57 protein-coding genes, 1 other RNA gene and 2 pseudogenes (2 of these 60 cut by a window edge) are annotated in these 57671 nt (G+C 41.4%); 28 read left to right on the top strand and 32 right to left on the bottom strand.

Going from position 1 to position 57671, the window contains the following annotated elements; translation table 11 throughout:
- Positions 1-451 carry the 5' end (the start) of an ABC-F family ATP-binding cassette domain-containing protein gene (locus ACYVBM_RS18495; RefSeq protein WP_460687185.1) on the bottom strand. The gene continues 1175 nt to the left of window position 1, outside the view, so the window shows 451 of its 1626 coding nt (coding positions 1-451); the start codon lies at positions 449-451; the stop codon falls past the left edge of the window.
- Positions 452-584: 133 nt separating this feature from the next.
- Here ACYVBM_RS18495 and ACYVBM_RS18500 point away from each other — a divergent pair, with 133 nt between their 5' ends.
- Positions 585-1127: a hypothetical protein gene (locus ACYVBM_RS18500; protein ID WP_460687186.1), complete on the top strand. Its 543-nt coding sequence runs from the start codon at positions 585-587 to the stop codon at positions 1125-1127.
- A gap of 113 nt (positions 1128-1240) precedes the next feature.
- Here ACYVBM_RS18500 and groL read toward each other — a convergent pair whose 3' ends face one another.
- Positions 1241-2881: a chaperonin GroEL gene (gene groL / locus ACYVBM_RS18505; protein ID WP_460687187.1), complete on the bottom strand. Its 1641-nt coding sequence runs from the start codon at positions 2879-2881 to the stop codon at positions 1241-1243.
- Positions 2882-2995: 114 nt separating this feature from the next.
- Entirely contained in the window at positions 2996-3277 is a 282-nt protein-coding gene (locus tag ACYVBM_RS18510) for a co-chaperone GroES (RefSeq protein WP_460687188.1), read from the bottom strand.
- A 303-nt stretch (positions 3278-3580) separates the two neighbouring features.
- Between ACYVBM_RS18510 and nusB the strand changes: the two genes are divergently transcribed.
- From nusB to ACYVBM_RS18540, 6 genes are all read left to right on the top strand, one after another.
- Positions 3581-4513, top strand: coding sequence for a transcription antitermination factor NusB (gene nusB, locus ACYVBM_RS18515; RefSeq protein WP_460687189.1), 933 nt, complete (start codon positions 3581-3583; stop codon positions 4511-4513).
- A gap of 76 nt (positions 4514-4589) precedes the next feature.
- The gene (locus tag ACYVBM_RS18520; RefSeq protein ID WP_460687190.1) at positions 4590-5042 is read left to right on the top strand and encodes a DUF1573 domain-containing protein; all 453 of its coding nucleotides are present in this window, start codon (positions 4590-4592) and stop codon (positions 5040-5042) included.
- Positions 5043-5065: 23 nt separating this feature from the next.
- On the top strand, positions 5066-5392 hold the full coding sequence (yajC, locus tag ACYVBM_RS18525; RefSeq protein WP_460687191.1) for a preprotein translocase subunit YajC: 327 nt from the start codon (positions 5066-5068) through the stop codon (positions 5390-5392).
- A gap of 64 nt (positions 5393-5456) precedes the next feature.
- Complete coding sequence (gene coaE, locus ACYVBM_RS18530) at positions 5457-6047, top strand: dephospho-CoA kinase (protein WP_460687192.1); 591 nt, start codon at positions 5457-5459, stop codon at positions 6045-6047.
- A 29-nt stretch (positions 6048-6076) separates the two neighbouring features.
- Positions 6077-6991 (top strand): glycosyltransferase family 2 protein, encoded by a 915-nt coding sequence (locus ACYVBM_RS18535; RefSeq protein ID WP_460687193.1) that lies wholly within the window; start codon positions 6077-6079, stop codon positions 6989-6991.
- Positions 6988-8160, top strand: coding sequence for a glycosyltransferase family 2 protein (locus ACYVBM_RS18540; RefSeq protein ID WP_460687194.1), 1173 nt, complete (start codon positions 6988-6990; stop codon positions 8158-8160). The genes ACYVBM_RS18535 and ACYVBM_RS18540 overlap by 4 nt, the downstream gene beginning before the upstream one ends.
- Positions 8161-8164: 4 nt before the next feature.
- Here the strand turns inward: ACYVBM_RS18540 and ACYVBM_RS18545 are convergent, their stop codons facing one another.
- Both ACYVBM_RS18545 and ACYVBM_RS18550 read right to left on the bottom strand, forming a co-directional pair.
- Entirely contained in the window at positions 8165-8905 is a 741-nt protein-coding gene (locus ACYVBM_RS18545) for a 4'-phosphopantetheinyl transferase family protein (protein ID WP_460687195.1), read from the bottom strand.
- Complete coding sequence (locus tag ACYVBM_RS18550) at positions 8878-10497, bottom strand: hypothetical protein (protein ID WP_460687196.1); 1620 nt, start codon at positions 10495-10497, stop codon at positions 8878-8880. The genes ACYVBM_RS18545 and ACYVBM_RS18550 overlap by 28 nt, the downstream gene beginning before the upstream one ends.
- 54 nt (positions 10498-10551) lie before the next feature.
- On the opposite strand from ACYVBM_RS18550, the gene ACYVBM_RS18555 reads away from it, so the two are divergent.
- From ACYVBM_RS18555 to ACYVBM_RS18580, 6 genes are read left to right on the top strand one after another with little or no spacing between them, the layout of a single operon-like run.
- Entirely contained in the window at positions 10552-11247 is a 696-nt protein-coding gene (locus tag ACYVBM_RS18555) for an HAD family hydrolase (protein WP_460687197.1), read from the top strand.
- 14 nt (positions 11248-11261) lie between these two features.
- Positions 11262-12290 carry a UbiA prenyltransferase family protein gene (locus tag ACYVBM_RS18560; protein ID WP_460687198.1) on the top strand — a complete coding sequence of 343 codons (1029 nt, stop codon included), beginning with the start codon at positions 11262-11264 and terminating at the stop codon, positions 12288-12290.
- An 11-nt stretch (positions 12291-12301) separates the two neighbouring features.
- Entirely contained in the window at positions 12302-13729 is a 1428-nt protein-coding gene (locus ACYVBM_RS18565) for a GMC oxidoreductase (protein ID WP_460687199.1), read from the top strand.
- 1 nt (position 13730) lies between these two features.
- A complete protein-coding gene (locus ACYVBM_RS18570; RefSeq protein WP_460687200.1) occupies positions 13731-14159 on the top strand; it encodes a hypothetical protein in 429 nt (142 codons plus the stop codon).
- Between the two features lie 38 nt (positions 14160-14197).
- On the top strand, positions 14198-15283 hold the full coding sequence (recF, locus tag ACYVBM_RS18575) for a DNA replication/repair protein RecF (protein ID WP_460687201.1): 1086 nt from the start codon (positions 14198-14200) through the stop codon (positions 15281-15283).
- Positions 15284-15329: 46 nt separating this feature from the next.
- Positions 15330-15611, top strand: a complete 282-nt coding sequence (locus ACYVBM_RS18580; RefSeq protein ID WP_460687202.1) for a DciA family protein — start codon at positions 15330-15332, stop codon at positions 15609-15611.
- Positions 15612-15663: 52 nt separating this feature from the next.
- On the opposite strand, the gene ACYVBM_RS18585 is transcribed toward ACYVBM_RS18580, so the two are convergent.
- The 4 genes from ACYVBM_RS18585 to ACYVBM_RS18600 all read right to left on the bottom strand — a co-directional run bounded on the left by ACYVBM_RS18585 (position 15664) and on the right by ACYVBM_RS18600 (position 19261).
- The gene (locus ACYVBM_RS18585) at positions 15664-16710 is read right to left on the bottom strand and encodes an ABC transporter permease (RefSeq protein WP_460687203.1); all 1047 of its coding nucleotides are present in this window, start codon (positions 16708-16710) and stop codon (positions 15664-15666) included.
- 35 nt (positions 16711-16745) lie between these two features.
- A complete protein-coding gene (locus tag ACYVBM_RS18590) occupies positions 16746-17507 on the bottom strand; it encodes a hypothetical protein (protein WP_460687204.1) in 762 nt (253 codons plus the stop codon).
- Positions 17508-17597: 90 nt separating this feature from the next.
- Positions 17598-18704, bottom strand: a complete 1107-nt coding sequence (locus ACYVBM_RS18595; protein ID WP_460687205.1) for a BT_3928 family protein — start codon at positions 18702-18704, stop codon at positions 17598-17600.
- An 8-nt stretch (positions 18705-18712) separates the two neighbouring features.
- Positions 18713-19261 carry a DUF1599 domain-containing protein gene (locus tag ACYVBM_RS18600; protein WP_460687206.1) on the bottom strand — a complete coding sequence of 183 codons (549 nt, stop codon included), beginning with the start codon at positions 19259-19261 and terminating at the stop codon, positions 18713-18715.
- A gap of 105 nt (positions 19262-19366) precedes the next feature.
- On the opposite strand from ACYVBM_RS18600, the gene folP reads away from it, so the two are divergent.
- The gene (folP, locus tag ACYVBM_RS18605; protein ID WP_460687207.1) at positions 19367-20203 is read left to right on the top strand and encodes a dihydropteroate synthase; all 837 of its coding nucleotides are present in this window, start codon (positions 19367-19369) and stop codon (positions 20201-20203) included.
- Between the two features lie 62 nt (positions 20204-20265).
- Here the strand turns inward: folP and ACYVBM_RS18610 are convergent, their stop codons facing one another.
- On the bottom strand, positions 20266-20970 hold the full coding sequence (locus tag ACYVBM_RS18610; RefSeq protein WP_460687208.1) for a hypothetical protein: 705 nt from the start codon (positions 20968-20970) through the stop codon (positions 20266-20268).
- 8 nt (positions 20971-20978) lie between these two features.
- Positions 20979-21728: a lysophospholipid acyltransferase family protein gene (locus tag ACYVBM_RS18615; RefSeq protein ID WP_460687209.1), complete on the bottom strand. Its 750-nt coding sequence runs from the start codon at positions 21726-21728 to the stop codon at positions 20979-20981.
- A 237-nt stretch (positions 21729-21965) separates the two neighbouring features.
- Here ACYVBM_RS18615 and ACYVBM_RS18620 point away from each other — a divergent pair, with 237 nt between their 5' ends.
- Both ACYVBM_RS18620 and fbaA read left to right on the top strand, forming a co-directional pair.
- Positions 21966-23057, top strand: coding sequence for a hypothetical protein (locus ACYVBM_RS18620; protein ID WP_460687210.1), 1092 nt, complete (start codon positions 21966-21968; stop codon positions 23055-23057).
- 137 nt (positions 23058-23194) lie between these two features.
- Positions 23195-24265, top strand: coding sequence for a class II fructose-bisphosphate aldolase (gene fbaA / locus ACYVBM_RS18625; protein WP_460687211.1), 1071 nt, complete (start codon positions 23195-23197; stop codon positions 24263-24265).
- A gap of 58 nt (positions 24266-24323) precedes the next feature.
- Here fbaA and ACYVBM_RS18630 read toward each other — a convergent pair whose 3' ends face one another.
- Both ACYVBM_RS18630 and rimO read right to left on the bottom strand, forming a co-directional pair.
- Positions 24324-24701, bottom strand: a complete 378-nt coding sequence (locus ACYVBM_RS18630) for a septal ring lytic transglycosylase RlpA family protein (protein ID WP_460687212.1) — start codon at positions 24699-24701, stop codon at positions 24324-24326.
- A gap of 323 nt (positions 24702-25024) precedes the next feature.
- Complete coding sequence (gene rimO / locus ACYVBM_RS18635; RefSeq protein WP_460687213.1) at positions 25025-26332, bottom strand: 30S ribosomal protein S12 methylthiotransferase RimO; 1308 nt, start codon at positions 26330-26332, stop codon at positions 25025-25027.
- A 101-nt stretch (positions 26333-26433) separates the two neighbouring features.
- On the opposite strand from rimO, the gene ACYVBM_RS18640 reads away from it, so the two are divergent.
- From ACYVBM_RS18640 to ACYVBM_RS18655, 4 genes are all read left to right on the top strand, one after another.
- Entirely contained in the window at positions 26434-27063 is a 630-nt protein-coding gene (locus tag ACYVBM_RS18640; protein WP_460687214.1) for an ABC transporter ATP-binding protein, read from the top strand.
- Positions 27047-28165, top strand: a complete 1119-nt coding sequence (locus ACYVBM_RS18645) for a hypothetical protein (RefSeq protein WP_460687215.1) — start codon at positions 27047-27049, stop codon at positions 28163-28165. The genes ACYVBM_RS18640 and ACYVBM_RS18645 overlap by 17 nt, the downstream gene beginning before the upstream one ends.
- Before the next feature lie 69 nt (positions 28166-28234).
- A complete protein-coding gene (locus ACYVBM_RS18650) occupies positions 28235-28903 on the top strand; it encodes a FadR/GntR family transcriptional regulator (RefSeq protein ID WP_460687216.1) in 669 nt (222 codons plus the stop codon).
- A 40-nt stretch (positions 28904-28943) separates the two neighbouring features.
- A complete protein-coding gene (locus ACYVBM_RS18655; protein WP_460687217.1) occupies positions 28944-30176 on the top strand; it encodes an MFS transporter in 1233 nt (410 codons plus the stop codon).
- Between the two features lie 5 nt (positions 30177-30181).
- On the opposite strand, the pseudogene ACYVBM_RS18660 reads toward ACYVBM_RS18655, so the two are convergent.
- The 6 genes and pseudogenes from ACYVBM_RS18660 to rpmB form a co-directional block, all read right to left on the bottom strand.
- Positions 30182-30301 (bottom strand): annotated as a pseudogene (locus tag ACYVBM_RS18660) (type II toxin-antitoxin system YoeB family toxin); the annotation flags it as partial.
- Between the two features lie 279 nt (positions 30302-30580).
- A pseudogene (locus ACYVBM_RS18665) lies at positions 30581-31060 on the bottom strand (helix-turn-helix domain-containing protein); the annotation flags it as partial.
- Positions 31061-31113: 53 nt separating this feature from the next.
- Complete coding sequence (gene ftsY, locus ACYVBM_RS18670) at positions 31114-32085, bottom strand: signal recognition particle-docking protein FtsY (protein ID WP_460687218.1); 972 nt, start codon at positions 32083-32085, stop codon at positions 31114-31116.
- A gap of 168 nt (positions 32086-32253) precedes the next feature.
- Positions 32254-32427: a DUF4295 domain-containing protein gene (locus tag ACYVBM_RS18675; RefSeq protein ID WP_240827089.1), complete on the bottom strand. Its 174-nt coding sequence runs from the start codon at positions 32425-32427 to the stop codon at positions 32254-32256.
- 76 nt (positions 32428-32503) lie between these two features.
- Positions 32504-32692, bottom strand: coding sequence for a 50S ribosomal protein L33 (rpmG, locus tag ACYVBM_RS18680; protein WP_018628657.1), 189 nt, complete (start codon positions 32690-32692; stop codon positions 32504-32506).
- Positions 32693-32714: 22 nt separating this feature from the next.
- Complete coding sequence (gene rpmB / locus ACYVBM_RS18685) at positions 32715-32951, bottom strand: 50S ribosomal protein L28 (RefSeq protein ID WP_460687219.1); 237 nt, start codon at positions 32949-32951, stop codon at positions 32715-32717.
- A gap of 171 nt (positions 32952-33122) precedes the next feature.
- On the opposite strand from rpmB, the gene ACYVBM_RS18690 reads away from it, so the two are divergent.
- From ACYVBM_RS18690 to ACYVBM_RS18700, 3 genes are all read left to right on the top strand, one after another.
- Complete coding sequence (locus tag ACYVBM_RS18690; RefSeq protein ID WP_460687220.1) at positions 33123-33632, top strand: DinB family protein; 510 nt, start codon at positions 33123-33125, stop codon at positions 33630-33632.
- Between the two features lie 221 nt (positions 33633-33853).
- The gene (locus ACYVBM_RS18695; protein WP_460687221.1) at positions 33854-34312 is read left to right on the top strand and encodes an META domain-containing protein; all 459 of its coding nucleotides are present in this window, start codon (positions 33854-33856) and stop codon (positions 34310-34312) included.
- Positions 34313-34490: 178 nt separating this feature from the next.
- Entirely contained in the window at positions 34491-34850 is a 360-nt protein-coding gene (locus ACYVBM_RS18700; RefSeq protein WP_460687222.1) for a HopJ type III effector protein, read from the top strand.
- 196 nt (positions 34851-35046) lie between these two features.
- Here the strand turns inward: ACYVBM_RS18700 and ACYVBM_RS18705 are convergent, their stop codons facing one another.
- From ACYVBM_RS18705 to ACYVBM_RS18725, 5 genes are all read right to left on the bottom strand, one after another.
- Entirely contained in the window at positions 35047-36201 is a 1155-nt protein-coding gene (locus ACYVBM_RS18705; protein WP_460687223.1) for an esterase-like activity of phytase family protein, read from the bottom strand.
- A gap of 205 nt (positions 36202-36406) precedes the next feature.
- Positions 36407-36827: RNase P RNA component class A (rnpB, locus tag ACYVBM_RS18710), an RNA gene on the bottom strand.
- A 332-nt stretch (positions 36828-37159) separates the two neighbouring features.
- Entirely contained in the window at positions 37160-38179 is a 1020-nt protein-coding gene (locus tag ACYVBM_RS18715; RefSeq protein ID WP_460687224.1) for a Smr/MutS family protein, read from the bottom strand.
- Positions 38180-38303: 124 nt separating this feature from the next.
- Entirely contained in the window at positions 38304-40004 is a 1701-nt protein-coding gene (locus ACYVBM_RS18720) for an amino acid permease (protein ID WP_460687225.1), read from the bottom strand.
- Between the two features lie 97 nt (positions 40005-40101).
- A complete protein-coding gene (locus ACYVBM_RS18725) occupies positions 40102-41067 on the bottom strand; it encodes a polyprenyl synthetase family protein (protein ID WP_460687226.1) in 966 nt (321 codons plus the stop codon).
- 227 nt (positions 41068-41294) lie between these two features.
- Between ACYVBM_RS18725 and ACYVBM_RS18730 the strand changes: the two genes are divergently transcribed.
- Positions 41295-42821: a cellulase family glycosylhydrolase gene (locus tag ACYVBM_RS18730; protein ID WP_460687227.1), complete on the top strand. Its 1527-nt coding sequence runs from the start codon at positions 41295-41297 to the stop codon at positions 42819-42821.
- 67 nt (positions 42822-42888) lie between these two features.
- Here the strand turns inward: ACYVBM_RS18730 and rnr are convergent, their stop codons facing one another.
- From rnr to ACYVBM_RS18755, 5 genes are all read right to left on the bottom strand, one after another.
- Complete coding sequence (gene rnr, locus ACYVBM_RS18735) at positions 42889-44859, bottom strand: ribonuclease R (protein WP_460687228.1); 1971 nt, start codon at positions 44857-44859, stop codon at positions 42889-42891.
- A 124-nt stretch (positions 44860-44983) separates the two neighbouring features.
- Positions 44984-46102 carry a tetraacyldisaccharide 4'-kinase gene (gene lpxK, locus ACYVBM_RS18740; RefSeq protein WP_460687229.1) on the bottom strand — a complete coding sequence of 373 codons (1119 nt, stop codon included), beginning with the start codon at positions 46100-46102 and terminating at the stop codon, positions 44984-44986.
- Positions 46103-46133: 31 nt separating this feature from the next.
- Complete coding sequence (locus tag ACYVBM_RS18745; protein WP_460687230.1) at positions 46134-46697, bottom strand: 5-formyltetrahydrofolate cyclo-ligase; 564 nt, start codon at positions 46695-46697, stop codon at positions 46134-46136.
- Positions 46698-46761: 64 nt separating this feature from the next.
- Positions 46762-47298 carry an RsmD family RNA methyltransferase gene (locus ACYVBM_RS18750; RefSeq protein ID WP_460687231.1) on the bottom strand — a complete coding sequence of 179 codons (537 nt, stop codon included), beginning with the start codon at positions 47296-47298 and terminating at the stop codon, positions 46762-46764.
- Complete coding sequence (locus tag ACYVBM_RS18755; RefSeq protein WP_460687232.1) at positions 47274-48125, bottom strand: DUF3822 family protein; 852 nt, start codon at positions 48123-48125, stop codon at positions 47274-47276. Before ACYVBM_RS18755 ends, ACYVBM_RS18750 begins: the two co-directional genes overlap by 25 nt.
- Positions 48126-48254: 129 nt before the next feature.
- On the opposite strand from ACYVBM_RS18755, the gene ACYVBM_RS18760 reads away from it, so the two are divergent.
- Positions 48255-49619 carry an MATE family efflux transporter gene (locus ACYVBM_RS18760; protein WP_460687233.1) on the top strand — a complete coding sequence of 455 codons (1365 nt, stop codon included), beginning with the start codon at positions 48255-48257 and terminating at the stop codon, positions 49617-49619.
- Between the two features lie 75 nt (positions 49620-49694).
- On the opposite strand, the gene ACYVBM_RS18765 is transcribed toward ACYVBM_RS18760, so the two are convergent.
- Complete coding sequence (locus ACYVBM_RS18765) at positions 49695-50903, bottom strand: exo-beta-N-acetylmuramidase NamZ family protein (protein WP_460687234.1); 1209 nt, start codon at positions 50901-50903, stop codon at positions 49695-49697.
- A gap of 79 nt (positions 50904-50982) precedes the next feature.
- On the opposite strand from ACYVBM_RS18765, the gene ACYVBM_RS18770 reads away from it, so the two are divergent.
- Both ACYVBM_RS18770 and ACYVBM_RS18775 read left to right on the top strand, forming a co-directional pair.
- Positions 50983-52167: an acetyl-CoA C-acyltransferase gene (locus ACYVBM_RS18770; RefSeq protein WP_460687235.1), complete on the top strand. Its 1185-nt coding sequence runs from the start codon at positions 50983-50985 to the stop codon at positions 52165-52167.
- A gap of 77 nt (positions 52168-52244) precedes the next feature.
- On the top strand, positions 52245-53582 hold the full coding sequence (locus ACYVBM_RS18775; protein ID WP_460687236.1) for an MATE family efflux transporter: 1338 nt from the start codon (positions 52245-52247) through the stop codon (positions 53580-53582).
- A gap of 112 nt (positions 53583-53694) precedes the next feature.
- Here ACYVBM_RS18775 and ACYVBM_RS18780 read toward each other — a convergent pair whose 3' ends face one another.
- Positions 53695-53862 carry a hypothetical protein gene (locus ACYVBM_RS18780; RefSeq protein ID WP_460687350.1) on the bottom strand — a complete coding sequence of 56 codons (168 nt, stop codon included), beginning with the start codon at positions 53860-53862 and terminating at the stop codon, positions 53695-53697.
- 318 nt (positions 53863-54180) lie between these two features.
- On the opposite strand from ACYVBM_RS18780, the gene ACYVBM_RS18785 reads away from it, so the two are divergent.
- Positions 54181-56151, top strand: coding sequence for an LTA synthase family protein (locus tag ACYVBM_RS18785; RefSeq protein WP_460687237.1), 1971 nt, complete (start codon positions 54181-54183; stop codon positions 56149-56151).
- Between the two features lie 232 nt (positions 56152-56383).
- Here ACYVBM_RS18785 and ACYVBM_RS18790 read toward each other — a convergent pair whose 3' ends face one another.
- On the bottom strand, positions 56384-57671 hold the 3' portion of the coding sequence (locus ACYVBM_RS18790; RefSeq protein WP_460687238.1) for a S41 family peptidase. Its footprint extends 206 nt past the window's final position; only the last 1288 of its 1494 coding nucleotides appear in the window; the start codon falls outside the window, past its right edge; the stop codon is at positions 56384-56386.

Consider the following 57671-nt stretch of genomic DNA (forward strand, 5'->3'; position numbering starts at 1 on the left):
TCTGGTGCATCTCATCCTTTATACCCAGGCCGCTTAAGAAATTGGCCGCATTGCTTTCGCTTTCATAGCCTCCCATTTCTCCGTACTCAGCCTCTAACTCTCCGGCTTTCATGTAATCTTCCTCTGTTGCATCAGGGTTCGCATAAATCGCATCCCGCTGGTGTACCACATCCCACATTTTTTTGTGCCCCATTAAAACCGTATTCAAAACCGTTTGCTCGTCAAATTCAAACTGGTTCTGCTTCAGCACGGCCATGCGCTCTCCGGGTGTAATATTTACAGTTCCCTTATTGGGTTCTATTTCGCCGCTTAATATTTTTAAAAAGGTAGACTTTCCTGCCCCGTTCGCGCCAATCACTCCATAACAATTCCCTTTAGTAAAATTTACATTTACTTCTTCAAATAAAACGCGCTTTCCGTAGGCGAGTTTGAGGTCTTTTACACTTATCATTACTGCTTTACTTTTTTTGAGTGGGCAAAGGTAACCTAAAGTTGGAAGTATGAAAAGTTTAAAAGGTGAAAAGTTAATCGTGGCTTACCTTTAATGCCAGAATCTGTGAATTGTATAGTTATACTTAACAAATATGAAAAAAATTTACTTACTATCAGCTTCAATCCTGCTCATAGTCTGCTTATCCTGCGGAAGCAAGAAAGACGCTTTTGATACATCGAGGTGGTATTTTAAAATAAAGGTTGATAATGAATGGCGTGAATTTAAAGATGATATTGGCGCTTACTTAGCTACAGAGTGGGACGGTAATATCCGGCCACATCTTGCTTTTGGTGGTGGCACCAACCCAACCGGAGAGTATATGCTTTTTAATTATGAGCTGACTATTACTAAATATGGATCAGACAGTCTTCCTATTTCTCCGAAAATGGAATATAATTTCAGATATTTTGAATATAAGATAAGCGACAAAAGAGTCATTTACACGCCTCAAAGCGGATTGGATGATGGAGCGGGAACATTTAACCTGACTGAATTTAAAGTAATAGATACCACTGCAAAATTTGCAGGATATTTCAGAGGCAACATGTCATATATAAACGATGCGGGCAAGAAAGTTACTATTACAGAGGGCCAGTTTAACCTTCCCAGAAACGATCAGAAAGTAAACAACTGATCAGACAAGATCACAGTGTTCTTTATAAAAAATCCCGCCTCAAAAGAAGCGGGATTTTTACTTTACAGACAATCAAACTACTGTCAATTGTCCTCTCCAAACTATCTATTTCATTAATAACCCATACCACCCATATCAGGACCGCCTGGCATTGCAGGAGCCGCAGATTTAGGTTCTGGTTTATCAGCTATTACACACTCGGTAGTTAATAACATACCAGCAATAGAAGCTGCATTTTCCAAAGCAACACGGCTAACCTTAGTAGGATCGATCACACCCGCTTTGAACAGGTTTTCGTAAGTTTCGGTCCTTGCATTAAAGCCAAAATCTCCGGTTCCTTCTTTAATTTTCTGAACCACGATAGAACCATCAATACCTGCATTATCAGTTAACGTACGGATGGGAGCTTCCAAAGCACGTTTTACAATAGCCATACCGGTTTGTTCATCTTCTATCTGGCCTTTTACTTTTACATCCAGAGCGCTAACGGCACGGATATAAGCCACTCCACCACCAGGAACGATGCCTTCTTCAACTGCAGCACGGGTAGCGTGTAAAGCATCATCTACGCGATCTTTTTTCTCCTTCATTTCCACCTCGGTAGCAGCTCCTACATAAAGTACTGCCACACCTCCGCTTAATTTAGCTAAACGCTCCTGCAATTTTTCTTTATCGTAATCAGATGTAGTGGTTTCGATCTGCGCTTTGATCTGGTTTACGCGGCCTATGATATCATTCTTTTTGCCCTTGCCCCCTACAACAATCGTATTGTCTTTATCAATAGTGATAGAAGCGGCCTGACCTAAAGCAGCAATATCAGCACCTTCCAGTTTGTGTCCCATATCTTCACTGATCACGGTACCGCCTGTTAAAATAGCGATGTCCTGCAACATTTCTTTCCTTCTGTCGCCAAAGCCTGGAGCTTTTACTGCAGCCACTTTTAAAGTACCACGTAATTTATTGACAACCAATGTAGCCAAAGCTTCGCCTTCTAAATCCTCGGCAATAATCACTAAAGGACGTCCGCTTTGAGCGACTTTTTCAAGGATAGAAAGAATATCCTTCATAGCGCTGATCTTTTTATCATAGATCAGGATGTATGGATTTTGCAATTCTGCTTCCATTTTCTCGCTGTTGGTAACGAAATACGGAGAAATATAACCACGGTCGAACTGCATACCCTCTACAACATCTACAGTGGTATCGGTACCTTTTGCTTCTTCTACAGTAATTACACCTTCCTTGCCTACTTTAGCAAAGGCCTGTGCAATTAAATCTCCAATTTGATCATCATTATTAGCAGAAATAGCAGCCACCTGCCTGATCTTTTTACCATCGCTGCCTACAGTCTGGCTTTGTGCTTTCAGGTTTTCAACCACTAAAGAAACCGCTTTATCAATACCGCGTTTCAGGTCCATGGGGTTGGCTCCGGCAGCTACCATTTTCAGGCCTTCGCTGATAATAGACTGGGCTAATACAGTGGCAGTAGTAGTGCCATCACCTGCAATATCAGCAGTTTTAGAAGCTACTTCTTTTACCATTTGAGCACCCATATTCTCAATAGCATCTTCCAGCTCAATTTCTTTTGCTACGGTAACACCATCTTTTGTAATACCGGGTGCGCCAAATTTTTTCTCAAGCACAACGTTACGGCCTTTAGGACCTAAAGTAACCTTTACGGCGTTTGCTAAAGCATCCACGCCTTTTTTCATTTTATTTCTTGCTTCGATATTGAAGTGTAATTGTTTTGCCATTTTTATTTAATTTGATAATGTGCTTCTCAGCCGATCAGCCAATTCAGCACTGTTAATAAACTTATTTGTTTAAAATATCATGATTTTACATTAGCTCATTAGCTAATTAACGAGCTATACAATAGCCAATATATCACTTTCACGCATAATTAAAAGGTCTTCTCCACCGATTTGGATTTCAGTACCGGCATATTTACCATATAATACAATATCACCGGTTTTAACAGTTACGGGTTCGTCTTTTTTGCCCGGGCCTGCAGCTACTACAGTACCGCGTTGTGGTTTTTCTTTAGCTGTGTCAGGAATAATAATCCCGCCGGCTGTTTTTTCTTCAGCGGCTGCTGGTTTTACGATCACCCTGTCATGTAAAGGGGTTACTGTTACTTTTTTAGCCATGTTTTTATCTTTTTAAAAATTGTTGATTTATTTAAGTGATTACCAGGTAAACACTTTTTAGGTCGGCAAATGTAGCCTAAATAACATGCCACGTTGAAGAAACATGAAATTTTTTCAGTTTATGGTATTATCGCTAATTTAAAACAGGTTAACACGATTGACAGATTGACAAGTTGACGGTTGACAGCGGGCTGCTGACAGACGAGGCGTTTGAATCATACTAAAGCCAATCAGTCCTTTAAACTTTTCAACCTTTCAACTATTAACCCTATCTTCGCCGCTTCAAAAATAGCTCTTGATTCAATGATTAACAGAAGAAACATAAGGGTAAAAGTGATGCAGACCCTTTATTCATATACCGCTAGTCTGGATACTGACAAACCGCTTGATCCGCAAAAAACCCTTAAACAACATTTCAACCAAACCCGCTCTTTACTGGTATATACTATATATTTTCTAACAGAAGTGGCCAGATATGCTGAAAAAGACGCTTACCGGAAATCGCATAAATATATTCCTACCGAGAAAGACCTGAATGTAAATACAAAGCTTGCAGGAAGCAGCCTGCTCTGGCAGATACTGGATCTTAATGAATTTAAAATGGCCCTGAATAATGAAAAACCGGGGAGGTTCATAGATGAGGAGCTCGTTAAGAAAATCTATACCCAAATGGTGGCTTCCCGGGAATACCACCATTACACAGGTATCAACCAGCAAAACCTGCAGGAAGACAGGAAAATATTTGAATATATTTTTGGTGAGCTGATGCTGGAGAACGAGGAGTTCGTATCGCATATTGAAGAAATTTTCAGCAACTGGGGAGATGATGGAGATATGATCGTGCAAAGCCTGTCCGCTTTTCTCAGGAAGCCGCAGGCAGGTCCTCTTAAAGAGATCATTACGCCCGATAAAGAAAAGTTTGCAACAGATCTTTTAAGAACCGTAACAGATAAGGAAGAATACTTGCTTGATTTTATTAAACCCAAGCTTAAAAACTGGGATCCCGAACGTATTGCTTTGTTAGATATGGTGCTGATGAAAATGGGTGTTGCCGAATTTTTATATTTCGACACCATTCCTCCCAAAGTGACTATTAACGAATATATAGACCTGGCGAAGGAATACAGCACTGCCCAAAGCGGTCACTTTGTAAATGGTATTCTGGATAATATTCACAAAGAGCTGGTGGAGGAAGGACGGCTGAAGAAAAAAGATTTTCGTAAAGCCGGATCCTGATAATATTTTTACAGGTTTGAATATTCATCTTACTTTCGCACAGCAATTCCATTATAATATATTAATCATAACTACGATGAAACGTTTAATATTTTTAATTTCTGCGGCTACCACTATAATAGCCTGCAATAGTAACGGGAACAGTAAAAACGCCGAAACCCCGTTAAGCGATTCCCTGAAACAGGTGGCTTTAAAAGATTCATCCAATTTTACCACCATAAGCTGGGCCGACTCTACTTTTAAAGACCTGGGAGATGTAAAGGAAGGACAAACGGTTGAAATACCGTTTGTTGTTCAGAATACAGGAGATAAACCGCTGATTATTTCTAGCGTGCAGCCGGGATGTGGATGTACTGTTGCTGAAAAGCCGGAGCAACCTGTACTTCCGGGGAAAGAGGAGAAGATCGTAGCTAAATTTAACAGCACAGGCCAAAGCGAAGGCGCCCATACAAAAACAGTTACCGTTACAGCAAATACCAAACCTTTTACACAACATACTTTAAGCTTTCGCGTTAACGTAACTAAATAACTTTTAAAGAATAATAATTAATAATGACAAATTACATTTTACAAGCACAGGGCGGAGGCGCCGGTTCCTTTCAGTTGATCTTTTTGGTAGGTATGATATTGGTTTTCTGGCTGTTTTTTATTCGCCCGCAGGCTAAAAAGGCGAAAGACCAGAAAAAGTTCATCGAAAACCTGCAAAAAGGAGATAAAATAGTAACTATTGCCGGTATACACGGAAAAATTCAGCAAGTGAATGAAGATGGTACTTTAAGCATTGAAGTAAGCCCCGGCAACTATATTAAAATTGAGAAATCGGCTATCAGCATGGAGTGGACAAACCAGCTCAATAAAGCTACAGCTGTTTCAAAATAGAACAGATGGTAGTTCACACAGATGACCGTTCGCTGGTAAATGAACCATAAACAACTCGTATTCAATGTTAAAAATTGGCCTTACAGGCGGTATTGGCAGTGGTAAAACAACCATTGCCAAAATTTTTTCAACACTTGGCATACCTGTTTACGATGCAGATAGTGCTGCCAAATTGCTCATGCACACCCATGACGAGATCAGGCAACAACTAACAGCTACTTTTGGAAAAGACACCTTTAAAAATAACCAGCTGAACCGGGCTTACCTGGCGGGTGTTGTTTTTGGCAACGAAGAAAAACTAAGAAAACTTAACGCCATTACGCACCCTGTTACTATACAGGATTCTATTAACTGGTTTAACCGCCAAACCGCTCCTTATGCTATAAAAGAAGCGGCGCTGATCTTTGAAAGCGGAAGTAATGAGCACCTGGATTATACGATAGGGGTTTGGGCACCCAGGCAATTGAGAGCAGAACGTATTTTGCTTCGTGGTGAGCTCACCGAACCACAGATATATGAACGCATGGCCCGGCAAATGAACGAAGAGCAGAAAATGCAGCTATGCGATTTTGTAATAAAAAATGACGGCACATCGTCCGTGCTGCAACAGGTATTCCGCCTGCATCAGCAAATCAAAAAATTAGCCGGCAGCTGATTTATTAAAAGATCATATCTTCGTAACGAATGCCCCTGATTTCGATAATAACCGTTAATTATAACCAACCTGCTGTTACCATCGAGTTTCTGAGATCTGTCAGGCAGTTTGCCGGCATCTGCGAGGTAGAAGTAGTATTGGTAGACAATGCTCCTGCTGAGAACAGGATAAAAGATTTCTTGGCTGCATATCCCGGCCTTATATACATTTCATCTTCAAAAAACCTGGGTTATGCAGGGGGAAATAACCTGGGTATAAAAAATGCTAAAGGCGATTACATTCTCTTGCTGAATAACGACACTGAAATCACAGACGGATTTTTGGATACAATGGTAAAGGAAATGGAACAACATCCCGAAGCCGGACTGCTTTCTCCATTGATCAAGTATTACGATAATAAAAACATCATCCAATATGCAGGTTTCACCCCAATGAATTATTTAACTGCCCGCAATGCAGGCATTGGTGCTATGGAAGAAGATAAAGGGCAATATAACGGGAGCAGCAGGGAAACCGGCTTCTGCCACGGGGCTGCAGTTATGTGCCGGAAAGCCGATCTTGAAAAAGCCGGACTGATGGACGAACGCTACTTTTTATACTACGAAGAACTGGACTGGTGCGAAAAATTTAAAAGAACCGGGAAAAAGATATGGTTCACGGGAAAGGCGGTTATTTATCATAAAGAATCGATCAGCGTTGGCAAGGCAAGCCCAGTTAAAGCCTTTTTTATGACGCGCAACCGGATGTTGTATATCAGGAAAAACGCAACCCTTCCCCGGGCATTTTTATTTTCGGTCTACTACACTTTAATTGCAACGCCTAAGCAATTGCTCGTGCATTTAAAAAGCGGACGGAAAGATCTGGCTCTGCAAACATTAAAAGGGCTGTGGTGGAACTTTACCCATTCATCTAACAGCAACTCATTAGGATATAAAATATCATGATACTACTATTCTGGATCAGCCTGTTCGTTGTATGGTATGCTTTTGCCGGGTACGGCATGGTACTGTATGTGTTAATAAAGCTAAAAAGGATTATGGGCTGGGGTAAAACAAAGATGATGTTGGATGAAGACAACCTGCCAACAGTTGCCCTTGTGATTGCAGCTTATAACGAAGCGGCTTACATTGAAGAAAAGATAAAAAACTGCCTTGAGCTCGATTATCCCAAAAATATTTTTGACATCATCTTTGTAACAGATGGCTCAAACGATAGCACGCCGCAGAAAATACAAGATCACCCGGAAGTAAAGCTTTTTCATAAAGACGAGCGCGCAGGCAAGATGGCCGCTATAAAACGGGTGTTGCCTCAACTATCCAGCGACATCGTTGTATTTACCGATGCCAATACCTACCTGAATAAAGATGCGATCAAAGAACTGGTAAAGCATTATCAGAATCCCAAAGTAGGAGCTGTTGCGGGCGAAAAGAAAATAATGGTAGAAGAAAAAGCCGATGCCAGCTCTGCAGGCGAAGGCTTTTACTGGAAGTATGAATCAGCGCTGAAAAAATGGGATTATGAGTTGTACAGTAATGTAGGTGCGGCAGGGGAACTTTTTAGCATCAGAAGAAGATTGTACCAGCCCGTGGAAACAGATACCATTATTGACGATCATATGATCGCGATGCGTATTGCCGAAAAAGGGTACATTATTGCATATGAACCCAAAGCCTATGCAATGGAAACAGCTTCGGCTGATTCGAGAGAAGAGCTGAAAAGAAAAGTCAGGATCGCGGCGGGAGGCATTCAATCTATATTCCGGCTGAAGAAAGCCGCAAACCCGTTTCGTAACCCGGTGCTTACGTTTCAATATATCAGCCATCGTGTTTTAAGATGGACAGTAACCCCCTTCTTAATGATACTGGTTTTTATACTGAATATTCTGATTGTTATCCAAACACAACATTCTTTGTACGTCGCCTTGCTGGCAGGCCAGGTCATTTTTTACGGATTGAGTATAGTGGGTTTTATCCTGGAAAAAAAGAACCTGAAAATAAAGGCTTTTTTCATTCCTTACTATTTCTGCCTGATGAATTATGCTGTAATTGCAGGCATTTATCGTTATTTCAAAAAATCACAAAGCGCTGCCTGGGAAAAATCAAAAAGAAAATAACTTTTCATTTCATTTGCCCTGAATGGAGAAAGCGCGCCTTAATGCCGGAAGTGATACAAATGCTTGCCCGGTAATTTATGGCAGGCTCAAAGCTTATAATATCAAAATGCCCGTTATTCTGAAGCAAATTGCTTTCATTCGCACCATCCAATACCTCCAGTTCATACAGACTATCTATAAGCCCCTGGCCTGTGGCTTTCAGTATAGCTTCTTTTCTTGTCCAGAAGGTATAAAAGGTCTTTAAGGTATCTGCACTCTTTTCAAAAATATTAAGCTCTTTTCCAGAAAAAACGGTTGCTGATAATTCGATGATTGAACCACCCTTCATTTCTTCTACATCCACCCCGATATCTTTGCTGCATACTCCTATTATAACCAGGTTCCCCGAATGGCTGATGTTAAAGTGCAAACTTTGCAATTCGCGGCCGTTATACATAGCAAAAGGTTTCCCGTTTTTGCCCTTATGTATTAAAATATGTCCCGGATCTACATCCAGTATACCGGCTAATGTTCTTTTAGTAAGAATCCTGCCGGCCAAAAATCTTTTTGCATCAATATCCTGCCTGAAAAAAGAGGCTTTTAAATGCTCTTCGCCTGTTGCCAGGTATCCTAACCGATCAGCCTCCGAAATATTAAAACAATAAACATGGGCTTCATCAGCTGATAATATACCAGTGCGTTTCCAGGCTATATCAATAATATCTGAGCAAAATATTTTCAGCGCTGTGGATTTAATTGAAAACAATATATATCAATATCCAACTTACTATAACTATCCGCTAATTGCCAATCTTTAGCAAGTGCAGCAATCACCCTGTCCGAGGGTTTACCAGCTGCAAAATACCATTTAGGCCAGTCTACAGGCTCACCAATATCCGTTTGAAAGATCCGGTTGCAGACAACCCAAACGCGTCTTTTATTTTGGGCGGTGATATCGCTTTTAATAAGCGCCATGTAATCATTAAAATCATTTACCTCCTTACGATAATCTTTACCGGTGGTTGCCACAAAATTATAATGATACATTTTATTGTAGACCTGGTAACCGGCTAAATTGTTCCAGTAAATATACACCAGGTCTCCGCTCTTTCTATGATCATTAATATAGCTAAGCGCCTCGCGCTGAGACGAATTTTTATCATGGATAAACTCTTCGCCCCGGAAAGCATTAATTATATTTATCACAAGCCCGATTACCAAAAGTGCAGGCAATACCAACCTCAGCTTTACCGGTACAAGCTTCTGATTTAAAAAGCTGCAGCCGTCCACTATAAGTATAATAAATACAGGTGAAAGAAACACCCAGAACCGGTCGCCCAGGGGATAAAGCTTCAACATTGAAGCAGTGAGCGTTAGCACCATTAAAGATACAAGCAACAAAAAGTCTGTTTTACGCTTTAAAAAATTGTATAGGCCTGCAAAAAAAAGTGTTGCAGGTACAAATGCCAGTTTCACTACAGGCGCCAACCCACCTTCGGTCCCTGGCATAAAATTCCATAAAAGCCCGAGCGGATAATCAAGGACCCTGTAAAACCTTGACAAGTACCAGCCCAGCTCATTTATACTTTTAGGAGGGAAAGGGGCAAAATATTTGAAGTAATCAAACCAGTAAACCGTCCACTTCGACTCTACATGTTTAGATGTTGAAAAATAAAAATTCACAATAAAACTCAACGCCCAAAAAACAGCCACGATAAAATAATACGGGTATAGTTGTGCTTTTTTTTCCTGAAGCATTTTAAAAAAAACAGATATGCCGACAGCTGCTAAAATAAAAACCACCGAATAGGAAAACCATATTAAAACCGCTCCGGCAATGCCCAACCTGATAACCGCCTTGCGTGTAATACTACTGCCCTGCAATGGTATATACAGATACAATATAATAAGCGTGCTTAGCAGCTCAGAAGAATATTGTTTAGCCTCTGCTGCATGAAATATTAACGGAGGGGCTAAACAAAAAAGGAACAATGCCAGCCAGATATAACCGGGCTTCAGAAAATACCTGCATACGGCATAAAATACAAACAAGGAGCACAGGTTGCATAGCAAAGGAAACCATCTTAAAGCCACTTCATTGGGAGAGAAAACAGTAATGAACAGTTTCTGCATCATTAAAAATCCCAAAGGTGCTTTTTGGTAATATAGCAAAGGTTCTGTAAGCAGTTGGTGCAGGCTGTATGAAATAATACTATTTGATAAATACGCCTCGTCAATCCATAAAGAACGGTTCTGAAAAAAATAGTATAGCCTTAAAACAACCCCTATACCTAATATAAAAAATATCAGGCTGCGACTCTCTGTGAGCTTATAGCGATTGGCTGAAAGGGCTTGCATAATGTTTTAATATCTATATTTGTTGTAACAGTACCGTTTAAATAGCGAAAATAATTGATTACAGAAGAACTACAATTCAGAACTATTAAATTAGTGATTTTTGACGTAGACGGTACCTTGTACAATCAGCGCAAGCTGCAGTTCAAAATGTGCCTTTCGCTTTTAAAGTACTATTTCGTTCATCCTCTTAAAATTAAAGACCTGTATATCCTGTACCGGTTCAGAAAGGAAAGGGAAGCCCGTTCTGGATACAACAGCCCCAACCTTAATGAGGAACAATATACATGGTGTGCCAGCAAATTGAATGTTCCTGTAAAACGGGTAAGAGCGGTTGTTCGTAAATGGATGTACAATACTCCCCTTCAACATTTACACAGTACAAAATATAGTGGTGCCGCAGCTTTATTTGATACACTGCGCCGGCAAAACATTAAAATTGCGGTATATTCTGACTATCCGGCAAACGATAAGTTAAATGCCTTGGGTTTGAAAGCTGATATTTACGTTTCATCAACCGATGCCGCAATCAATAGTTTTAAACCATCTCCACGGGCTATATATTTTATTTGCAAACAACTTAATATTGCTAAAGAAGCCTGCCTCTTCATAGGCGACAGGGATAGCAGGGATGGTCAGTGTGCAAGAAATGCGGGTGTTCGCTACATCATTCTGCCTTCAAAGAATAAAGACAAAAAAAATTTATTTGTATTTTTAGCTGGCACTTTTGAAATGAAAGACAAGACTAATTAAACTTACAGGAACTCATGTCAACAACCAAGGCATATATATCGGGGAAAAGTGACATATCGCATACGCCCAACAATGCTACTCTTAAAGATTATATCAGAATAGCCCGGCCGGATAACTGGCTGAAAAATATCTTCATGGCACCCGGTATATTATTTGCATTTGCTTATTTTCAACCACCGCTTACTGCAGCATTAGGCCTAAAAATCATCCTGGGTTTTCTTGCTACCTGCTTAATTGCTTCTGCCAACTATGTAATCAACGAATATCTTGATATTGAGTTTGACAAGTTTCACCCGGTAAAAAAAGACCGTTCTTTAATTCAAAAAACAGTTAACCCTAAAATTATTTATTTCATATATACATTATTAGCAGTTTTGGGTTTAAGTATAGGATTTACTGTATCTATTAAGTTTTTTAGTATGGAGCTGTTGCTGCTTGTAATGGGTATTGTTTATAATGTAAAGCCCTTAAGAAGCAAAGAAAGGGTTTACCTGGATGTACTTACCGAGTCAATCAATAACCCCATAAGGTTTACCCTGGGCTGGTTTTTAATAAGCCCCTCCCTGGGTGTGCCGGATAGCAGTTGGGACCTCAACTGGATCAACACTTTTCCTCCTATTAGTATTGTAATCGCTTACTGGATGGGAGGTGCGTTTTTAATGGCCACCAAGCGGTTTGCAGAGTACCGTCTTATCAACGATCCGGTTCTTGCAGGTCAATACCGGCGCTCTTTTAAATTTTACACAGAAAACGGCCTGCTGATTTCTATGTTTTTTTACGGAATAACCTGTGCATTTTTCCTGGGCATATTTTTAATCAAAAACAGGATAGAGCTTTTAGTTAGCTTCCCCTTCTTCGCCCTTCTTTTTTCGTGGTATTTAAGAATCGGGCTTTTAAACGACTCTCCCGTGCAACGTATCAAGGGGCTCCATAAAAGAAAATGGTTTATGCTTTACCTGTTTTTGTTTACTATTTTAATTTGTGTGCTTATGTTTGTAAAAATTCCCTGGCTGCATTGGTTTTTACAAAATGCAAATAACTAAATTAATCTTTATTGAAGTACGATATAATTGTAGTAGGCACAGGTTTCGCTTCGACTTTTTTTCTGAAAAAATATCTGGAAAAAAACCCGGGCAAAACAGTTCTGGTATTAGAACGGGGACGGTTTTTCCCGTTAATGGAGCGCCTGAAAATACGCAAGGGGAATGCTGATACTTCAGAAAAAGTAAACGAAGCTTACAGAAAACTGTTTATTAACCGTCACCACGAAAAGTTCTGGAAGTTCAGCCCTGATTTTGGCGGCTCATCCAATTGCTGGTGGGCCTGCACACCCCGATTTATGCCTTCGGATTTCAAGATGAGATCGCTTTATGGTATAGAGCAGGATTGGCCGATAGATTACGATGACCTAGACCCGTATTATGAGGAAGCGGAAGCTATCATGTCTATTGCAGGCCCCAAAGAAACACCTTTTCCTAAAAGGAAAGATTACCCCCTCCCGCCCCATTTATTTGCACCGCCGGATAAAATACTGCACGAGAAATATGGCAACCAGTATATCAGTCAGCCCACGGCCAGGGCAAGCCGCCCGGTAAAAGGCAGAAATCAATGCGTGGCAAGCGCTACATGTACCGAGTGCCCGGTAAATGCGAAATTCACTATAGAAAATTCGCAGATGGGCGTATACGAGAACCCGGCCGTAACGCTGGAATATAATGCCCAGGTATACCGGTTAACCACTACTGATAAAGCCGCTACAAAAATTCATTATGTACAAGATAATGTGGAGCTGGAAGCCGAAGCAGATTATTATATTCTTGGGGCCAATCCTTTTTTTAATATTAATATCCTTTTAAATTCCGGAGACAAAAATCCACTGACGGGGGTCGGGTTTGGCGAGCAGTTAGGCATTCAGGCTTTAATTGATCTGAAAGATATGTCAAACGCTGGCGGAAGCACCTGGGTAAATGCTAATGGTTATATGCTTTATGATGGCGAGTTCAGGAAAGATTATGCCGGCTGCCTTATAGAAACCGATAATGCGCCTTATATCAGACCAGAAGAAAATAAATGGCTGAATATCATGTCATTCAGGCTTTTGTTTGAAGATTTGCCACAGCAAGATAATTATATAACAACAACTGACAATAAATTTATACCTGAGGCGGTGTTTAATGCGGGCCGATCGCAATATGCTTTAAAAGCATTTGAAGAGGCTAAGAAAAAATTACCCGATATTTTGAGTTGCCTGCCGGTAGAGGGAATCAGGTATTTGTATCCGCATCAAAACGAAGGACACATTATAGGCGGCGCCAGGATGGGAACTTCAAAAGAGAATAGTGTGGTTGATAAGTATATGGTTCATCACCAATACCGCAATGTTCTGGTTTTAGGCGCAAGCAGTTATACGACCTACAGTCCTTCTAACCCTACATTAACCTTAAGCGCTTTGTCTTTACATACTGCTGACAAACTTTTTTGAAATGAAACGCAGAAAGCTGTTAAAAATATTAGGAGGTGCTGCGGGAGGAGCCATACTCGTTCCATCTGGTTTATACTTTGCAACACCAGGTGTTAAACATTTTGCAGAAAAAATTATATACCGCCATCTTAATTATCTTAAGCTGGACCCCGTTGGCGTTAGTCAATTTATTGAAAGCTATTTTAAAGGAACGCCTGATTCTTTTATAAATACCATCAGGTGGAAAAGTTATTATTATCTTCATATAAAACCAAAACACTCCATCAATATCTATCAGTTAATAAGATGCTACCTGCTGGGGTCCGATTTTTTTCAGCATAAAATGGATACTAAAAGAACCATAAAATATATTAATGACTATGACCCGTATAAAAGCCCGGTACCCAATCCATTCAGCTATATTTATTTCTCCAATAAAAGAGATACATAGCAGGTTCATATTTTTTTAAGGTTTATTTTCACAGCCATATGCTGCATCTTAATTCTATATCGCTTTTACAGTTTAAAAATTATACCAATAAAGCATTTGAATTCAGCAAACAGATCATTGGCATTTGCGGTAAAAATGGCGTTGGCAAAACCAATATTCTCGACGCTATTCATTATTTATGCTTTACCAAAAGCTATTTCAGCAAAAGCGACATTGTAAATGTGCATCAGGGATCAAAAGGCTTCAGAATAGAAGGCGTATTTAGTACAGATGATTATACGGAGGAGAAGGCGGCCTGCATCCTCCGGGAAACCAATAAAAAAGAATTCCTTATCAACGGAGCGCCTTACGAAAAATTTTCACATCATATCGGCCGGTACCCCTGTGTGGTTATTGCCCCGGATGATGCCGTTCTTATCACGGGGGGAAGCGAAGAGCGGCGCAGCTTTTTAGATGCCCTGCTGTCGCAGCTAAGCTCTGAATACCTTCAAAACCTTATATTGTATAACAGGGTATTACAGCAACGAAACTCCTTACTGAAAACAGCAGCAGAAACCGGAAAAATAGATAATGCGCTGCTACACATACTTAATGATCAGCTGGTAGAGCCCGGCCATTTTATTTTCCAGACAAGGAGCCAGTTCCTGGTATCCTTCCTGCCAAAAGTAAAAAGGCTGTACACCGACATTGCTCAGAAAGAAGAAGATCTTTCTATTTTATATGATAGCCGCCTGCTGGAAACCTCTTTTGAAGAGCTGCTGGCCGCTACCGAAAGCAAGGATAAGCTCTTACAGCGAACCACAGCAGGTATTCACAGGGATGATATCATATTACAACTGAACGGGCAACCCTTTAAAAGCATTGCTTCTCAGGGGCAGCGCAAAAGCCTGCTATTCGCCTTAAAACTAACAGAGCTGGATGTCATTTATGCTGAGAAAAAACTAATGCCGGTTCTGTTGTTAGACGATGTTTTTGAGAAATTAGATGAAGACAGGATCAGCAAGCTGCTGCAAAAAGTGTGCATTGAAAATAAAGGACAGGTTTTTATTACCGACACTAACAAAGAAAGACTAACCAGTCACCTGGAAAATTTAAATGCCAGCTTCGATTTAATATCTTTGTAACGGTACAGGATCCGGCCAATGTTTTAATACAGGTTAAATTATTGATATGGGAGAATATTCCTTAGGCGAAGCGTTAAAAGAGTTTTTAAGTAAAAGTCGTATCCGGGGCGATATACAGGCGCTGGAAATAGATGCGGTATGGGAAAATATTATGGGCAAAACCATTGCCCGGTATACCGATAAACTGCAAATTATTGGCGATAAGCTATTTGTACATACCCAGGTAGCCCCGTTAAAAAACGAGCTGATCTACCAGCGTGAAAAAATCATTGAAAGGGTAAATGAAGCACTGGGCAGTAAAGTTATTAAGGAAGTGATCGTGAAGTAAGCCGGAAAACAGAAAGTCGGGAAGTAACAAACCATGCTTTCTGACTGTCCGTCTATTTCCTCACTCTTGGATCAAATACACCATATAATATATCAGCCACAATATTCATGAATACAAAAAAAGCAGCAGAAATAAGCACAGCGCCCATCACCACCGGGTAATCTAATTGCTCCAAAGCATCCACAGTAACTTTTCCTATCCCCTGCCAGCCAAAAATATATTCCACGAAAAATGCTCCGGCAAGCAGTTCAGCAAACCAGCCTGTAATAGCTGTAATTACAGGGTTCAGGGCATTTTTTAAAGCATGACGCCATACTACTGCCCTCTTGTTCAGGCCTTTGGCATACGCTGTTCTTATATAATCCTGGTCCAGCACATCCAGCATGGCGCTGCGCGTAAGCTGTGTAATAATAGCCAGTGGCCTGATGCCTAAAGTAATGGCAGGAAGAATAATATTTTTAAAGCTGAAAATTCTTTTGCCGGTGGTTTCGTCTATATCAAACCAGTTACCGCTTATCTGTAAACCTGTGTATTTTGTAAGCACAAAGCCAAAAAAATAAGCAATAACAATTCCCATAAAAAAAGACGGCGCTGAGATTCCCACGATACTTGAAAAAATGGCACTGGTATCTAACCAGGTATTTTGCTTAACAGCCGCAACAACACCTAAAGGTATACCGATGACAACGGCTATAGCCATTGCCGCAATCGTAAGCATAATAGTACCCGGCAGTGCCTGCATTAAGATACTACCCACTTCACGTTTGCTTTGATAAGATCGGCGCAGATAAGGGATTTTAATTGCCAGCTTTTTATCTCCTCCAATAAAAAGGCCCTTTAACTGCTTTGCCCGGATGTCTTCTTTCGTATGTATAGCCACAGGCGATACATCATTTACATACAGCAGGAACTGCTTCCACCTGGGCTGATCGAGGTATAGCTCTTTACGGATGTTCTCTTGTGTTTTAGCATCTCCTGTCTGGCCCATAACCAGCCTTGCAGGATCACCAAAACCCTGGAACAAGAAAAACACCAATACCACCACACCGGCCAAAACCAGCACACTGTAAAATAGCTTTTTGATGATGTATTGGATCATTAAATGTAGGTTGTTCGATTTACATTCAGACAGTGCTAATTTCTTTTAATTTCTCCGTTTTCTTTTAAAATTGTTTTCTCCTGTTTCAGTACTTCCAATACAGCATCCGGGTCGCCTGCTGTACCAACCAGGTTAATTAAAACAATGTATGTGTAATCGCCGTTTTTAAATGTAATGATGTGATTTCCGCCACTTCCCTGAAATTCCAATACGCCATTTTCTACCACCAGGTCCGGCTCTCTCTTTTTATTTTCAATTTTCCAGGAAGCATACCGATAGCTACTCCCGGCCGTTTCGTCAATTCTTATTTTATAATTTTTCGTAAATATCAAATACGTCGGGCTTTCAAAGTTTTGAAGAGATTTGGGCAGTTCCTTTTTATCAGCCTGAATGGCATTCATTAATAACCGTTTTTCTTTAGGAGATTGAAAATTAACAGCAGTAATTTTTCCACCGCCATCCATCCAAATTTTCCCGTTGTCTAACATAACGCCCCGCCAACCAACATCTGACCAATTCTCCAATTTTGACTTTGCAATGTGGCTTATAAACGCTTCGGCAAATATTTCGTCGAAACGTTGGATGAAATCATTTTTATCCTTCACATCTTTTAAGGGATATTCTCTTCTTAACGGATAATTAATAAGGTCCGCAATTTTTCTTTTGTTATTAGTCTTAAAAACATTAATAAGTTTTTGAACTTTTTTTGTTTGCTTCTCGCTTAAATCAATAGTCTGTCCTGCTACAGTTGTACCTATTGCGACTAATATTGATGCTAAAATAAATATTACCTTCATAGTTCAATACTACTGCTCACAAAGCAATATACGCGAATGCCAAAAGATGTAATGATATTCACAAATACCCGTGTATCAAACATCGTACATTTATAAGCGCACTTTATCAAAATTTTTATAGCTCCATTTTCCGGTTATTGTTCCCTTTCGTAAAATATAAACCGTGGGGTTAGTACGGGCAGCCGTTCTTATCATGGTATTGTCGCCGTTCAGCACTTCAACATTGCTAAATGCGGTGCCGGCTATCGCAGCTTTTACAGCAGGAGCCGTACTGCTTACTACGTAAACAGGCACCTGCTTTTTCACAGCCGCTGTATAAATATGCTCAAACCCGTTCTGCCATTTTTCAACCGGCGTTGTTGCATCCTCAGCAAACAATAGTACCACTTCATCACTTTGTAAAATATCTTCCGTCATGTCTGTACCATCCTGTGTTGCCAGGCCAAACGCTTTAATTGGCGGCTCATTATTCACCCCTGGCCTGATAACCTTATCGTAACGGCTTACAAACTTATAAGTGCTGTCATCAAAATCATCAGGAAAGGATTCTGCAGTAAATTCCAGCTTCTTTCCGTTCTTCTCATATATAAAAGAGATCACCGTACTGTCGGGTATGGCATTAGCAGGAATTTTCATTTGCGCTGGTATATTATTCCCTTTTTTGAAAGGCAGGCAATCCGCAACCGGCAAATACTTTAATGTATACCATTGCGATGCGAAACTAAATACAGTTACCAGCAGTAATACCAATAGTGTAATGCCTTTGCCAAAAACAGGCTGAATGTATTTGTTATTAAAAAAAATCAATAAGATCAGCACCAGCAGTAATATATCTTTAAAGAACGATTGCCGGGAAGTAATAGGCAGGCAGTCTCCAAAGCAACCGCAGTTTTTAAATTTACCAGACAGGTAGGCATAACCAGTTAGAAACGTAAAAAATACGATTAGCAGTAATAACAGCCAGCTTACAGTTCTTATGCGCCATCCTAACAGCAACGCAGCCCCGGCTATAATTTCAAAGGCGATCATTATAACAGATAGCGCTAATGCCACCCCATCGAGCCAGGTAGTGCCCCATACTAAAAAAAATTCCTGCATTTTATAGCTCAGGCCTACAGGGTCGTTGGCTTTAACCAACCCCGAAAAAATAAAAAGCACTCCTACAAAAACCCTTGCAATATTTACTAAATTTTTCATTACTCTTTTTATTTACCGGCCCCGCTATCCAATATTAAAGCAAAGACCGAATAATTAATAATATCATGATAGTTCGCATCAATACCCTCGCTGATCAGCGTTTTTCCTTCATTATTGAGTATTTGCCTGATGCGGAACAGTTTCATCAGGATCAGGTCGGTAAGCCCTTCCTGGCTCATGCTGCGCCAGGCCTCGCCATAATCATGATTTTTACCCTGCATTAACCTTTTTGTAGCGGTAATATGCTTTTCATAAAGTGCTGCCACCTGCTCTTCCGGCAGATCCCAGGGTGCATCAGCGGGCAATTCTAGCTGTATCAGCCCTATCACGGCATAATTGATGATCCCCTTAAACTCACCGGCAATATCATCACCTATCATTTGCTGCTTTACTTCCTGTATGGTCCTTATCCGTTGTGCTTTAATATAGATCTGATCCACAACAGATATGGTACGCAGTACACGCCAGGCGGTACCGTAATCCTTATTCTTTTTAAAAAAAACCGATTGGCAATCCCTGATCACTGTATCGTATTGTTCGTTCGTTTTTGACATCATTGTGTGAACCTTTATTTTATGGGCAGCCGGGAAAACCGCAATCCGAAGACAGCTTTTCAACCTATCAGCTTACCTTTAACCCCAAAAATAGCAAAACAAAAATTGATGTTCACACTTAATTGCAGAGGCAGGCTCCTGACCATTCAGCAACCCATTGTAATGGGGATTTTAAATATCAATACGGATTCCTTTTATGCGGGGAGCCGCTACAGCAATGACGCCCGTTTACTCAACACTGCAGAACAAATGCTTGCCAACGGCGCCACTATACTAGACATAGGCGGTCAGAGTACCCGTCCCGGAAGCGAACAGGCTGCGCCTGATACCGAAATGTCAAAGGTAGTTCCAGCTATTAGTGCCGTTGTAAAAAAGTTTCCGGGGGCTTTTATATCTGTAGATACGTTTTACAGTAGAGTAGCAAAAGAGGCTGTAGCAGCAGGCGCTTCTATTATTAATGATATCAGCGCGGGTAACTTAGATGAGCACTTTCTGGATACGGTAGCAGCGTTACATGTTCCTTATATTTTAATGCACATGCAGGGCACCCCTCAAAATATGCAACAAAACCCGGTTTATGAAAATGTAACCAGGGAAGTGCTTGATTTTATGATCAAAAAGCTGGCGCTGTTGCGTGGTAAAGGTATGAAGGATATTATTATTGACCCTGGCTTTGGATTTGGCAAGAGTCCTGAGCACAATTACTCCCTGCTTAAAAACCTTGGCCTGTTTAAAATGCTGGATTGCCCTGTTTTATTAGGTATCAGCCGGAAGGCAATGATTTACCGGAGACTGGGTACCGATGCCAGCAATGCACTCAACGGTACCAGCGTCTTAAATACCATAGGCTTATTGAACGGCGCCCATATTTTAAGAGTACATGATGTAAAAGAAGCTGCAGAAGCCATAAAACTCGTCGATATCATGCAATCCACATCTGCTTGATGCTTTTCTAAGGAGCACATTAGATTATTTTATTACGGTCATAGGGCAATAAGGAAGTGGTTTTATTTTACAAAATCTTCCAGGGCCGTATCTTCTGCCATTGCAGCCAGGTCGTATGTTTTAGCAACAGCAAACGGCTCCCATTTTTCAACAGGTCTGTTCTCTTTTTCCTCAAATTCATTCATACCGGTGATCACCTGTTTTTTCCCTGTAGAAAAATTATAGCTGGTGAGAGCTGATTCGCCTGATGCACGGTGAAAAGAGCTTATATCCAGCCCTATGAGTTCAAATTTATTTTTCTGATACCGGAATGTGTATTTATAATCGGTAACATACCAGCTGCCACAGCTCAGCCAGTAGTGATAATATATTTTTAATACACCGTTTTTAATTGCTATACCACCATCCGATAAAGGATCATCCAGGCACGGGTTCATTACACTGTTAACCGATGGCAGGAACTTATCTGTAGACAGTACTCTTTTATACCCCTTCTCTGTTTTAAAAAAGATCATCATCCTGCGTGGATTCAGATCCAAAGTATCATTGCCTAAGCCATCATGCTTAACAAAATTTTTCCTGTCGGTATTTCGTAATACGAGCACTACATCTTCGAGCTTATCCTTGTTCAGATCTCCCTTATATTGTGCTTCAGGTATCCAGCCTGCGGGTATCCTGTTCTTAAACCCGGGAGCGATTTTAATGCCCTGCGTATAACCGGCGATGTACGGTAAAAAAAACAGTATGGGAATAATGTAACCCTTCATATGAAATATCAATGCTTCATTACTTCCGGCATAAACTTTTTGCTTTGTTCTATAGCGTCCATTATTTGTGCTGTTATTTCCTGCGCAGAGGCATCATAATCGATTTGCAGCGGTTCTTTAAAAGTCACCGTAAGCAAAATACCTCTTTTTCTGAGTGTTACGCCCGTTTTGTTAAATGCTTTTGAGAAACCATTGAGCACCACTGGTATAACTATAGGTTTATGATGTTTGATAATAAGGGCGGTCCCTTTTCTGGCAGGTGCATAAGGTGTAGTAGTTCCCTGCGGAAAAGTAATAATCCAGTTGTTCTGCAACGAACGTTCAATTTTCCTTGTATCGCTGGGATCGAGACCGGAACGTTGTTCCTTACTGTTCTCATTCCAGGTACGGCGTACTGTAAGGCCTCCGGCCAGCAAAAACAGGCGGCTCATCCAGCTGCTTTTCATGGTTTGTTCTGCAGCTACATAATTCACCCTTGTAAAAGGGTTCAGCATGTAATAGGGTATACCCAGCCTGTCCCTTCGTCCCCACTTAACAGCAGAAAAAATGTGGAACATAGATATTACATCTAAAAAATACGTTTGATGATTACACACAAAAAGCACATTGGTACGGGGCAATTCCTTTAATTGTTCTGCCCCCCGAAAACGCAATGTATTTGCCATTGCTATACCCGGATAGGTACATAATCCTACCACGCAATGCACCAGTTTTTTAACAAGACTCGCACGCTTTATTCTATCTGTAAACTTTCCCATTAAAGCAGCAAAATAATGGTTTAAGATAATTAATAACAATTAAACCTATATATTTTTCTAAAGGTTTTTCATATTATATATTTATTCCTTTCTTTTTACAGAAAAGTCAGCCCTTATTTCACAGTCTGCACAAAATAATATGCTAATTTTATCTTTTAGGCAGGCAGGTTTCGCACATAAATTTTACCAGGCAGAAAATGCTGGCTTACGTGTAGTATACATTTTTATAATATGACTATGAACGAACTGGAAATATTAAATAATAAACCTTCCAAAAAGAAACTGCTTTATCCTGTAAATACAGAGTTGGCTAACTACCTGGTACGTCAGGGACGTGAAGTGCATCTGCCCGTTTCGCACCGCGATCTGCTCAATTTCACATGGTCGGTGCCTATTAAAGATGAGCAGGGCAACAGCACTTATTGGGAAAAAGCTATATACGATAAAAGAGAATGGGACTATTTGCGCGAGGGGCTGGTAAAGATATATGCCATATTAAAAACAGAAGGCGATATGAGTTTTGCCAGTCACCTGGATGTGGCCCGTATTGATTATTGTGCTTTTGGAAACTCGCTTCCTTTTCGTATACGCATCGTGAATAAGTTCAACTCCAATTATGATCACTATTACATGAAAATCACAGACGCTTCCAGGGTATATGGCCTGGAACTGGAGCATTTTCTCTCTCCCAACCGTATTACTTTTTATACTGACGGAGGCACGCTGGTGGAAGAACATATTCCGGGTATGGCGGGGGATGTGTTTTTAGAGAAATACCTCGGCAAGCTGGATATTAACAAGACCCGGCTGGCTAAAGAGTTTGTAAAATTCAATGAGCGCTGTTTTGTAAGATTGCTGGGCGATATGCGGGCCTATAATTTCGTTGTAGTGTCAACTCCCGATATTGAAAGCTATCAATATCGCATCCGGGCTATAGATTTTGACCAGCAATGTTATGAAGGCCGGAAGCATTTATATATGCCGCAGTTCTTTAAGGAAAATAATCTTTTTGTAAAAAACGTGGTAGAACAGCTAAACAAAGAATCGGTAGAGCAGTATAAGGCAGAAGAGAAATCAGCAATGGCTTACCGGGTAGCCGTTACCAGGTTCCGGTTAATGGAGCTTTTGAACATTATGTCGCGCGATACCATTGCACCTGTTGAAAAGCAACAAGAATTAATACAACAGTTAAACAAACATTTTCATACTGAAGCATTTAACAGGTGTAAATCTATGGGGCAGGTATTAAAACTGCATCTGAAGTACATGCTTCGCGGAAACCTGAAGCTGATACAGGAAAAAACAAAGATGCTGGGTAACAAAACATAGCTGACGTGACGAAAATCATAAAATAAACTGCTCAAACAATACCCTGGCTTTGTGTATATTTCACATATTATCGCTACCTTAGCAAGCCTGATTTGCTATGAACAAGTAATTTATTATTAAAAACAATTTTCAACAAAATGAGCAAGTACACAGCCGGAGTATTACACGGCAAAGAGCTTGAAGCTCTTTACAACGACGCTAAAGACAATAATTTCGCCCTCCCCGCAGTGAATGTGGTAGGTACAGACACGGTTAACGCGGTGCTTGAAACGGCAGCTAAGGTAAACTCACCGGTTATGATCCAGTTCAGCAATGGCGGAGCGCAGTTCTATGCCGGCAAAGGAATGCCTAATAAAAACCTGGAAGCAAATATATTTGGCGCGGTAAGCGGTGCCCTGCACGTTCACACCGTAGCAAAATATTATGGAGTGCCTGTAGTACTGCACACAGACCATGCTGCCAAGAAATGGCTTCCCTGGATCAGCGGCCTGATAGATGAAGGTGAAAAATTCTATAAAGAAAAAGGCCAGCCTTTATTCAGCTCACACATGCTTGACTTAAGCGAAGAGCCCATGCAAGAGAACATTGCTACTTCAGTTGAATTTTTCAAACGCATGGCTCCCCTGGGAATGAGTATAGAAATAGAACTGGGTGTTACCGGTGGCGAAGAAGATGGCGTGGACAATACAGATGTAGATAATTCCAAACTATATACCCAGCCCGAAGATGTTGCTTATGCTTATGAAAAACTAAGCGAAGTAGGCAATATGTTTACAATAGCAGCCGCTTTTGGTAATGTGCACGGCGTTTACAAACCCGGTAACGTACAATTAACACCTGTTATTCTTGATAACAGCCAGAAATATATTGCTGAAAAATTCGGCACCGCAAGCCAGAAACCTGTTTATTTCGTATTCCACGGGGGCAGCGGTTCGGAAAAAGAGAAAATCCGCGAAGCAATCGGATATGGCGCCATTAAAATGAACCTTGATACAGACATGCAATGGGCTTTTGCTGAAGGGGTATTCGATTATTATAAAAAGAACGAAGCTTACCTGCAAGGTCAGTTAGGAAATCCTGAAGGAGAAGACAAGCCTAACAAGAAATACTACGATCCCCGCGTATGGTTACGTAAAGGAGAAGAGACGTTCGTAAAACGTCTTGAAATTGCGTTCGAAGATCTGAACTGTATCGGGAAAAATGCATAAATAATAAAAAACCCCGCAAATGCGGGGTTTTTTATTATTACTTTTATTACAAAATCCTCTATAAAGAATTATTTTCCTCATTTTTCCCTTCCAGTATCTTTACTTCAACCGGAACAACACCATGACCGGTATGTGCAATTTTCTGGAAAGCGGATTTGCTTAAATCTACACGACCTTTTATACCTGGAGCCATCCTGTCGTTTACCACTACCTGCACACTTTTACCAGTGTTTTTGTTGGTAACCAGCAGGCGGGTACCTAATTTATAAATATTAGACGCTGCGGTTAAAAGATAGTCCCTGTATATATCACCGGCAGCCGTTTTACGACCATTAAATTTACTGTGATAATAAGAGGCCTTTTGTGTAGAAGCTTGAGCAAAACTTTTAGCATAGCTAAAAATAAAAGCAAAAAACAAAACTAAACATTTCTTCATGTGAGATATTTTAGTTAAACAATAAACGCAGAAAAATAATTTTTATTTTACCACGCCTTTAATAACATTATTTTACTTACATGCAAAATACGGACGCAAAGGTAGGCTAACAAGGCTATAAAAAAGGGGAATGAGGCTGCCAATCTGGCTAAAATAATACATAACCACATGATAATCAATATGACGATATTACAATATATCGATTCAGGAAAACGGCACCCCTGTTTCTTATACAGCAACTACTTCATATGTTATTTTTTTAACAACGCAGGAAATGACAAACACGTTCATAACCTGTAAAAATTCGGGGTGTGCATTCGCGCTTAAATGATCACCCCTTCCAAATCATAATCATATGCTTTTTCGATCCGTACATTATAGAATTCCCCGATTTTTAACTGCTGATCACTTGAAATAATGACCTCGTTGTCCACTTCCACACTGTCAAATTCTGTACGCCCGATATATCGTCCTGCTTCTTTTTTGTCAATAATGGTTTTAAATGTCCTGCCTATTTTTTCCTGGTTCAGTTCGTAAGAAATCTCCTGCTGATGTTCCATAATTTCCTGCGCCCGACGTTCCTTTTCTTCCTGCGGCACATCATCTTCAAAAGCATAAGCGCCTGTATTTTCTTCATGAGAGTAGGTAAACACTCCCACCCTGTCAAAACGGTGCCTGTCTAAAAAATGCTTCAACCCTTCAATATCGTCCTGTGTTTCTCCCGGAAAACCTGCAATTAAAGTAGTACGCAGGCAAATACCCGGTACTTTTTCCCGGATAGTTGCAATAAGATCATCCATTTCCGATTGCATGATCTGCCGTTTCATCGCATGCAGCATCCGGTCCGATGCATGCTGCAATGGAATATCAAGATAGTTGCAGATATTGTCCCGCCCGCGCATTACATCCAGTATTTCTAAAGGAAATTTAGTAGGGTAAGCATAGTGCAAACGGATCCATTCCAATCCTTTTATGTCTGCCAGGCGATGCAAAAGCTCGGGCAACATGCGTTTTTTGTAAATATCGAGGCCGTAATAAGTAAGCTCCTGCGCTATCAGCATCACTTCTTTCACGCCCATGCGCACCAGTTTTTCTGCCTCCATTACCAGTTCATCAATGGGTTTGCTTATGTGCTTGCCGCGCATGAGGGGGATGGCGCAAAACGTACAGGTACGGTTGCAGCCTTCCGATATTTTTAAGTAGGCATAGTGCCTGGGCGTTGCCAGTAAGCGCTCACCCACCAGTTCGGTTTTATAATCGGCCTCAAACTGCTTCAATATGGCCGGCAGCTCCATAGTACCAAAAAAAGCATCCACTTCCGGAATTTCTTCTTCCAGGTTATTCTTATAACGCTCACTAAGGCAGCCTGTAACATATACTTTATCTAACCTGCCGCGCTTTTTTAACTCCACCTGCTCTAAAATGGTATTAATGCTTTCTTCTTTGGCTTTATCAATAAACCCGCAGGTGTTTACTACTACAATATTGTGATCGCGCTTCTTATTCTCGTGCACCACATCAATATCATTAGCTTTAAGCTGACCGCTCAAAACCTCGCTATCCACCATGTTTTTACTACAACCCAGCGTAATAATATTTACCTTATCTTTTTTAAGTGTTCTTACTTTCACGAATTATTTTAAAAAATGAAGTTGCAAAGATAGTTTATCCTTTTCAGCAGAACGTTAATTGATTTTTTTGACCTATTTTGTAGCGATAAATGTGCCCGCAGATGATGCAGATCAGGCAATTAAAAAAAAGTTACGGCAATTTCGAGGTTCTGGATATCGCAGATTTAGAACTTAACCATGGTACCTACTGGATCAAAGGCAGCAACGGATCGGGTAAATCTACTTTTTTGAAAATACTGGCAGGACTGCTTCCTTATAAGGGCCAGGTATTGATTAACAATATATCGCTTAATAAGAAGCCAGTTGCTTACAGGCGCTGCATCAGCTATGCACCCGCCGAACCGGTTTACCCTTCCTTTTCCACCGGCAACGAACTGGTAGCTTTTTATTGTAAGGTATTAAAATACCCGGTGAACAAAACGGCTGCTATCAAAGAAATGCTGGGCATCGACAATTACCTGGGCAACCCTACAGGCAGCTATTCGAGCGGTATGCTGAAGAAACTATCCCTGTTACTGGCATTTATAGGACTGCCGAAGTGGATACTGCTGGATGAACCTTTTACCACGCTTGACGCTACCACTCAACGATCACTGCAACATTATATAGGTAGCAGCGAACAGGCGGGCTTCATACTCACCTCCCATCATGATATTGACGTGGAAGATATACGGTTCACTGGTATTTACCGGCTCAGCGACAAACAGTTAGTGCGTGAATCCCATTCATAAAATATTATACCAAAACTTTACCAGCCGGTTTTATAAACAGATCGCGGGAGCGCTTATCCTGTTGATGCTGGTATTTTTTGGCATTCAGCCCAATTTTAAAACAGCAGTGGCAACTCATTATTATATAATGGTAAGCATTATCAGTAATCCACTTGCACTAACAGGCTACGCGTTTATCTTTACCCTATATTTTTTAAGGTGTTACTTTTTTATAAGAACCACTTTAAGCCAAGAAGCATTTTCTTTTAACAAAATACTCAACAGGTTAAGCCCTGCAGAACGGTTCCCCTTCCTTTTACCGGTGGCAACTGCATTGCTATTACCGGTATTATTATACAGCATTTGTATTGTGGCCGTAGCTATTACAAGCCGTCATTATTTTTATGCAGGAGCTGGTTGCCTGGCATTGTTTGTTTCTATAGGAGGGCTTACCTTGCTGTTCTCAAAAGGTCTTTCTTATGCATCCGGTCATTCTTTTCTAAATCAATGGCTGAAAATAAAAATAACACCCGGTCTTGTGCAGCAGTTGGGCAGTTTCCTGCTGCAAAAACAAATCAAAGTGATCTTTTTCCTAAAAGCCATCTGCTTTGTCCTGTTGTATTTTCTGGTGATAAAAACAAACTCGCTTTTCGACCGGCGTATGCTGTGGCTGGTTTATACGCTGGGTATTACCAGTCATTATATTATAATATATAAATGTTTCTATTTCCTTGAAAATGAGTTGTCTTTTTACAGGGTGCTTCCTTTAAAAATTACCCGCATCATGGCTTCTTTATTTGCAGTTTATTGTATGCTGTATCTCCCTGAGATGTGGGCCCTTCGTGCAATGGGCCTCATTCACCACGACTGGAGCGCTTATATTTTAATGATACTGCTGGCGCCTGCACTCATGGTTTTATTGCATGCGCTTCTTTATATGGATGAACTGAACCTGAACGACTATTTACCTATGGCTTTTGGCTGCTGGCTGGTTTGCTTTTTTGCTGGTTTTACAAACATACAATGGCTGTTGCTGGCGATAATTATTCTTTTGTCCATTCTCGTGTTTGTCCGCTTTTTCAGGAAGTTTGAAAAAAAGGCCACGGTAGAGAAACTGGAATAGCGCTCAGAAAAAACAGCAATTATTGATTAATATGACAGGAAATTTCTATGTTTGCAAACATCAGATGATATGATGATTAAAATGATAACATCCATTCAACGAAAATCGCTGGCCCGGGAAGTAGCCGATCTGATCCGGCAACAAATCAGCAACGGCCTTTTCCCGGTGGGCAGCAAACTTCCCACTGAACCGGAACTAATGAAGCAGTTTTCAGTAGGCAGGTCCACGATCAGAGAAGCGGGCAAATACCTGGCCCAATCCGGTTTTGTGCATGTAAAACAGGGACTGGGCACATTCATTATCAGCCAATCGGGCAACCATGCCCTGGATGAGAAGATCGGGAGTGCAGGATTTACAGAAGTATTTGAAGTAAGACAGCTTCTGGAGTTACAAATTATTGAGAAATCCGTTCAAAACAGAACCTCAGACCATTTGGCAGTAATGCATCAGCACCTGGAAAACCGGAAGCGTTTTGCAGAACAGGGCGATCTGGAAGCGTCTATCGGGGCAGATATTGACTTTCATACTGCAATAGCCGAAAGCTGTGGCAATTTCATTTTAAGCGAACTGTATAAAACATTGTCTTTGCATGTATCCAAATTCTTTTGCGAAGTTTATAAAGACACTGCTCCTTTTATTATTTCCCAAAAAGACCATGAAAAATTATTACAATATATTCAAGACAGGAATAAGATCAAAGCGCTGCACACCGCCAAAAAAATAATTGGAAACTTATAATTTTTTACCTAACATCATCAGATGACCTGATGTATACTTTATGAAAGTAACTTCCCGCCAAACTTCAACACTGAATACAGGCCAAACAGTTTACCCCATCCTGTTTGCCATAAGCCTGTCGCACTTATTAAACGACCTGATACAATCGGTGATCCCGGCAATTTATCCTTTATTCAAGAGTAATTATGCTTTAAATTTTACACAAATCGGGATTATAACATTGGTATTCCAGCTTACAGCGTCGATATTACAACCCTTTGTAGGCTCTTATACAGACAGAAAACCTCATCCATTGGCACTGGTCATTGGAATGACTTTTTCCCTAACAGGGCTACTGTTTACTGCATTTGCTTCCAATTTTTATTATATCCTCGCATCGGTATGCCTTCTTGGAATGGGCTCTTCTATATTTCACCCCGAAGCATCCAGAGTAGCCCATCTGGCGTCAGGAGGGAAAAAAGGATTGGCTCAATCTATATTCCAGGTAGGCGGAAATGCAGGAAGCGCTGCCGGGCCTTTGCTTGCCGCGTTGATCGTTATCCCCTTCGGGCAAAAATATATCGGATGGTTCGGTTTACTCGCGCTGTTGGCAATTGCAGTGCTGGCTTTTGTGGGAAAATGGTACCAGCAAAACATACAATTCAGGTCTGCGCAAAAACCGGCTTCAGAAAAACTTACAGAATTGTGGCCTGTTTCCAAAAACAGGGTAATTATTTCCATAATCATTTTACTGGTGCTGATCTTTTCGAAATACTTTTATATGGCTTCGATGACCAGCTATTTCACCTTTTATCTTATCGACCGCTTTGGTGTAAGTGTGCAGCAATCGCAAATTTACCTGTTTGTATTTTTAGCTTCTGTGGCAGCCGGAACCATCATGGGCGGACCTTTGGGAGACCGTTACGGGCGTAAGCTTATCATATGGATTTCCATACTGGGAGCGGCCCCTTTCACATTGTTGCTGCCACATATGAACCTGTCAGTAACCATTATTTTATCCGTGCTGATCGGCCTGATTATCTCATCTGCTTTTTCGGCTATACTTGTCTATGCTACGGAGCTTATTCCCGGTAAGGTGGGAATGATTGCAGGATTATTTTTTGGATTTGCTTTTGGTATGGGAGGAATCGGATCAGCGGTGCTGGGATCTCTGGCAGACAAGACCAGCATAGAACATGTATTTTCTATTTGCGCTTACCTGCCTTTAATAGGCATTATAACAGGGTTCTTACCCGATATTGAAAGGAAAAAGAATAAATGGTCTTCGGTTTGATCCGGTTATTTATCCCTATAATGTCCGTTGGCAGAAAGTACCAATACAGTTATCACTTCGTCCCGTATTTCATATATTAACCGATGCTCACCTGAAATTCTGCGTGACCATGTAGGTTCTAGTAATGTTTTAACAGCTCTGGCTTACCTGTACCTGTTTTGGGGTGTTCGGATATTTCTTCAAGCAGGGTATTCAATTTTTTAAGTAAAGCCTTATTTCCGCTTTTCTTTATTCGTTTTATACCCTCATCGGCTTCGGGTAAAAAAAATCAACGAATATTTCATAGTGCATTCAAATAAGCGTGAAGTTCATCCTTTGTGTTAACAAGCGTCCCTTTCCCCTCTCTTGCCTGCTGTTTTGCCTGGTCTATCCTGGCATAAAACGCTTCTTCCGTCATCAACGTATCATCTTGCTTTTCTGTTTTGAAACGGATCTTCAACTGTAGCGTCCATTCCCGATACATCCAAATAATTATCCGGTGGCGTAATCTTTTTCAAAAAGTAGATATACCCGCAAACTGCTGACAACAGCAAAAAACTACGAACACTGCTAAAAGTCTTTTTAAAATCTTCATCCCGTTTTTTTTGCAAGATGCGGAATTGAAGTATCTGTAGTAAACAAGCCGGGGCGACAATAATTATATTTCCGAGGGGAAGAATTAAAAACGAAAGCACTGAAATATTGACCGGCTTTGCGGCTCCCAGCTCCTGAGGTATATTCTCTGGCCCTGGTTCTGAAGCAAGATATAATGGTTCAACTTCTAACGCGGCTGCAACAGCTTTCAATGTATAACCTTTGAGAACGGCACCGGCTTCCAGCCTTTGTATGGTTCTTAACGATAAACCGGATTTTTCAGCAATCCCTGCCTGAGTTAAATGATGATGCTCTCTTAACCTGGACCTTGTTTCTCATTCAGTAGATCTGTCTGCTAAAAAACTTACTGCCCGTTTTCCTTTAAATTAAATAAGCTGTCTACAAACTCGTGCTTATCAAAAACCAGCAGATCCTCCGCCTTCTCACCTACTCCTATGAACTTTACAGGTATTTTAAACTGGTCGGCAATAGCCAGCACCACACCTCCCTTAGCAGTACCATCTAGTTTTGTAATGGCCATTGCGGTTACATCGGTAGCCGCTGTAAAATGCTTCGCCTGCTCTAAAGCATTTTGTCCGGTAGAGCCATCTAAAACCAGCAAAACTTCATGAGGGGCAAACGGTATAAATTTTTGCAATACCCGTTTTATCTTATTCAGCTCGTCCATCAGGTGCGCCTTATTATGCAGGCGGCCGGCCGTATCAATAAGTACCACATCGCTTCCACGGCTTACAGCGCTTTGAGCAGTATCAAAAGCTACCGCAGCAGGATCACTGCCCATAGCCTGCTTTACAATAGGAACCCCTACTCTTTCACTCCATATCGTAAGCTGGTCAACAGCTGCAGCCCTGAAAGTATCTGCAGCGCCCAACAGTACATTTTTACCGGCCTTCTTAAAATTATAGGCCAGTTTTCCAATCGTTGTGGTTTTGCCTACCCCGTTGACTCCTACCACTAAAATAATGTAAGGTTTGGCCGGCATTTCACTGTCAAAAGTATAGCTCACCGCACTGGGCGCATCTACCAGTATATGCTCCATCTCTTCCTGGAGCATCCTGTTCAGCTCAGAAGTGCCCAGGTATTTGTCTTTGGCCACCCGCTCCTCAATACGATTAATAATGCGCACCGTTGTTTCCACTCCCACATCTGCACTTACAAGCGCCTCTTCCAAATTATCCAGCACTTCTTCATCTACTGTACTTTTACCGGCAATGGCCTTGCTTATCTTATTTAAAAAGCCCTCTTTGGTCTTTTGTAAACCCTGGTCGAGCGATTCTTTTTCTTTCTTTCCGAATAGCTTTTTTAAGAAACTCATTTATCGTAATTTTTCTTTGATCTTCCCAATATTAAACAGCGCAAAGTGCTAATACAATACCAACATCCAAAATTGCAGGAGGTTGATCTCATTCCAGTTCTAATTTAAACAACAAAAGCCATTCGCAACAACGAATAGCTTTATAAAATATTTTTGTAGAAGCCAAAATTACTTTTGAGCCAGGAAATCTTTCACTTTCTCTTTGTGAACGATTTGCTCTTTAAAAGTGTAAGCGCCTGTTTTAGGGCTGCGCACCGCGCGTATAACCTTAGTCCAGTTCTTACTTTCTGCCGCTGCTTTGGCATCTTTTACCTTCGCGTTTTTAGAAGCTGCTTTTGCCATTTTCTTTTAGTTAAAAAGTTGATATGTTGATATGTTGACTTGTTAACCTATTAACCTGTTAACGTATCAACTTAAATTACTTAATTTCTTTATGAACAGTCACCTTTTTCAGGATAGGGTTGTACTTTTTCAACTCCAATCTTTCCGGATTGTTCTTTTTATTTTTTACGGTAATATAACGGCTTGTACCAGGCTGACCGCTGGTTTTGTGCTCTGTGCACTCTAATATTACCTGAACCCTGTTGCCTTTCGCTTTCTTTGCCATGGTATAAAATGCTTTTTAAAAATTAGATCTTTTCGCCTTGCGCACGCAGTTCTTTCACTACAGAGTACAGGCCGTTTTTATTAATAGTACGGATAGCGTCAGCGGATAATTTTAATGTAATCCATTTATCTTCCTCTACCAGGTAAAATTTCTTTTTTTGCAGATTTGGTAAAAACCTGCGCTTGGTTTTGATATTTGAGTGCGATACCTTGTTCCCGCCCATCGGCTTTTTACCCGTAACCTGACATACTCTTGCCATAATAAAAAATTTTGGATTGCAAAGGTAAGGAATTTTCCGGGTAAATCGTAACTAATTTTTACAGATTTTTTTTGACCGGCTGCAGAATAGGGCTGCTTGATTTTGCTGCACTCCGTTTACAAGTGCAATATATGGCATCCTGCAGCATTTTTCTTAACTTTATTATCAAAAATGCGCCCTGATTCTACACAGTACCCTCCTTATTTTGAGCCTTATATTTCAAAAGTAAAAGGCAATGATATTCAGAGCATCATGTCGCAATCCCTGGAAAAACTGAAAATCTTTCTCTGCCCGATTCCTGAATTGAAAGCCGGATTTACCTATGCGCCGGGTAAGTGGACCGTAAAACATGTTTTACAACATTGCATTGATGCAGAACGCATATTTGCTTACCGCGCCTTGTGCATTGCACGTGGAGAACAACAGCACCTTCCGGGTTTTGACCAGGATTTGTATGTAGCCAATGCCAACGTGGAAAATAAAAGTCTGCAATTGCTGAAAGATGAATTACTGCTTGTTAGACAAAGTACTGTAATGCTCTTTACTCATCTTACCAATGCTGCACTGGACAGAACCGGTACGGTAGGTGGCAACACTATCACCGCTTTGGCTTTAGCCTTTATTATTGAAGGGCACTGGTTGCATCATCAAAGCATTTTAATTGACAAATATGGCTTATAAACATCAATTCCGGCATGACAGGCAACAACCTTTTTTCCTTATTCCAAGGCTTTGCTTGAATGTAAGATGCGTGCAACCCCGCCAATTACTGAGAAAAGCATCAAAAATGTATATTTGAATTAGTTTAATCAAATTCATTTAATCAGCAAAACCTGGCAAACAGCTGCATACATGTTATATTCTTTTATAGCGGCTTTGTAATTCACTTAAAAACAGAAAATATGAAAAAATCAATCTTAATCATTGCACTGGCTGTTGCCGCAGCCTGCAACAATGGTACTACCAAAAGTACTCCGGAGCAAACAGAAGCAACGCAACCCCATGCAGCTACCGATCTTTACGATAAAGAATGGACCCTGGCGGATCTTAATGGTAAAACCATAACCGTAGACACTACTTTTCCCAAAAGGCCTCACCTTATCTTTGAAAAAGATAGTAACCGCGCTGTTGGGAATGGTGGTTGCAATGGCTTCTCTGCAAGTTTTGAGCTTAAAGAAAATGACGGTATAGCGCTCTCGCATGCAGCCGCTACCCAAATGGCATGTCCTAATATGGATATAGAACAGCAATTTTTTGAAATATTAACCAAGGTGAAAAGTTATCAAATTGACGGGAACAGCCTTACTTTATATAGCGAAGGAAAAGAGGCCCTTGCCAGGCTGGAAACCGTTACACAGTAGCTTTAGCAACGGTTAAACTAAACTTCCTGAAGAAGTTGCTTAAAACGGGAAATCAAGTTTGCAACAAAGTCACAAACCTGCCTGACGCGGGGGGGTACTGCAGAATACGCGAAGCAAATACTTTGTAAAAGCTTGTTTCTTAGTACTCTTTTAATTATCTGCCGGCAATAAATGAATTATGATCATACGCGAAGAAATCACAATACTCCTGGCCGAAACAGAAAGCCGGCACATTAAGTTCGCAGATGTTATTGCTTTTATTGAAAAGCATTATTCGCACACACCTACAGCCTTTCAAAACGGGCAGCAATATAATACAGCAGCTGAAAACCAGGGAAGTGCTAAAATCCTGGCTTTTGCCAAGTTGAACCATCTCTCCAAAGAGGATACATTAAAGCTTTTTGCGGAACATTATTACGCAGTTTTAGCTGCCCCTGAAGCTTCCAGCCATCAGAATATCAGGCAATTTATACAAAATGGATGGGACGGGATAGTATTTGAAGGATCTGGGCCGGTACTGAAAGAGAGAATAAGATAAAAAATTTCTGATAAAAGCTAAAAGCAAAGAAGCCGTATTGCGGGATATTCCTTTCATACGGCTTCATTTGCAATTTATAACTACCAAACCAAACTGCTTTTACCTTTATAAGACGTAAAAATATAAAAATAGTTAGGCTGTCTAATGCAAAAAAATTGTGAAAAGGATAGCAGAAGAACAAAATCTTAGCAAAAAATTAAGGTGCAATTTCGAACAAAAATACCTGTTGCTTTTCAAGCCTGCTAAAGTTGTTGTCTGCAATCAAAATCAATGAAAGATTTCCGTTCGGGAGCCTCGGGCCAATGGTAATACCTTCTACATTATCAATATACCTGTTTAAATCTGCCAGATTGAAGAGCAGCTTTTTTGATGCCGGAGCGTAATTCTTATGTTGGTACAAGCTCCTAACGTTACTTATTTCTGAAGCTTCCGAAAAATCTGCAAGGTATATTTTGATAACACAGCTGGGTACACCGGTAGAAAAAGAACGCTCCAGCACCATAAACCGGTTATCTCCTATGCACAGAATCTCAGAAATACCATTTATGCGAAAGGCAGATTCCGGCACCGGTTTAGCAGCCACTGCATCCAACCAGTACCCGTATTGCCCTAAAGGCTTTTTAGACATCACATCAAACTTCGTAAACCTCACAGGGGCATTGGCATAAGTTACTCCAGCCAAAGGACCATCTTCATAAATAGTACCCTCCATGCTGGCCCATAAGTATTTATAGTCGGGAGTAAAGCTCAATCCTTCCAATACATTATTCTCACGTGCGCCGCTGTCTCCTTCGTACATATATAGGTTTTGAGGTATTAAAAAGCTATCTATAAAATACCCGTCCTGCCGCATTTCGTATATCCACGGGTTTTGATATACCATTCTCCCGTTGCGCAGCGCCTTATCACCTTCGCTGCTCCATACCAGTGTTTTTGTTTTTTTGTTGAATCGGATAGATTCAGGATCAGCGGCATATTCGGGCAGGGTTTTCAAAGCAGGAAAAGTATCATTTTTAGCATTCCTTAAAGGTGTTACAGATAAAAACCGAACCATATCGATGCGGTAATTACTGATATCAATAGCAGCCGTATAAAACCGGGCAGCGCTGGTGGCAGAACGTTCATCACTGATGATGAAGTACCTGTTCGCAGTTTCTTCATAATCAATGCCCGAAAGCCCACCTACCCATGTATTTTCAAACTGCAGGTCGAACGGGATTTCATATTCATCTAAAAACTTTAGGGAGCTGACGGATATGGCTGCCGGGCTATTAGTGGCACTGCGTTTTACAGGGATGCAGCTGCCAGCAAAAAGTACCACCCAAATCAATACAGGAAAAAAATAACGCACGTACAATGTTTTCGGCAAAACTAAAGCGAAACAGGAATTTGCAGTTAAATATTTTGCCTGGGAACTGAAAGAATGTATTTCTCAAAAAATAAAAAACGAGTGCGGATTCATCGTATAAGCCTCATTTACCAGCCGCTCTACAAGGAAGAGGAGCAAAACCGCGAATTTTTAATTATTCCTTTCTCCTGTATGTACACAATATAAAAAAGGTTACAAGCCTGTAAGCCGGATTCTGTACCCGTTATCCTATTCAGTATAACGAATGGCTATCATTTATCTGTTCCGCAGGTTACCCTGCGGAATCCATCTGCCTACCCTCCCCGATAGTTTTTCAACATTTTGCCGGGCCGGCAAAAAATCGGGGTTTACATGGCATTTCAGCACACAAGGTTTACCCGGAATATTTATTACTAAATATTCCCGTGAGCTCTTACCTCACGTTTTCACCCTCACCCCGGCCCCCTCTTAATGAGAGAACAAAGGCAGTTATTTTCTGTGGCACTTTCTATTGCCTGCCCATCCTTCAATCAGGATAACAGGCACCCGGCTGTTCACCGGTGTGCTGCCCTGTGCTGTCCGGACTTTCCTCCCTTCAGGAACTGAAAGGCGATAGCCTGGCTTGTAACCATGCAAAGATAGCTATTAACTTAGTTCATGGTTTATTGCATGCTCACAGTCATGTAATAAATCTGCTTGCTGTAGTCATTGATAACAACCAGGCGTCACAATCAACATAGCCGCTAAAGATTGCTTTTAATTTCAGTAATAGTCATACCTCTAAGCAAATCATCAGCGCAACCTTTTGGTACATACCGAAACTGTAAATCATCCAATCATTTTTATCTCAAAAAAAATAATATTTTCTCCTTTACTTTCAGCCATTCATTTTTAGCCTTAACATAATTATTTCATAGTAATTGTTATTGCTGTAAAACGCATCATCAGAAGAAAACGCAATTCAATATTTGAAAAATATTTCTGTAGCCCCATAACCATACTTAGGATCGTACTGATTAATGAAGTAGCTTACTTCTTTTTTATGGCGCAAAGCATCATGAATTTCATCGCGCAAACGGCCGGTACCCACACCATGAATAATGACCAGGTGCGGCTGCGTATGGGCCACGGCCAGGTCGTAAAATTTTTCAAAGGTTTTCAGCTGTAAGGCCAGCATCTCGAAATTGCTCATACGGGACGGATCGTCAGTAAGCTTTTCAATATGCAGATCCACCACGCTACGTGCAGGCTCCAGGTGCTTCCGCGCTTCTTTGGCGTTATATACTTTAAAACCTTTCCCGGCCAGCTTATCCAGTGGCAGCTTCACCTCCTCAGGCGCTTTATGAGGATATTTTTCGAATAACAGGTAAGAGAAAGAGGCCTCATTTTTCTTCTTCAGCTCTTCAATCCTGTTAAAAAGCTGTTTGGGCTTTAACTTAATCACAACTTCAAAATGAGGGGCTTTTCCCTTCTCTGCTTTTTCCAAAGAGAAATCAAACTCAAAAGCCGGGCTATCGCTCATATCTCCAAAGTCTACATCATGTATATAAAAATTTTCAAAAGGCTGAACTACATTCTTTAAACCAAAATCTGCTTCTCCAAAAAAGGTTAGCTGATAATCAAATTTATAAATGGCTGATGTATTATTAACCAGGTAAATTTTCAGCTTTTCCACATATTCATCCCCAAATTCATCTATATCCATTACCGGCAGGAAATTAAGCCACACCCCGTTTTCTACCTGTTTTTCCTTCCCGGGCTTTTCCTTGTGTACATCATCGATATACTTTTTAGCCGGTGACTGTAATTTCTTTTTTTGGGTAAATTGTTTGTAATAGGGAAAGTCGATCTGGTCTAAATACACAGGGAATCTTACCCCGCGCACTTCTACCATGGCCATTTGCTTATTGATAAAATCAACTATGACCCCTTCTTCTTCTGAATGAAGCACTAAAACTTTATCGCCCACCTGGAATTTCATCCGGCAAATTTAATAGCTTATAGCGTGTATTTTTCAAAATAATCTGATGCGCAATCATCGCCAGGGGTGGCCATGTAAACATACGAGGTAAAGATGCTCATACTGCCATTTTAGTCCCCACAAATCACCCGGCCTTTTTTGCCAGCTTACTGTTCCTGTAGCCGTATAAAAAATAGATCAATAAACCTACTGCCATCCACACGAAAAACCAAAGCCAGCTAATGGCGGGTATTTCAACAAGCAGGTATAAACAGGACAATACACCCATAATGGGGATGAACGAGTATTTCCTGATAAATGTTTTTACACTAATAAAAACAGCAATAATAATAAACAACAGAAACAGCACTTCCTGGTAGCTTTCGTGGGTAAGGTTCAGCACGGCATCTTTAAGCCGCTGACGAAAAACGTAAATAAATACGCCCAGCAGCAGTGGTATTATGTATTGCCCGTTAATATAAGGAATTCTGAACTTGCCTTTCTCTTTAGGAACGGGCGGCAACATTAAAATACCCCCGGACACAAGCACAAAAGCGAATAAGGTGCCAATGCTTGTAAGATCGGTTACTAAACCGCTTTGCAGAAAAAGGGCGCCGATACCCACCAGTACACCGGTAACAATAGTAGAAAAAGAAGGTGTTTTGTATTTGGGATGGATCTTTTGAAAAACCCTGGGCAGCAGCCCGTCCCGGCTCATGCTCATCCATATCCTGGGCTGCCCTATCTGAAAGACCAGCAATACCGAGGTGGTAGCGATAATAGCACTTATAGAAATAATGCGTTCAATCCACGGGGCCCGTTTTTCGAACACAAAAGCCAGCGGGTCTTTCACATCTTTAAATAAAGCATAATTTTCCATACCGGTGAGTACCAGCGCAATAAGAATATACAGCGCAGTACAGACCAGCAAAGAGTAAATCATACCCCTCGGAAGGTCGCGCTGGGGATTCTTACATTCTTCTGCCGTTGTGGAAATAGCGTCAAATCCAATATAGGCAAAAAACACGCTGGACACGCCTTTGAGCACACCTTCAAATCCATTAGGCATGAACGGCGACCAGTTGTTCGTGTCCACAAAAAATGCCCCCGCCACAATGACGAAGATAATAACAGCTATTTTGAAATAAACCATCAGGTTGGAGGTGGTTTTGCTTTCCTTGATGCCGATGTAGGCGACCCATGTGATAAGCGCCGTAATGATAAACGCAGGTATATTAAAGAACATTCTTATGCCGCCTATAAGCGGAGCCTCGTTGTACGCCTGCACGGCAAACTGATAACTTTTTAATTTATCAGCAGCCAGTAAAGAAGTATTGCCGGCCAGCGCAGCAGTAGCCTCTTTATATGCCGATACAGCGGTTTGGGGATCGGTGAGCATCCAGTCTGGCAAATGGATGTTGAAAACATGCACCAGCAGGTTGTTAAAATAACCACTCCAGGAAATGGCCACTACAATGTTTCCAATAGCATATTCAAGGATCAGTGCCCAGCCAATAATCCAGGCTACAATTTCGCCAAAACTGATATAGGAATAAGTGTAAGCGCTACCAGATACCGGAACCCTGCTGGCAAACTCGGCATAACAAAGCGCCGTAAAACCGCAGGTTACAGCGGTAATCACAAACAGCATTGACACTCCCGGGCCGCCGTGATAAGCGGCCGTACCGATCGTGGAAAAGATACCTGCACCAACCACTGCAGCAATCCCCAGTAAAGTAAGGTCGCGTACTGTTAATATTTTTTTAAGGGACATTTCTCCTGCTTCTTCACGGTCTTCACAGATAGCAGTATCAATTTTCTTTTTTCGGAATAAAGCGTTTGCCATTAGATCGTTTTGTTCATCGTTTCTGATTACAGGTTTCTCGCTTAATGGTTATTTATGCACCACCTACTGCTTACAAATCCCTGTTTACCACTCATGCTTAATAATCCCTTCTTACCAACAATTGCGCTAAATCTTTAAGCGGCTGCTTTCTTTTAGATACTACGGCCATTTCATCAAAATAGGCAAGCGCCTGGTTTAAAAATAAGTCTTTCTGGGCTTTGGCCCACTCTCCTATTTTACAATCGTTGTAAAGTTTCAGCACCCTGTTTACCTTATCCGGTGCATTTCCTGCCAGCAATTCCTTTAATGCTTCATTCTGCGCATCATTTGCTACTTCAAGCAACCGTATCAGCAAAAAAGTTTTTTTATTGGATATAATATCTCCTCCCGGCTGTTTTCCAAATTTTTCAGGATCGCCAAAAGCATCCAGATAATCATCCTGCATCTGGAATGCCAGACCAATTTTTTTACCCGCCTCGTACAGCAGGTCCAGGTTGCCCAGGCTTCCCCCACCTAAAATACCACCCATTTTCAGGCTTGCTGCCAGCAATACCGATGTTTTTAAAGTGATCATGTGCAGGTACTCATCGAAAGACACTTCGCTCCGGCTTTCAAAATCCATATCTAATTGCTGGCCTTCGCACACTTCTGTTGCGGTTTTATTAAAAAGCCCCAGTATGGAAGAGATGTTTAAGGGGTCCAGCTGGTTGATGTACGCATAAGCTTTCACCAGCATCACATCGCCGGCCAGTATAGCAGTGCTGTCATTATATTTTTGATGAACGGTAGGCTGCCCGCGCCTCAGGGGCGCTTTATCCATTATATCATCATGAATTAAAGTAAAATTATGAAACAGCTCAATGGCAGTGGCTACATTCCAGGCATCTGGGTTAATTTCTCCAAATAACTCATTGGCCATTAAACATAGTACCGGTCTGAATCTTTTACCTCCCAATGCCAGAAAATAATTATTCGGCTCATATAAAGTGGCCGGTTTTTCGGGAAAATGAGAACGGCTGAATGCTGCTGAAAACTTCTTCGATAATTCCTCAAATGATTGCATGTGCCAAAAATAGAAAAAACACCATGAATAGACGAATGAAGTTTTATAACAGGATATATCATATTTTTCACGGTTGAGCTATCGGCTAAAAATTAGCAGCGGCAGGGTGGCCAGGCATCTTTACGATATAATCCGGCGAAATGGTAATTCCGTCGGAGAATTTACTTTAGATTGCCATCTTATTGAGCTATTTTTGAAACAGGAACATATCTGCAATTGCGGAACTAATGAATGATCATACTTCGATGAAAAAGATCTTTTCGCTTACAGTGATCTGCCTGATGGTGATTACTGGATCGGCGTGCAAAAAACCTGCCGGGGAAGAAGATAAACCGCCGGTCAGCCCGGCTTTTGCCTCTGCAAATGAAATGAACCGGCGCCTCGGCCGCGGCATCAACCTGGGAAATACATATGAAGCCTCCTGGGAAATAAAAGAAAGCGAGCCGGCCGACTTTGTAAAGATCGCCTCAAAAGGCTTTAGCAGCCTGCGAATACCCATCCGCTGGGAAATGCCCGAACGCGCCCTGTTCACAGCACCGTACACTATTAAACCCGCCTTTTTAGCTAAAATAAAAAAAGCGGTGGATGAGGCATTAAAGAACAAATTGCATGTGATTATAAATATGCACCACCACGACAGCCTCCTTGCACAACCTGATGTATACAGGCCTATGTTTCTTGCACAATGGGAGCAGATAGCCGGTTATTTTAAAAATTATCCTGACAGCCTCCTTTTCGAAGTGCTGAACGAACCTAATGGCCAGTTAGATGCAGGCCGCTGGAACCGTTTTTTTGCCGATGCCCTGCAAACGATCCGCAAAACCAACCCCGAACGCACAGTGCTCCTTGGTACGGCAGAATGGGGTGGCGTTTCTGCACTAAAAAAGCTGATCGTTCCAAACGACCCACACCTGATCCTTACCGTACATTACTATAACCCTTTTCAATTCACCCACCAGGGAGCCGGCTGGGCAGCAGGTTCTAACGCATGGCTGGGAACGAAATGGCTGGATACCGGGTATGAAAGACAGGATGTTGCAGATGAATTGAAGGATGTTATACAATTCTCAAAAGAAAAAAACATCCCGGTGCATATCGGGGAATTTGGTGCTTATAGTGCAGCCGATATGGAATCACGCGTCAGATGGACCCGGTTTATGGCCCGCTGGTTTGAACAGCAGGGATTTAGCTGGGCCTATTGGGAATTTAACTCCGGTTTTGGCATTTATGACCCCAAAAGCGGCCAATATCACACTAACCTGCTTAATGCGCTTATCAAAGATGATATGGCAGCTCCTGCTCCTGTTACTTCTACTGACCTGTACACAAGTGACTTTGCCCATCCACAGGCGGATGGCTGGCATTTGTATAATAACGATGTTTCTGCAGCTTCAGTACTGACCATAACCGACAATAAAGCCCGTATTTCTATCTCTTCACCAGGTACTCAAAGTTGGTATATCCAGCTGATACGACATAATATGGTTACTGAAGCGGGTAAAACTTACCGGATATCTTTTAATGCTTCTTCCAATGCTGACAGGAATATTTCAGTGGAGCTCATGCAATCCAGATCACCATGGACCATATACGGCAGTAAAAACTTTGATATTTCTTCAACGGATGCTGCCTACAGCTACGTGTTTACATCTGCCATAAGCGATACTCAATGCAATTTTGTTTTCTCCGTAGGTGCAGGCGGTGTTGCGCCTGTAACTATTTACAACATTAAAATGCAGGAGTTAAGATTATAAACTGCTATATAAATAATCTTATTGCAAAATTGCCACCAAAAAGAAAAACAGCATTTATCGTTACAGGTTACTTTACCCATTCATAATCTAGCTGCCTTTTATCCAGGTTAGCTGCTATTACTCTGATACGTACTTTATCGCCCATTGTAAATTTGATGCCGGTACGCATACCTATAAGCGCATAATCATTTTCAGAATGTTTAAAGCTGTCGTGTACCGCCAGGCTGGTGATAGAAATCAAGCCTTCACAAAGATGATCCGTTGTTTCTGCCCAGAAGCCGAATTTAGATACCCCGCTTACAATAGCCTCAAATTCCTCTCCGATATAATTGCGCATAAACTGTACCTGCTTATATTTATTGGCCGAACGTTCACACTCCATTGCTGCCCGCTCGCGCTCGCTGCAATGCTTGCATTTTTCTTCCATCTTCTGATCCACTTTCACACGGTCTTCCAGTATTTCCTGCAGAATACGGTGTACCATCACATCGGGGTAACGACGTATAGGTGAAGTGAAATGACAATAATGCTCAAATCCAAGCCCGTAGTGACCTACATTACTTTCTGTATATTTGGCTTTGGCCATGGTTCGAATGCCCAGCTGCTGTAATACCGCTTCTTCCGGCCTGCCCTTAATATCTTTCAACAATTTATTGAAAGAGTTGGCAATCGCTTCTGCGCTGGATATATCAAACTTATAACCAAATTTATTGGCAAAAGCGATAAAAGGCAACAGCTTCTCCTCGTCGGGTGTATCATGTATGCGATAAGGAAAAGGAATAGACTTATTATTTACCTTTACTTTAGCCACATGCCTTGCTACATAGCGGTTAGCCAGCAACATCAGTTCCTCTATCAGCTGATGCGCTTCTTTGCTTTCTTTTAATATGATACCTACAGGGTTTCCTTTCTCATCCAGCTTAAACTTTACTTCGGTTGAATTAAAATTAATAGCTCCTTCATCAAAGCGGTATTTACGCAGGGTTTGAGAGATATTATTTATTGTAAGGATTACTTCTGCATGATCTCCCTGGCCGGTTTCTATAATTTCCTGCGCCTCTTCATAAGTATATCTCCTGTCAGAATGGATGACCGTTTTGCCCAGCCAGTATTGCTTTACCTCCGCTTTATCATTGATCTGGAATATAGCTGAAAAGGTCAGCTTATCTTCATTGGGCCGTAAAGAGCACAGCACATTGGAGATATGTTCCGGGAGCATTGGATTTACCCTGTCAGGCAAATAAACCGATGTGGCCTTCTGGTAAGCCTCATCATCTAAACTATTACCCGGGGTTACATAATGGCTTACGTCGGCAATATGTACCCCGATCTCATGGTTGCCGTTCTTTAGCTTCCGGTAGGAAATAGCATCATCAAAATCTTTAGCATCTGCAGGATCAATGGTAAATGTTAATATACCCCGAACATCTTTCCTGTAACTGATCTCTTCTTTTGTGATCGTTTCGGGGATCCTTGCGGCTACTTCCTGCGCCTCATCGGAAAAACCAAGGGCAAAGCCATGTTCCAGCATAATATTTTTCATAGCTTCATCAGCCTCGTTCTCTCCGCTTAACACAGAAACAACCGTAGCAGAAGGTTTTTTCCCGTTGCCGCCCCAATCCAACACCCGTGCTACTACCCTTTCGCCATTTTGAGCATTATTCAGGTGTTCTTCAGCTACATATAAATCCGGAATATTTTTTTCCTTATCTCCCAGAACAAAGGCGAAACCTTTATTCATCTCTACTTTACCAATGAACTCGCTACGCCTGCGTTGTACTACTTCTGTTATCACGCCCCTGGGTCTCCCATCGTAGCCACCAGTAAGCTTTACCCGAACCGTATCACCATCCATTGCATTGCCAAGCCCTTCAGAAGCAATCATTACATCTTCTTCAAGCCCTTCCACTATCACAAAACCCCTTCCGGAGCGCGTTACCTGCAACCGTCCTTTTAAAGTGGCTTCCGCCTCCCGTTTGGCACGAGTGCTTTTTGCTTGTGCTTTTGTTTTCTTTTTGGGTCTATTGCTCTTACTCATTGTCTATTTTAATTCTTTACTTTTTTTAATCTAGCCAGCAAATAATATATCCTGCTGCTCTTGCGTTGGCCACTTGTACCATTACAATTCTATTATCCTGTATGTTTTTTGTAAAATCGCATCCCTAATGCCTTTCCCCAGAAGTGCTTGCTGCGAAAGGTAAATCCTGCTTATTTTGAAGCAGGTAACTTTTTACACAGTTATCAAACACATTCCCTTCTTCAAATAAAAACCGGTGCTGCACCGGTAACGCATATACCGGTACTTCTTGTAACCGCCTATATTCCAACAATCGCACCGCATCCTTCTCTGTTGTTAAAATTATTTTATTATCTGCATCCAATGATTGATAGGCGTCCAAAATATCTTCAATATCATTTCCCGAAAAGCTATGATGGTCGGGGAAACCACAGTGCCTGACCTGCAAATTGAAGCGCTTTAAATAATCAACCAAAGGATGCGGATTAGCAATACCTGTTACCAGCACTACTTCTTTCACATTTTTTAAATCCCAAGTCTTATTATTAAAGATATTATATATGCTTCCATAATCAATCACAGTAAAAAATATTTTTTGATGGTGTAAGGGCCCGATATTATTTATCACCTGCTGCCTGTACGTATCATCCAGGTCTAGATCGCATTTAGTCACTACGATCACATCAGCACGTTTGTAGTTCGATCTGAGGTCCCGGAGAGTTCCGGCAGGCAAATACCCATCACCAGTAAAAATATTATTATAATCTGTAAGTAAAATATTGAAACCTGCAGTTACAGCACGGTGCTGAAAAGCATCGTCTAAAATAATAACATTTATTTCAGGCTTTTGTTTAAGCAGCTGCTCAATAGCGGCTGCCCGCTGCTCTCCCACAGCAACTGCTACATCCGGGAATTTTTTATGGAATTGCATAGGCTCATCGCCGATATCACTGGCCTTTGTATTTTTACCGGCTAACAGGAAGCCCTTTGTTTTGCGTTTATAACCACGGCTTATTACAGCCGCCTTTAATTTTTGATGTTCCTGGAAAGGCGTCAACCCTAATTCGTCTCCTTTGGAGAGCGGAACAAAATCAGCCAGCAAGCGCAATAAATATTCTACCATTGGCGACTTACCGGTACCCCCCACGGACAGGTTGCCCACGCAGATAGTGGGACGTTCCGGTTTATAGGATTTAAGAAGCTTTAAATTATACAGGCTGTGATAGAAAAAAACCCCTGTCTTGTACAGCCAGGAAAAGGGCACCAGTAAAATATTTTTTTGTCTTATTATATTGCTAAAACTCATACATCCTTTCGGGTGTGATACAATAGTTTAAAGGTACGTCAAATTCATTGCGATCGCTAATTTCATCGATAGGTTCATAATAACTTAACCCGACTTTTATAATATCCTCCCTGGTGTACTGCAGGTATTTATCATAAAATCCTTTTCCATATCCCACGCGGCAACCGCTTTTATCAAAGCATAATAAGGGCATGATTATCATGTCGATTGAAACCGGAGCCATAATGGCTGTACTTTCAGGCTCTGGTGTTCCATATTTATTTTTAATGAAAGGCGTATCTGCCATTACAGCAACTGCCTGCATGGTATGGCTTTCAAAATCGCATACAGGATAGGCGACCTGCAACCCCGGGTTCCTGAAAAGAAGATAATCCACAACAGGATCTGTATTTACTTCCATGTCCATAGCGGCATAGGCAAACAATACATTAATACCCGGCAAGGCCAGATCCTGGAACCGGATCAATATCAGATCATCCCACTTCATCCGTTGTTGCGGAGTGGTGGCTTTTCTTTTTTCGGAAAATATTTTCCGGACTTCGGATTTCAACATATACTTCTACCTCCTAATCAAAGACATTTATACAACAATGCCTAACCCGCCCCGGGGTTTGATTTTAATTTTTAAATACAGAGAAAATAGTAGTGCCATAATTTTTTTCGAAGCTATATTTCTCAAAAGTTTTATAATCGTTCCGGGGGGTGTGCTCCAGCACAAATAATCCGCCGGGTGCTATCAGGTTCTGCCTAACTATGATACGCGGCAATTCGTCTATTTCTGTCAGCGCATAAGGCGGCCCTGCGAAAATAAAATCGTATTGAAGGCTATGACCGAGTAAAAATTTAAACACATCCATCTTTATGAACCGGATATGCTCAATTTTTAAGGCCGTGGCTGTTTTCCTGATAAAGTCAAACATCTGGTTATCCTTCTCCACTATGGTTAAATCGCCGGCACCCCTGCTGGCCAGCTCGTAACTGATACTACCTGTACCACCAAACAGATCCAGGGTTTTAATACCATCAAAATCCATACGGTGCTGCAAAGTATTGAACAGTCCTTCTTTTGCCACATCTGTTGTAGGCCGGGTATAGGGCATTTTAGCGGGTGGGTGTATCTTTCTTCCGCCTAAGCTTCCAGCAATAATTCGCATGTTGTAAGTTCATTGAGCGAGGTAAAATAATGAGCCGGCAGACCGGATGCATTGTCTACCCAGCCGGCCGGTTTTAATAAGATGTGCAGGAAATAATCGTATAGTGCCCTGTATAACCGGGAATCTGCATCAATCAAACCAGCAACCTGTACCATCACCTGTTCCTGCGAAAATGCAAATACCTCGCATATTTTAAGCAGGTAAAAAGACACCTCCACAGGCGATGAATAATGGTAGGTTTTTGCCAGCAGCAGGTTTTCTCCTTTAAATGCAATTACGGTGAACCTGTTCTCCAGGAAATCTACCCGCAGCAATCCATTTTCAGAAAACTCAGCTACTGCTTTTATTCTTACGGTATGGGCATGTAAATAACCCGAAGATGGAAAATGATATACCATCCATGTTAAAATACCGGGAGCAATAGTATATATATTAGCAATTCCTTTATCGTCTATCAACTCAGTTATTACATGATCCTGCTGATCAGCATTCTCAAGGTACATCAGGGGCATGGTATCTACCGGAATTCTGTCTGCCGGGAGGAAGGTGTTAAAACCAAAATCAAGCTCTGTTACTATTTTATCAAAGCAACCCTGTAAAACGGGATTTCTTTCAGCAATCTCATCCAGGATACCTGTAGTTATAGTTTTAAAAGTATACCTTTTTAGTTGCAGCAATTTTCTTTCTTCCGGATCATAGATGCAAAAGCTAAAATAATCGCTCCCTACCTGTAAGGACAGGTAGCTTTGCTGCGGATCTACACGATGGCTTATCGAAATACTGAACTGCTCCTTCAATGTTATTTTCTTTGATTTGATATGCAGCAAATATCATATAAATATTGAAGATTTACGATCTGATAATAGAATATAAAATAAAAAGCGGTTATTGTTCTGCTGTATTTTTAATCTTTGCAGGCTGAAATTTTAATTGCCTGAAGCATTGATTTGTATTGTATGACAACAAAAAGCAGTCTGGAAACCCTGAAAATAGGTATCAGCAACCGGCAGATCATCAAAATAGCGGCCCCTATTGCGCTTGCGATGATGGTTCCTCAATTGAACCTGATCGCCAACACCGTTTTCCTGAGCCGACTGGGGGAAACTGAATTAGGTACCGCAGGTATTACCGGTGTGTACTATCTCATCTTTGCATTGATAGGAAATGGTCTCAACAGTGGCTTACAGGCATTAATAGCCCGTCGTGCGGGAGAAAACAGACCGGAAGAAATTGGCCGTCTGTTTTTACAGTCCATTTATATTGCATTGCTGTTCGCGGCAGGTATGATCCTTTTAAACTATTGCCTCGTAACACTTTTTCTGTCTTCGGTATTGAAGAGTGATATAGTTTTGAAGGAAGCTGTTTCTTTTTTGAGAGTAAGAGCCTGGGGCTTGCCCTTCCTGTATATTTTTCAAATGGGCAATGCACTGTTGGTAGGCACCAATAACAGCAAATACTTAAAGTATGGATTTATTGCTGAGGCAGTGGTGAATATATATTTTGATTATGCGCTTATTTTTGGCAAATCAGGTTTCCCTGCCCTGGGCTTTAACGGCGCTGCTTATGCTTCCATACTTGCCGAAATTACAGGGGCAGTAGTAGTGTTGGCCATTATTTTCAGAAAAGGTTTTGTAAGCAGGTTTTCTTTATTCCGGCATAAGCGTCCCGATGGACCTACCATTCAAATTATTTTCAACCAATCCCTGCCACTGGTCATGCAGTTTGTATTAAGTGTAAGCGCATGGTTATTGTTTTATGTATTTATAGAGCATCATGGGGAACGGCCGCTGGCTATCAGTAATACCATGCGCAATGTTTTTGCCTTGTTCGGAATTTTCACCTGGTCCTATGCCAACACCACCAATATGATGGTAAGCAATATTATTGGACAGGGACGGAGTGATGAAGTATTATACCTGATCAGAAAAATAGCGAAACTTAGCTTCTTTACGATTCTGGGGTTATGTATAGTGCTTAACCTTTTTCCTGAAACATTGTTGAGCATTTATGGTACCGATAAAAGCTTTGCATCAGAAGCCATTCCAGTAATAAGAACCATTTCCGTTTGCCTTATTATGATGGCCATTGCTGTGATATGGCTGAACAGCATTACCGGAACAGGGAATACCAAAGTAAACCTTCGTATTGAAATAGCAGCTATTTTGGTTTATTCTATTTATGTATACATTGTTATAGAAAAGCTACAGTTATCCCTTGTGTTTGCCTGGGCCAGCGAATTTTTATACTGGCTCATCACCTTTATTTTAGCCTGGCTTTATATGCGGAGCGGGAAATGGAAGGCAAAGAAAATCTGGAAGTAAGTTGTCTGAATAATGCAACTGGAGCCGCCTTACGGGAAGTTGATAATAAAGAAGCTTTCCCACTACGCAGCCCTATTAAGGATACAGCAAATATTTCTTACGCATTTCCTTATACTGGCTCAGGCCTGGTTCCCATGAGGCGCGGATCTCCGCTTCGGAGGCGCCATCGATAATTTGCTGACGGAACAAGCCATTGCCTATCAGGTTTTCAATCTTACCCATCTGGCTGCTTAGCTTGGAATCAAAAAATTTCTCTTTATGAGGATGAGCCTTATACAATTCCATGATCCATTGCAGGTTGATCTTACCACTTTTACGCAGCTTTTCTACATCATACTGACGAAGGTCTAGACCATAGCAAACCTGGTTCATAAATAAAGGGGTTTCTGCCATACCTTTAATCGGTTTAGGTATAAAGGAAAAAGCATATTTCCCTTTCAGCTCAGGACTGCCTAAAACTGTAAAAGGGAATTGCGTACCTCTTCCATGATTCAGGTACACACCTTCAAACATACAGGTAGATGGATATAATAAAATAGCCTGCTGAGTATTGAGGTTGGGCGATGGTTTTACAGGCAGCGTATATGACAGGTCATGACTGTAATTCGCTACCTTAATAATTTTAAGCTTACATTTTACCTTGTTCGCCAGCCAGCCTTCACCATTCGCCATTTGTGCAAACTCGGCCACCGTTAACCCGTGCGACATGGGAATAGGGAACATGCCAATGCCTGATTTATACTTCATATCCAATACCGGCCCGTCAATAAGATAAGCATTAGGATTGGGGCGATCCAGGATCAGCATCTCTTTATCATTTTCTGCGCAGGCCTCCATTAAGCGCGACAATGCATTGATATTGGTATAAAAGCGCACGCCTACATCCTGCAGATCATAGATGAGCACATCCACATCGGCCATATCCTGGCTGCCGGGCTTATTTTTAGCACCATATAAAGAAATAATAGGAATACCGGTAGCGGGGTCTTTTTCATCCTTGACTTTAATACCGGCACTTGCATTGCCGCGAAACCCATGTTCCGGCCCAAATACTTTCACAATATGTATACCGAGGCTTTGAAGGCTATCTACCAGATGTTTCTTCCCTATTATAGTTGTGGGATTGGCCATTACGGCTACCCGCTTGCCCTTCAGGTAATCTATATATAAATGTGTTTGATCGGCGCCCGTAATAATCTTCTTTTCTTTAAGTACAGCATCAGAGGCTTTCCCTGCCGGGAAAATAAAAGGAAGAGCAAGCATAAAAATAAAGATCAGCTTCATTATAGTACTTTTTTAATATAACTCAAATATACAATCCATTATTTTATTGGGCTACATTTGTGTATCATAACCTGGCTATATGAACAACAAAGAAGTTTACATCGTTTCGGCCGTACGCACACCTATAGCAAGCTTTGGCGGTGCTTTAAAAGATTTTCCGGCAACACAGTTAGGAGCCATAGCCATTAAAGGCGCTGTGGAAAGAGCTGGCACCCACCCCGGTAATGTTCAGGATGTGTTAATGGGCTGCGCACTACAGGCTAACCTGGGACAGGCTCCAGCAAGACAGGCTGCTATATTTGCAGGCCTTCCTAACGAAGTAAACTGCACTACAGTGAATAAAGTATGCGCCAGCGGTATGAAAGCCATTGCGCACGCAGCACAAAGCATTATGTTAGGAGATGCGGCTGTTGTAGTAGCCGGGGGTATGGAAAGTATGAGCAATGCACCTTTTTATGCGCCTACCCTGAGATGGGGCAACAAATATGGGAATACCAGCCTGATCGATGGCCTTGCTAAAGATGGATTGACCAATGTATATGACGGCGGGGCGATGGGCATGGCAGCCGAGTTGTGTGCCTATGAATGCCATATTAGCCGCAAAGACCAGGACAATTTTGCCATAGAAAGCTATCAACGCAGCCAGCGTGCATGGGATGAAGGCAGGTTTACCCAGGAGGTAATTGCCGTATCCATTCCGGAAAAAAAAGGCGAACTGATTCTTTTTGACAAAGACGAAGAGCCCTTCAACGTTAAGTTTGACAGGATACCTACCTTAAGCCCGGCTTTTAAAAAGGATGGTACCGTAACGGCTGCCAACGCCAGCACCATGAATGACGGAGCCGCAGCCCTGGTATTAATGAGTAAAGAAAAATGCAGAGAGCTGGGAGTAAAACCCATAGCTAAAATACTCTCTTATGCCGATGCAGAGCAAGCTCCTGAAAGGTTTACCACCACCCCTTCCCTCGCTGTTCCCAGGGCCATTGCCAAGGCTGGTTTACAAATAAATAATATTGACTTCTGGGAACTTAATGAAGCTTTTAGTGTTGTAGGAATTGAAAATACCAGACGTATGAACCTCGACCCTGCTACTGTAAATGTTAATGGCGGCGCTGTATCGCTCGGGCATCCGCTGGGAGCCAGTGGCGCCAGGATCATTGTAACGCTTATCAACGTACTGCATCAACAAAATGCAAGTTTTGGCGCAGCAGGCATTTGCAATGGTGGCGGAGGCGCCAGCGCCATGGTGCTGGAGGCCTGTTAAAGGTTGAAGAGGTTACAAGGACAGATCTCTTATCAACATATTAAACCTTCGCTTAATCAATTTACTAAAAAAACAAAATGTACTTTTATAAAACTGAAACCAGGAATACCATAAAACTGGCCTTACCTATCATTTTTGGAGAACTGGCACAAATGAGCCTTCACCTGATCGACACTGCTATGATCGGTTATACAGGTTATAAACAACTCGCCGCTGCAGCCCTGGTTTTAAACGTTATTAATATCCCGTTTATTTTTGGAATAGGCATTACCATTTCTGTAGCTCAAATGGTATCATTAGCCCATGGTAAGTTTGACAAACAGCAGGTATCGCATTATTTTTATAACGGATTCTGGCTTTGTGCTTTATCCGGCATTATCATTTCCCTGGCATTATTCTTTGGCCGAAATATACTGCTGCACCTCAAACAAGACCCTGAAGTTGTGGCCCTGGCCATGCCTTTCATGACGCTTATGAGCATTTCCATTATCCCCATGGTCTTATTTATGACCTTAAAACAGTTTGCAGACGGATTGCAATATACCAAAACAGCCATGGCATTGTCTGTAGCAGCCATACCCCTGAATGTATTTTTAAACTGGCTGCTGATCTATGGCAACTGGGGATTTCCGCGGCTGGAGCTGGTAGGTGCGGGTTATGCCACACTGATTACACGCATTATCATTTTTTTAGCTTTGGGCTACGTGATACTCAACCATAAAATATTTACAAAGTATATGGCAGTAGCTAAAAACCAGTGGCTCCTTAGAAAAAGCACTATTGCACAGCTACTGAAAATAGGCATACCCAGCAGCCTGCAAATTGGTATGGAAGCCGGTGCTTTTGCCGTATCGGGCATTTTAGTGGGAACCATTGGCGCTGCCCAGCAAGCGGCGCACCAGATCGCCCTGAGCTGCGCTTCCTTTGCTTTCATGGTTTCTTTAGGCTTGTCGCAGGCGGGCTCTATACGGGTAAGCCATGCATTTGGCAGCACCAACTGGAAAAGGATATCAGTGATCGGGAAAAGCACTATGGTTCTGGCTTTAGCTTACGGCACTCTATGCTGCCTGCTTTTTGTCTTATTCAGACAATATTTACCGCTATTTTTTAACCACGAAGAAAAGGTAGTGGTTATTGCAGCAGGTTTACTGCTTTTTGCAGCGGCTTTCCAGATACCCGATGCCCTGCAAGCCACCAGTGCCGGGCTATGCCGTGGTATTAAAGATGTAAACGTTCCTACCCTGTTTATTTTTATTGCTTACTGGATTTTAGGTATTCCTTCGGGCTATTTAATGGCATTTCACTTTGGTATGGCAGAAAAAGGTATCTGGATCGGCTTTATCAGCGGACTAAGCTTTTCAGCAATTTTCTTAACTGCCAGGTTCCTGAAGAAAACGAATGCTGAGAAATATTGAATATTAAATTTTAAATGTAAAATATAAAAAAGGGTCGGGAAGTCGGAATAAGCCCGGAAGTCGGAGGAAGATCGAAGTCCTGTCACCCACCATCTGTCAACTTTAATTATTTTCATTTCATCTTCAATATTTCCGAACCGGCTAAAAGCAGGCATCCCAAACCATAATCTTCAAAATCAGGCTGCTTGTCATAAGTCACAGGCTGCCCGTCTTTCGGTTCCTTGCCGGTGGATTGTACGTAACCCAGAAAGCCGTTAGGATGTATGGCTTCATCACTGATCGCTTTCCAGCCTTTCTGTACAGAAACGTAAGACCGGTTTCCTGCGGCGGGTTACTTCCACCGCATTGCACCCTGTTCAGGTTATTGGGACAGCATCACTCTCCTCTCCAGTTCGAAAGCCCTTGAATCGGTACTATCCTCGAAGTCCACAGCTGCCCCGCTGTTCCAAAAGTCCGACCATCCTAATTTTGATATTTTCTCCATAGTTTTGCAATAAAAATAACAACGCAACAATCATACAAACTATAAACTAACGAACGCTAACTTCCTAATTTCTTCAAAATCATGCAGGAACTTTAGCTTTTTAACCAATAAAATATGAGACTAGTCATGCCATCAGGTAAGCTGGGAAAGAGCAGGTTTGCTGCATTATTCAGCATTTCAGGGTTATACACCGCCCTTTCATTTATCACAAGAATCATTTTACTCACCTGGTCAGCAAAAGATGCTGATTTTAATTTAATCAACCTTTTAAGGGCCTTTCTTACAGGTTTTGGCTTTGATATTGCGATAGGGTTATCATTCCTGTTGCCCTATTTGGTTTACCTGCTGCTGTTTCCAAAAAGATGGATCGGTTCACTGTCAGATAAAATCTTTACATACACTTACCTCTGTATTGCCCTTATCATCATTTTTTTTAGTTTAATAGCTGAATTCCCATTTTGGGATGAATTTGGCGTAAGGTTCAATTTTATTGCAGTGGATTATCTTATATATACTTACGAGGTGGTTTCCAATATCAATCAATCATACCCTTTACCATTGATTGTTGCCGTTTTAATTGTTTTGGTCATTGGTACCTTTATCCTGCTTCACAAAACAGGCGTTTTAAAATCAGTATTTTCAGATAAGCGGTCTATCCGTACCCGGTTTTACTATTCGATTCCCATATTGTTAATTACATTTCTGTTATTAGGGACACTGAAAAACAAGCAGGCAGATTTCAGCAATAACCTGGTGATAAATGAAGTGGGGAAAAATGGTGTGTTTTCATTTTTTGCGGCGTTCAGGTCAAACGAGCTCGATTATGAAACTTTCTATCCCAAGCTTAATGATAAAGATGCCTACACGGTGCTAAAAAAAATGCTTTTGCAGGAAAATCAGCAATACGCTTCCGCTCAATGGGATAATATAAACAGGATAACAAAAGGAGAAAACGAGATACGTCCGAATATAATACTGATAGCCATAGAGAGCTTCAGCGGGGACTTTCTGAAAGCATTTGGGAACCAGGACAACCTCACGCCTAATTATGACAGCCTTGCCAGTAAAAGTATTTTTTTTACCAATTTATATGCGACCGGTACCAGAACGGTGAGGGGAATGGAAGCACTCACGCTCTGCGTTCCGCCAACGCCGGGAAACAGTATTGTGAGACGGCCCGACAATGCGCATATCTTTTCTATTGCTACCATTTTAAAGCAGCGGCAGTATCACCCTTATTTCATTTATGGCGGAGACGGTTATTTCGACAATATGAATAATTTTTTTGGAGGACAGGGTTTTGATATTGTTGACAGGGACAGGGGAAATCCCTTATCCGACAAAATTGAAACACACCGGTACAGTATTTCAGATAGCGAAATAAGCTTTGAAAACGCCTGGGGGATTTGTGATGAGGATTTATATAAACAGGCGATCAAATATGCAGATAAAAGCAGTAGTGAGAATCAGCTTTTTTTCCAGTTTGTCATGACAACGTCTAACCATAAGCCTTATACTTTCCCTGAAGGCAGCATTGACCTGTCGCAGGGCAACAGGAATGCAGCTGTAAAATATACAGATTATGCGTTGGGAAAATTCATCGCAGCAGCACAAAAAAAATCTTGGTTTAAGAATACTGTATTTGTTATCGTGGCCGATCATTGTGCCAACAGTGCCGGTAAATGGGAAATCAATATTGACAAGCACCATATACCGGCAATCATTTATAACCTGCCACATGAACCGCAAAGAGTAGACAGGCTAACCTCACAAATAGATTTAATGCCTACTTTATTGGGCTATTTGGGATGGAGCTACAATACCGCCTTATTTGGTAAAGATATTAATCAAACAAAACAGGGAGAAGAACGGGCTTTTATAGGCAACTACCGAACTTTAGGAATGTGGAAAGGCCACCTGTTTACCCAAATTGATGACAGAAAACGAGTAAAACAGTTCACAGTTTCGGGAGAAGATAAATCCTTAGCAGAATCAAAAAGCACAGATAAGGAATTGATTTCTGAAACGATCTCCTCTTATCAAACAGCCAGCGAAAGGTTTAAGAACGGCAAGATGAAGGAGTAATTGAGCTACGAAAAGCAGTGAAACAATCACAAGACGGGTTTCTATCTTTGCTTTCTGCATTTGCAGGAAGAGCATTGGAAAATAATACAACAGTCTGGGTAAAAGTTCTATTCCAAGTACTGAGAATAGCTTTGAAAGCAAAAGGGTTAAGGTTTAAAATATACAAATGACTGAAACAAAAATTACCAGCAGCAAACAAGTCTACGAGCATATTTCCACACTACCTTTACCTTTACCTTAACCTGAGCCTGTGCTCCAGCATTAATTTATCTACCAATGGCTTTTCACTTGCTGCGTCCATTTTTTCAGACTTATTAAGTAAGCGTTTTTTAGATCCATCCTGATAAGTAAGCGCCGCCAAAGCTTTTGCCACGCATTCTTCCAAAGGACTCCCAAAATCTTTTGTTACATCATCTGCTGCCGCGATATCAGCAGGAATACCATTATAGTAATCACCTTCGCCGGCGGCATTGAGTATACGAAACTGCGCGAGATGCGCAGTGTACCCGTCTATGCCGATACCAAAGGAGCCTACGGGCTTACCATAGGTGTCGCTGCCCACTAATTTTACATCCACGTAGGGTTTAAAACAGTTAATGAGCAGTTCGCCGGCTGAAGCTGTAATGCCACTTACAATAAATACAATGCGTTGAATACCTGTTAATGCTCCTTTTTTGGAAAACCTGTAAGTGTTTCCTGATACGGAAAAATCAACATCAGCATAGGTGGCAGTCCGGCCATTAATAAAAACAGGATTGCCCTGATCATCTAAATATGGAATGGTTTTAAGTATGGGAGCCTTGCTTTGCTGCAACAGTTCATTAAAATGCTCGGCATACATAACGGAGCCATTGATGGATGCCGGCGCTATAAGGTCAGCGACATATTCGGCCGTTTCTATGTAACCACCATTATTGTAACGCAGATCCACAATAAGACCGGTGATGTTCTCACCGGAAAGCTGGTTAAATACCGCATCTATAAAAGATTTTCCATTAGCAAGGCTGCTGAATCTTGAAAGCGCTATATATCCTGCTTTTATGCCTCCGGCGTTTATAACCGCCGATTTGAGAACAGGCGAAGCGGTATATATTTTTTTCTGAAGAGTAACATGCATATTGGTGCCATCCGGCTTTTGTAAAGTAATACCGGCTTCGGCTCCGGCAAGCGCCGCGCTGATGTTACTGCTGTTCAGCATTCTGTCAACACCATCGATACCCATCACTTTCATCCCGCGTACAATGCCGGCTTCGGCTGCCGGAGACCCTGTTTCCACGTATTTTACGTACACTTCATTACCGGCAATGATAGCCATATCCAGCCCCATATCATTGCCCCTGCCTTCGATATCAACGGATGCGCTGCGACCGGTAAAAATATTCCCTTTAGCTATATAGGAATATAGTAGTTGCTCATAACCCTGCCGGAACTCGTAAGATTTTCCGGTTTGAGGGTTTATGGCCAACGCTGCAATGGCGGACAGCTCCTTTTGCAATGCAGTAAGGTCATCGCCAGCATCC

The sequence above is a fragment of the Niabella aquatica genome, assembly GCF_054779315.1.

Bases quoted from the DNA above. Each gene is read 5' to 3' on its own strand.
- ACYVBM_RS18500 (WP_460687186.1), top strand. From the start codon at position 585: ATGAAAAAAATTTACTTACTATCAGCTTCAATCCTGCTCATAGTCTGC.
- groL (WP_460687187.1), bottom strand. From the start codon at position 2,881: ATGGCAAAACAATTACACTTCAATATCGAAGCAAGAAATAAAATGAAA.
- ACYVBM_RS18510 (WP_460687188.1), bottom strand. From the start codon at position 3,277: ATGGCTAAAAAAGTAACAGTAACCCCTTTACATGACAGGGTGATCGTA.
- nusB (WP_460687189.1), top strand. From the start codon at position 3,581: ATGATTAACAGAAGAAACATAAGGGTAAAAGTGATGCAGACCCTTTAT.
- ACYVBM_RS18520 (WP_460687190.1), top strand. From the start codon at position 4,590: ATGAAACGTTTAATATTTTTAATTTCTGCGGCTACCACTATAATAGCC.
- yajC (WP_460687191.1), top strand. From the start codon at position 5,066: ATGACAAATTACATTTTACAAGCACAGGGCGGAGGCGCCGGTTCCTTT.
- coaE (WP_460687192.1), top strand. From the start codon at position 5,457: ATGTTAAAAATTGGCCTTACAGGCGGTATTGGCAGTGGTAAAACAACC.
- ACYVBM_RS18535 (WP_460687193.1), top strand. From the start codon at position 6,077: ATGCCCCTGATTTCGATAATAACCGTTAATTATAACCAACCTGCTGTT.
- ACYVBM_RS18540 (WP_460687194.1), top strand. From the start codon at position 6,988: ATGATACTACTATTCTGGATCAGCCTGTTCGTTGTATGGTATGCTTTT.
- ACYVBM_RS18550 (WP_460687196.1), bottom strand. From the start codon at position 10,497: ATGCAAGCCCTTTCAGCCAATCGCTATAAGCTCACAGAGAGTCGCAGC.
- ACYVBM_RS18560 (WP_460687198.1), top strand. From the start codon at position 11,262: ATGTCAACAACCAAGGCATATATATCGGGGAAAAGTGACATATCGCAT.
- ACYVBM_RS18570 (WP_460687200.1), top strand. From the start codon at position 13,731: ATGAAACGCAGAAAGCTGTTAAAAATATTAGGAGGTGCTGCGGGAGGA.
- recF (WP_460687201.1), top strand. From the start codon at position 14,198: ATGCTGCATCTTAATTCTATATCGCTTTTACAGTTTAAAAATTATACC.
- ACYVBM_RS18580 (WP_460687202.1), top strand. From the start codon at position 15,330: ATGGGAGAATATTCCTTAGGCGAAGCGTTAAAAGAGTTTTTAAGTAAA.
- ACYVBM_RS18585 (WP_460687203.1), bottom strand. From the start codon at position 16,710: ATGATCCAATACATCATCAAAAAGCTATTTTACAGTGTGCTGGTTTTG.
- ACYVBM_RS18590 (WP_460687204.1), bottom strand. From the start codon at position 17,507: ATGAAGGTAATATTTATTTTAGCATCAATATTAGTCGCAATAGGTACA.
- ACYVBM_RS18595 (WP_460687205.1), bottom strand. From the start codon at position 18,704: ATGAAAAATTTAGTAAATATTGCAAGGGTTTTTGTAGGAGTGCTTTTT.
- ACYVBM_RS18600 (WP_460687206.1), bottom strand. From the start codon at position 19,261: ATGATGTCAAAAACGAACGAACAATACGATACAGTGATCAGGGATTGC.
- folP (WP_460687207.1), top strand. From the start codon at position 19,367: ATGTTCACACTTAATTGCAGAGGCAGGCTCCTGACCATTCAGCAACCC.
- ACYVBM_RS18610 (WP_460687208.1), bottom strand. From the start codon at position 20,970: ATGAAGGGTTACATTATTCCCATACTGTTTTTTTTACCGTACATCGCC.
- ACYVBM_RS18615 (WP_460687209.1), bottom strand. From the start codon at position 21,728: ATGGGAAAGTTTACAGATAGAATAAAGCGTGCGAGTCTTGTTAAAAAA.
- ACYVBM_RS18620 (WP_460687210.1), top strand. From the start codon at position 21,966: ATGAACGAACTGGAAATATTAAATAATAAACCTTCCAAAAAGAAACTG.
- fbaA (WP_460687211.1), top strand. From the start codon at position 23,195: ATGAGCAAGTACACAGCCGGAGTATTACACGGCAAAGAGCTTGAAGCT.
- ACYVBM_RS18630 (WP_460687212.1), bottom strand. From the start codon at position 24,701: ATGAAGAAATGTTTAGTTTTGTTTTTTGCTTTTATTTTTAGCTATGCT.
- ACYVBM_RS18640 (WP_460687214.1), top strand. From the start codon at position 26,434: ATGATGCAGATCAGGCAATTAAAAAAAAGTTACGGCAATTTCGAGGTT.
- ACYVBM_RS18650 (WP_460687216.1), top strand. From the start codon at position 28,235: ATGATGATTAAAATGATAACATCCATTCAACGAAAATCGCTGGCCCGG.
- ACYVBM_RS18655 (WP_460687217.1), top strand. From the start codon at position 28,944: ATGAAAGTAACTTCCCGCCAAACTTCAACACTGAATACAGGCCAAACA.
- ftsY (WP_460687218.1), bottom strand. From the start codon at position 32,085: ATGAGTTTCTTAAAAAAGCTATTCGGAAAGAAAGAAAAAGAATCGCTC.
- ACYVBM_RS18675 (WP_240827089.1), bottom strand. From the start codon at position 32,427: ATGGCAAAAGCAGCTTCTAAAAACGCGAAGGTAAAAGATGCCAAAGCA.
- rpmG (WP_018628657.1), bottom strand. From the start codon at position 32,692: ATGGCAAAGAAAGCGAAAGGCAACAGGGTTCAGGTAATATTAGAGTGC.
- rpmB (WP_460687219.1), bottom strand. From the start codon at position 32,951: ATGGCAAGAGTATGTCAGGTTACGGGTAAAAAGCCGATGGGCGGGAAC.
- ACYVBM_RS18690 (WP_460687220.1), top strand. From the start codon at position 33,123: ATGCGCCCTGATTCTACACAGTACCCTCCTTATTTTGAGCCTTATATT.
- ACYVBM_RS18695 (WP_460687221.1), top strand. From the start codon at position 33,854: ATGAAAAAATCAATCTTAATCATTGCACTGGCTGTTGCCGCAGCCTGC.
- ACYVBM_RS18700 (WP_460687222.1), top strand. From the start codon at position 34,491: ATGATCATACGCGAAGAAATCACAATACTCCTGGCCGAAACAGAAAGC.
- ACYVBM_RS18715 (WP_460687224.1), bottom strand. From the start codon at position 38,179: ATGAAATTCCAGGTGGGCGATAAAGTTTTAGTGCTTCATTCAGAAGAA.
- ACYVBM_RS18720 (WP_460687225.1), bottom strand. From the start codon at position 40,004: ATGGCAAACGCTTTATTCCGAAAAAAGAAAATTGATACTGCTATCTGT.
- ACYVBM_RS18725 (WP_460687226.1), bottom strand. From the start codon at position 41,067: ATGCAATCATTTGAGGAATTATCGAAGAAGTTTTCAGCAGCATTCAGC.
- ACYVBM_RS18730 (WP_460687227.1), top strand. From the start codon at position 41,295: ATGAATGATCATACTTCGATGAAAAAGATCTTTTCGCTTACAGTGATC.
- rnr (WP_460687228.1), bottom strand. From the start codon at position 44,859: ATGAGTAAGAGCAATAGACCCAAAAAGAAAACAAAAGCACAAGCAAAA.
- ACYVBM_RS18745 (WP_460687230.1), bottom strand. From the start codon at position 46,697: ATGTTGAAATCCGAAGTCCGGAAAATATTTTCCGAAAAAAGAAAAGCC.
- ACYVBM_RS18750 (WP_460687231.1), bottom strand. From the start codon at position 47,298: ATGCGAATTATTGCTGGAAGCTTAGGCGGAAGAAAGATACACCCACCC.
- ACYVBM_RS18760 (WP_460687233.1), top strand. From the start codon at position 48,255: ATGACAACAAAAAGCAGTCTGGAAACCCTGAAAATAGGTATCAGCAAC.
- ACYVBM_RS18765 (WP_460687234.1), bottom strand. From the start codon at position 50,903: ATGAAGCTGATCTTTATTTTTATGCTTGCTCTTCCTTTTATTTTCCCG.
- ACYVBM_RS18770 (WP_460687235.1), top strand. From the start codon at position 50,983: ATGAACAACAAAGAAGTTTACATCGTTTCGGCCGTACGCACACCTATA.
- ACYVBM_RS18775 (WP_460687236.1), top strand. From the start codon at position 52,245: ATGTACTTTTATAAAACTGAAACCAGGAATACCATAAAACTGGCCTTA.
- ACYVBM_RS18785 (WP_460687237.1), top strand. From the start codon at position 54,181: ATGAGACTAGTCATGCCATCAGGTAAGCTGGGAAAGAGCAGGTTTGCT.